The organism is Streptomyces stoeckheimensis (assembly GCF_045822005.1).
In the GTDB taxonomy this organism is placed as follows: domain Bacteria; phylum Actinomycetota; class Actinomycetes; order Streptomycetales; family Streptomycetaceae; genus Streptomyces; species Streptomyces stoeckheimensis.
Genome location: NZ_CP169552.1, coordinates 166,833 through 221,220 on the forward strand (window position 1 = coordinate 166,833; position 54,388 = coordinate 221,220).

Sequence of the window (54,388 nt, forward strand, 5' to 3'; positions counted from 1 at the left end):
CGCCGTCGAACTCCTTGACGACGATGCCCAGGATGCCGATCTCGGGCTGGTTGATGATCGGCTGCGACCAGGACGCGCCGTACCCGTTCCACTCCGTCCGCACGTCCAGTCCCACGACGGAGAAGAACCGGCCGCTGTCGTGCACGAGGTTGCCCGTGGACTCCTCGAAGTGCCAGCCGACCAGCTCGGAGAAGGGGATGCGCCGCACGTCGTAGCGGTTGGTGCGCCGCTGCTCCGCGAACCACGCGCGGAACACCGGGTTGGGCGTCACCGCACTGTCGAGGGTCCGGGCCGACAGCGTGAACCGTCGCCCGAGGCTCGGAACGAGGCCCGCGGGCACCGTCTGGGCTGTGATCATCAATGACTCCTTCGCCTTGTTCCGCATGCCCAGGGGCAGGCGGCCGCATCGCGAGGATGGAGGCGCGCGATCGGCCCCCACTGGAGCGAGCCTCGACAGGGAATCGGTCAGCGATAAATTTCCTAGCACCACTAGACATGGGGTGGCGGCGACCCTACGCTGAGGCCTCATGAGAATCCTCTTTGCCAGCGTGGGCAATTTCGGGCACATCTTCCCCTTGCTTCCCTTGGCGAGGGCCGCACGGGCAGCCGGTCACCAGGTCGCGTTCGCCACGGGTGAGCAGTTCCACCAGACTCTCCGTGAGGCGGGGTTCGAGCCGGTGACGGCAGGCCGGTCCGTGCCCGAGGCGTTCATCGAAGCAGCGGGCGGTCAAGCCTTCCTCGAGCAGCACGGTGGCGAGGTGGGAGCTCAGGACGTTCCGGCGTCGGTCCTCGCGGACCTGCACATCAAGGTGTTCGGCTCCGTCCTGCCCCGCTGGGTCGCCGCCGACCTGGCCACGGCCTTCGCCACGTACCGCCCCGACCTGGTGGTCCACGAGGTGCTCAACCCGGGCGCTGGCTTCGCCGCACGGCTCGCCGGCATCCCCGCCGTCGCGCACGGCGTGGGCCCGATCTCGCAGGACCACGAGGCCGACCGCCTCCGCCGGGAGATCCTCGCCACCGCGGCCGACCTCGGCGTCGACGTTCCGTCCGACCGCGCGAGCACCCTGGGCAACACCCTCATCGACATCTCCCCGCCCTCCATCCAGGACCGGAGCGTCCTCGAGTCCGGCTGGCCGCGCATCGAGCTGCGCCCCGTCCCGTACGTCGAGCAGGGCGAGATCCCGGGCGGACTGGGCGCCTCCGGCGACCCGTTCGTGTACCTCACGCTGGGCACCGCGCTGGGCTCCGCCGACAACCTGCGCACCGCGATCGACGGGCTGAGCCCGCTGGGCCTGCCGGTGCTGGTGGCCACCGGGTTCCGCATCCAGCGCGCCGAACTCGGCGACCTGCCCGCCCACGTGATCGCCGCGCCGTGGGTGCCGCAGTCCGAGGTGCTGGCGCGCGCGTCGCTGGTGGTCCAGCACGGCGGCAGCGGCACGACCCTGGCCACGCTCGCGGCCGGACTGCCCCAGCTGATCCTCCCGCAGGGCGCGGACGGCCCGGCCAACGGCCAGTCGCTGCACGCCGTCGGAGCCGGCGAGGTCGTCTTCGACCTCTCGGCCGACGCCGTGACGGAGAACGCCCGCCGCATCCTGGCCGACGAGAGCTACCGGGACGCGGCCCGCAAGGTCGCGGCGGAGATCGCCGCGATGCCGGACCCGGAGGAGGTCGCCGCCCGCCTCCCCGGCTTCGCCGCCTGACCAAAGCTCCCCCGACCGGCACCCCCACACCGTCCCGCCCCGACAGGGCAGGCCTACCCGCCACGTCCCGATCCGATCCGATCCGACCCGACCGGGCGCCCCGGCCCCGACCGGGCCCGACCAGGTCGGGGCGGGCCCCACCGGGTCGGGGCGGGGTCGGGGCGCCGGCCCGGACTCCCGCCCCGGCGGCCGCCCCGCCGGACCGTCGGCGACACCGAACTCCCGGACGTCCATCCCCCGTCGTCCGGGCCCACGGCATCCGGTGCGCACGGACCTTCCCCCGGTCACGTGCGCACCGGATGCACCGTGGCCGGTTGCCGCGGCCCGTCAGCCCATCGGCATCGCCGGAGTCCGGGCACCACCGGCGGAGCCCGGCAGGTCCTCGACGGGCTCCTGCCCGTCCGCTCCCGTCAGCGCCTCCACACAGCCCCGCAGTTCGCCCGCCAGCTCCGCCGCCTCGGCCCGGCTGAACACGCCGGAGGCGAACTCCAGGCTCAGCAGCGGATCCGCTCCCCACCGCAGCACCCTCAGCGTGGCGTCCGCGGTGGTGCCGCCCAGGTGTCCGTGGTGGAAGCGCGAGGTGAGCGGTCCCGCCTCCAGGGTCTCGGGCAGCAGTTCGTCGCAGGCCGCGAAGGCCACCTGCGTCAGCGAGGGCCGGGACCGGTCCCCGTGCACGCCCAGCTCGCGCGCCAGCGCCGCCGTGTCGAGGTCCGCGTAACCGAGCGCCTCGCCGAACTCGCAGGCGACGCCCCGCAGGAAGTAGTCGACCCCGCCCTCCAGCTCACAGCACACCGGCACCGTCGCCGAGCACGGTGCGACCGTGCCCATCAGTTCGGCCGTGGGGCGCCGCGGCATCTCGGTGCCCACCAGCAGCCGTTCGTGTCCCGAGCGCCGGCCCGCGGTCAGCGCCCACGCCGAGAGCAGGACGACCGCGTGCGGTACCCCGGCCCGCGCGGCCGTCGCGTCGACCGCCTCGCGCAGGGCCGGGCCGAGGCCGAACAGCACCCGGTCGCCGCGGAAGTCGAACACCGCCGGCCGCCGGCCCGATCCGGTCAGCTCCACGACGGCGGGGAAATCGCGCAGCCGCTTGATCCGTTGGGCCGCCAGCGCGCGCAGCGCACCGGACCGGTCGAGCCCCTCGGCCCGCCGCGCGACCGCGTCGGAACCGCGGCGGCCGCTCCGGTCGAGCGGCCGGCTCCCCACGGCGCGGGCGTAGTCGGCGAGCAGCTCCCGCCAGACCAGCGAGACGGACCAGCAGTCCACCGCGGCCTCGTGGTACAGGAAGGTCAGCAGGTGCCGGTCCGCCGCCAGCCGGGTCAGGGCGAAGGCGAGCGGCGGCCGCTCCGGATGCCCGGCCAGCCGCTCCACGTCCACCACGAGCCGCGCGTGCGCCGCGGCCACCGGGTCTTCGCCCGGGCCGGCGGTCACCTTCGCCATCACGACGAGCGGCAGCGCGTACGCGTCGAGAACACGGCGTACGGGGCCTCGCGGCGAGGGCCCGAACGCGGTCCGCAGCCCCTCGTGGCGGGTGCTCAAGGCGTCCAGGGCCGTACGCAGCGCCCCCAGGTCGAGCGGCCCGGTGAGCTCGGCGCTGAGCATGCGGTGCACCGCGGCGGCGCCGGTGTACTGCTGCGCGGTGAGGGCGGCCAGTTGCCCGGGCAGCAGCTCGCGCGGCCCGGATCCCGCCGCGTCGGGCGCGGCCCCCCGCGGTACGGCAGCACCCTGTGGAACGGCGACGGCCCGCGCGAGTACGTCCGAAAGCGGAACCGGGCCCAGCAGCTGGGGTATGTCCAGCGAGAGTTCCAGCCGTTCGCCGGCCAGGGCCTGCAGCCGCATGGCCTGGCCGAGCCCACCGCCGAGGGTCATGAAGGGCGAACCCGAGGCCCTGGCCGGCAGGGTCCGCCGGTCGTGGCCCAGCAGGTCCGCCGCCAAGTCGAGCAGTTGCTCCAGGGGAGTCGGGGTCTGCATGGGGGTGGCCTCTCCGTGGGCGGTCTTGCCCCGCATGCTGCCGACCACACCTAGAAGTCCACTAGACGACGCCTACGGACCCCGGCCGAAAAGGACCCCACCCAAAGACAGAATCCCTATCACTGACAACTAGAATTTCACCGACAGTGCTACCGTAGTCGGCATGACCCTCCGAGAGCGCCGCGTCCGAGAGCAGGCCCAGCGCCGCCAGTTGATCCTCACCACGGCGCGCGAGATGGCCGAGGCGGAGGGCTGGGACTTCGTCACCACGCGGCGGCTGGCCGAGCGCATCGAGTACAGCCAGCCCGTGCTCTACCAGCACTTCAAGAACAAGGACGCCATCGTCAACGCGGTGGCGCTCGAAGGCTTCACCGAGCTGACCGCGGCGCTCCACGCGGCCCGGCTCTCCTCGGACGACCCGCACGCGGCCCTGGACGCGGTCGCGCGCGCCTACGCCGACTTCGCCGCCCGCGGCCCGGTCCTCTACGAGGCCATGCTCACCCTCGACGTGGGTCTGGAGCATTCCGAAACCGGCACGCCGCAACCCCTCCTGACGGCCTTCGCCGAGATCAGGCAGGCCGTCGAGCCCGTAGCGGCCGACCGCGACCCCGACCTCGTCGCCGAGGTCCTGTGGAGCTCCTGGCACGGCCTGGCCACCCTCACCTGGGGCCGCCGCCTGCGCCCCGACCTCACCCGCGAGCGCCTGGCCGCCCTGACCGACATCCTGACCGGCCCGGCGGCCCGCACACCGTAAGACGGCCGTCAGACCGAGCTGTTCACCGACTCGGGCTGCTCGGTCCGCACGCCCTCGTGCTCCTTGACCCGCTTCCCGAGCAGGATGAACAGCAGGACGAGCCCCACGGTCAGGATGATGTGCCCCAACCCTCCCACCAGCGAGAAGAGCTCGGGAACTTCATTCCCGAGCACGGTCTGGGTGCCCCGGTAGAGCATGCTGAGGCAGGTGATGGAAAGACCGGCGTTGTAGAACCAGAAGAAGTACGTGAACTGCTTGTTCCCGGACAGTCCGAACACCTTGTCGAGGCCGAGGACTATGAGGAAGACCAGCATGCCCAGCGCGAGCAAGTGCGTGTGGAGGACCCCGAGCTGGGTCTCGCCCTCGAACTCGTTGATCTTGGTCATCTCGCGGTAGTACAACCCGGAGAGCACTCCGACAATCATGTAAATGTGCGCCGCGACGTACGACTTCCGCATCCCCGTGCCCGCTCCCTGCTGATCCAATGGCGCCCCTGACGGTGGCCATTGAAGCACCTCGCATAGCCTGTTCGGCGGAACCGGAAGCATCGCTCAAGCCCGCTTCGAGCAAGATTCCACAGCCCCTGTAGCCCCACCCGACCGCACGGCCCTGCGCCGCAGCAGCCCGAGGGCGTCGGCCGTCGCACCCGGTACCCACTCACTGACCTGCGACGAAGCAGTCCCTCCGGCACACCTCCAGCACGCCTGCAGAGAAGGTGCGTTGAGCACGCACGCGCCCCGGGGCGCCCCCCGTCCCCGCACAGGACCACCCGGCGCCCGACACCCACGGTCTGGCGAATTCTTCCCCGGCGGTGGCGGGAAACAGGCAGCCGGGACGGAAGGGCCTGTCGAGGCCGGCGCCGGTCAAGACGACCTGCGTACCTCCGCTCCGGGCGCCGGGTACGCGTCATGACGAGAACCCCGTGACGCAGGTCACACCGGCAGGCCTGTCACACGGGCCGGGTCGCCGGTGTCTTGTGCCCAGAACCCCCTTCGAGGCGACGGAGACACACCATGAACGCGTACGAGAACACCGAAGTGGTCGTCATCGGCGGCGGATACGCGGGCGTCATGGCCGCGAACCGCCTGACCCGGCGCGGCGACGTGACGGTGACCCTGGTCAATCCGCGGGCGGACTTCGTCCACCGGGTCCGGCTGCACCAGCTGGTCGGCGGTTCGGACGCGGCGGTCATCGCCTACCGGGACGTCCTGGCCGAAGGCGTCCGCCTGACCGTCGACACGGTGGCGCACATCGACGCGGGTGCCCGCACCCTGGCCCTGGCCTCGGGCGCCACCCTCGCCTACGACTACCTGGTCTACGCGGTGGGCAGCGCCGCCGCCGACCCGACCGTGCCCGGAGCGGCCCGGTACGCCTACCCGATCGCCACCCTGGAAGACGCGCAGCGGCTGCGCCCGGCCCTGGACGCCGCGCCCTCGACGGCCGCGGTGACGGTGGTCGGGGCCGGCCCGACGGGCATCGAGACCGCCGCCGAACTGGCCGAGCAGGGCCGGGCGGTGACCCTGGTCTGCGGCGGCGTCCTGGGCCCGTACCTCCACGCCCGGGGCCGCCGCACGGTCGCCGCCCGGCTGGCCCGCCTCGGCGTCACCGTCGTCGACGGCCCCGGCACCAAGGTGACGGCGGTGACCCAGGACACCGTCCACCTCGCCGACGGCCGCGAACTGCCCTCCTCGCTCACCGTCTGGACCGTCGGCTTCGCCGTGCCGGACCTGGCCGTCCGCAGCGGCCTGACCACCGACGCGCTGGGCCGCCTCCTCACGGACGAGACCCTGACCAGCGTCGACGACGCCCACATCGTCGCGGCCGGCGACTCGGCGGCCCCGTCGGGCCTGCCCCTCCGCATGAGCTGCCAGGCCGCGATGCCGATGGGCGCACGCGCCGCGGACACGGTCCTGGCCCGGATGGCGGACGTCCAGCCGGAGACCCTCAACCAGCCGTTCGCCGCCCAGTGCATCAGCCTGGGCCGAAACGGCGGCATCTTCCAGTTCGCCGACCGGCTCGACACCGCGGTGTGGTTCAACATCAACGGCAGCCTGGGCGCGAAGCTCAAGGAGACCGTCTGCAAGGTCATCCCGAAGCACCTCGCCGACGAGGCCGCCAAGCCCGGCTCGTACAGCATGCACCTCAAGTCGGGAGACACCGCCCGCCGCCGGCGCCTGGAAGCCGCCCGCACCCAGCCGCAGACCACCGCCGACCAGGCCGCCTAGGCGACACGGCCTTCCACCGCTCTGAGCCCCGAGTCGAGCCACGCCCACCGGGACGAGCCCGGGTGCAGTCGATCCCAGGTTTCAGGGGTGTGAACCTTTGCTTGGCTCGCTCGGACACTGCTGCACTGTGCCTGACGATTCTGACCCGGATCTGTAACTGTCCGTATTGAAGGGTGGCGCCAAACCGAACAGGCTTGTGACTCCGAGTGGAGTCAGGAGAGTTGATCGTGCGCAGGGCGGGGCAGGCGGGGCTGCGGGCTGATCTCCCCGACCCCCGCTCCGCCCCACTCGTCCCCACTGTCCAAGCCGCCAGGAGTTGACATGTCCCGCCGTCTGTTCACCTCGGAGTCTGTGACCGAGGGTCACCCCGACAAGATCGCTGACCAGATCAGCGACACCATTCTCGACGCGCTCCTCACCGAGGACCCGACCTCGCGCGTCGCCGTGGAGACCCTCATCACCACCGGTCTCGTCCACATCGCGGGAGAGGTGACGACGAAGGCGTACGCGCCGATCGCGCAGCTCGTCCGCGACAAGATCCTCGAGATCGGCTACGACTCCTCGTCGAAGGGCTTCGACGGCGCCTCCTGCGGCGTGTCGGTGTCCATCGGTGCGCAGTCCCCTGACATCGCGCAGGGCGTCGACACCGCGTACGAGAAGCGGGTCGAGGGTAACGCCGCAGGTGAGGAAGGCGACGAGCTCGACAAGCAGGGTGCCGGTGACCAGGGCCTGATGTTCGGGTACGCCTGCGACGAGACTCCCGAGCTGATGCCGCTCCCGATCCACATCGCGCACCGCCTCTCGAAGCGGCTGTCCGAGGTCCGCAAGAACGGGACCATCCCGTACCTGCGTCCCGACGGCAAGACCCAGGTCACCATCGAGTACGACGGTGACAAGGCCGTCCGCCTCGACACGGTCGTCGTGTCCTCGCAGCACGCGGCGGACATCGACCTGGACTCGCTGCTGGCTCCGGACATCCGCGAGTTCGTCGTCGAGCACGTCCTGAACCAGCTGGTCGAGGACGGCATCAAGCTGGAGACCGAGGGCTACCGCCTCCTGGTCAACCCCACCGGCCGCTTCGAGATCGGCGGTCCGATGGGCGACGCCGGTCTGACCGGCCGCAAGATCATCATCGACACCTACGGCGGCATGGCCCGTCACGGTGGCGGCGCCTTCTCGGGCAAGGACCCGTCCAAGGTCGACCGCTCCGCCGCGTACGCCATGCGCTGGGTCGCCAAGAACGTGGTCGCCGCCGGTCTGGCTTCGCGCTGCGAGGTCCAGGTCGCGTACGCGATCGGCAAGGCCGAGCCGGTGGGTCTGTTCGTCGAGACCTTCGGCACGCACAAGGTCGACGTCGAGAAGATCGAGAACGCCATCGGCCAGGTCTTCGACCTGCGTCCGGCCGCGATCATCCGCGACCTCGACCTGCTGCGGCCGATCTACGCCCAGACCGCCGCTTACGGCCACTTCGGCCGCGAGCTGCCGGACTTCACCTGGGAGCGCACCGACCGCGTGGACGCCCTGCGGACCGCAGCCGGCCTGTAAGGACCGCTGACGGTCCCCGACCCCGTGGGCTCTTTCCGCTGCCCCGCCCCGGCCCGCCGACAGCGAGAGCCCGGCCCCCACCTGCCTCCAGGAGAGAACGTGCGTATTGCGGTGACAGGATCCATCGCCACGGATCACCTCATGGCCTTTCCCGGCCGGTTCGTCGAGCAGCTGCTCCCCGACCAGTTGGAGCACATCTCGCTGTCCTTCCTGGTCGACTCCCTGGAGGTGCGGCGGGGCGGGGTGGCGGCCAACATCGCCTACGGGCTCGGCGTACTGGGGCTGGACCCCGTTCTCGTCGGCGCCGTGGGCCCCGACTTCGCCGAGTACGAGGTCTGGCTCAAGGAACACGGCGTCGACACCAGCGGGGTGCGCGTCTCCGCGGGGCACCAGACCGCCCGCTTCATGTGCATGACCGACCAGGACGCCAACCAGATCGCCGCCTTCTACGCGGGCGCGATGGCGGAGGCCGCCGAGATCGACCTGCGCGGGGTCATCGCCCAGGGCGGCCCCCTGGACCTGGTCCTCGTCTCGCCCAACGACCCGGCCGCGATGGTCCACCACACCGACGAGTGCCGGGCACTCGGCATCCCCTTCGCCGCCGACCCCTCCCAACAGCTGGCCCGCCTGTCCCGGGAGGAAGTGCGGGGCCTCGTCGAGGGGGCCCGCTGGCTCTTCACGAACGAGTACGAGTCCGCGCTGCTGCGCGAGCGTGCCGAGTGGAGCGCCGAGGACGTCCTCGAGCGCGTCGGCACGTGGGTCACCACCCTCGGATCGAAGGGCGTGCGCATCGAACGGCAAGGCGCCGCGGTCCTCACCGTGGAAGCCGTACCGGACGTGCCCGCCGAGGACCCGACGGGCGTCGGCGACGCCTTCCGCTCAGGCTTCCTGGCCGCCGTCAGCTGGGGGCTGCCGCTCGAGACCGCCGCCCAGCTCGGCTGTGCGATGGCGGCGCTGGTACTGCGGGCCGTGGGCTCACAGGCGTACGAGGTCGAGCCCGCCGGGCTCCTCGCCACGGTCCGGGCCGTGTACGGGCCCGAGGCGCAGCAGAGTCTGGCCGGCGTTCTGCGGTCCCTCGGGGGAGCGGCGTGAACCGGGTCGAAGCGCTGCGCGAGGCGCTGGCCACGCGCGTGGTCGTCGCCGACGGGGCGATGGGCACGATGCTCCAGGCCCAGGATCCGACGATGGAGGACTTCCAGCAGCTGGAGGGCTGCAACGAGGTCCTGAACGTCACGCGTCCCGACATCGTGGCCAATGTGCACCGCGAGTACTTCGAGGCTGGTGTCGACTGCGTCGAGACCAACACCTTCGGCACGAACTACGCGGCCCTCGCCGAGTACGACATCGCGGAGCGCAACCATGAGCTGTCGGTGGCCGGCGCCCGGATCGCCCGTGAGATCGCCGACGAGTTCACCGTCTCCACCGGGCAGCAGCGCTGGGTGCTGGGCTCGATGGGCCCGGGCACGAAGCTGCCCACCCTGGGTCACATCGATTACGGAACCATCCGCGACGCCTACCAGATCAACGCCGAGGGCTTGATCACCGGTGGCGCCGACGCGCTCCTCGTGGAGACCACTCAGGATCTTCTGCAGACGAAGTCGTCCATCGTGGGTGCCCGCCGTGCCATGGAGGCCCTCGGTGTCTCCGTCCCGCTGATCTGCTCGGTGACGGTGGAGACCACCGGCACGATGCTCCTCGGCTCGGAGATCGGCGCCGCGCTGACCGCGCTGGAGCCCCTGGGCATCGACATGATCGGCCTGAACTGCGCCACTGGCCCCGCCGAGATGAGCGAGCACCTGCGCTACCTCGCGCGCAACTCCCGCATCCCGCTCTCCTGCATGCCCAACGCCGGCCTGCCCGTCCTCGGCAAGAACGGCGCGCACTACCCGCTGTCGGCGAGCGAGCTCGCCGACGCCCAGGAGACCTTCGTCCGCGAGTACGGCCTCTCCCTGGTCGGCGGCTGCTGCGGCACCACCCCCGAGCACCTGCGCCAGGTCGTCGAGCGGGTCCGCGGCCTGAACCCGGCCGTCCGCGACCCCCGCCCCGAGCCCGGCGCCTCCTCGCTCTACCAGACCGTCCCCTTCCGCCAGGACATCTCGTACATGGCGATCGGTGAGCGCACGAACGCCAACGGGTCGAAGAAGTTCCGTGAGGCCATGCTCGAAGCCCGTTGGGACGACTGTGTGGAGATGGTCCGCGACCAGATCCGCGAGGGCGCGCACATGCTCGACCTGTGCGTGGACTACGTCGGCCGTGACGGCGTCGCCGACATGCGGGAGCTCGCCGGACGCTTCGCGACCGCCTCCACCCTGCCCATCGTCCTGGATTCCACGGAGGTTCCCGTCCTCCAGGCGGGCCTGGAGAAGCTCGGCGGCCGCGCCGTCATCAACTCGGTGAACTACGAGGACGGCGACGGCCCGGAGTCCCGTTTCGCGAAGGTCACCGGCCTGGCCCAGGAACACGGCGCCGCGCTGATCGCGCTGACCATCGACGAGGAGGGCCAGGCCCGGACCGTCGAGCACAAGGTCGCCATCGCCGAGCGCCTCATCGAGGACCTGACCGGGAACTGGGGGATCCTCGAGTCGGACATCCTCATCGACACCCTGACCTTCACCATCTGCACCGGTCAGGAGGAGTCGCGCAAGGACGGCATCGCCACGATCGAGTCGATCCGTGAGCTCAAGCGCCGCCACCCCGACGTCCAGACCACGCTCGGCCTCTCCAACATTTCCTTCGGCCTGAACCCGGCGGCCCGCGTCCTGCTGAACTCGGTCTTCCTCGACGAGTGCGTCAAGGCGGGCCTGGATTCCGCGATCGTGCACGCGTCGAAGATCCTGCCGATCGCCCGGTTCGACGAGGAGCAGGTCACCACCGCCCTCGACCTGATCTACGACCGGCGTGCCGAGGGTTACGACCCGCTGCAGAAGCTGATGGCCCTCTTCGAGGGCGTCAACACGAAGTCGATGAAGGCCGGCCGCGCCGAGGAACTCCTCGCGCTGCCGCTCGACGAGCGTCTGCAGCGCCGCATCATCGACGGTGAGAAGAACGGTCTGGACGCCGATCTCGACGAGGCCCTCCAGACCCGCCCCGCCCTCGACATCGTCAACGACACCCTGCTGGAGGGCATGAAGGTCGTCGGCGAGCTGTTCGGCTCCGGCCAGATGCAGCTGCCGTTCGTCCTGCAGTCCGCCGAAGTCATGAAGACCGCGGTGGCTCATCTGGAGCCGCACATGGAGAAGAGCGACGACGAGGGCAAGGGCACCATCGTCCTGGCCACCGTCCGTGGCGACGTCCACGACATCGGGAAGAACCTCGTCGACATCATCCTGACCAACAACGGCTACAACGTGGTCAACATCGGTATCAAGCAGCCGGTCTCCGCGATCCTCGAAGCCGCGCAGGAACACAAGGCCGACGTCATCGGCATGTCCGGTCTGCTGGTCAAGTCCACGGTGATCATGAAGGAGAACCTGGAGGAGCTCAACCAGCGCAAGCTGGCGGCCGACTACCCGGTCATCCTCGGCGGCGCCGCCCTCACCCGCGCCTACGTCGAACAGGACCTCCACGAAATCTACGAGGGCGAGGTCCGCTACGCCCGCGACGCCTTCGAAGGCCTGCGCCTCATGGACGCCCTGATGGGGGTCAAACGCGGCGTTCCCGGCGTCGAACTCCCTCCCCTCAAACAGCGTCGCGTGCCCAAGCGGGACACGCCGTTCCTCGCCGCGGAACCGGTGGAGGGCGGCCGCTCCGACGTGGCCGTCGACCACCCGGTTCCCGCCCCGCCGTTCTGGGGCACCCGGGTCGTCAAGGGCATCCCGCTCAAGGAGTACGCCTCCTGGCTGGACGAGACAGCCCTGTTCAAGGGGCAGTGGGGCCTCAAGGACGCCGAGACCATCGAGACGGACGGCCGGCCCCGGCTGCGCGGCTGGCTGGACCGGCTGCACACCGACGGGCTGCTGGAGGCCGCCGTCGTGCACGGCTACTTCCCCTGCGTGTCCAAGGGCGACGACCTGATCATCCTCGACGAGAACGGGTCCGAGCGGACCCGCTTCACCTTCCCGCGCCAGCGCCGCGGCCGCCGCCTGTGCCTCGCCGACTTCTTCCGCCCCGAAGAGTCCGGCGAGACCGACGTCGTCGGCCTCCAGGTCGTCACCGTCGGCTCCAAGATCGGCGAAGCCACGGCCAAGCTGTTCGAGTCGAACTCCTACCGCGAGTACATGGAGCTGCACGGCCTCTCCGTCCAGCTGGCCGAGGCCCTCGCCGAGTACTGGCACGCCCGCGTCCGCTCCGAACTGGGCATCGCCGGATCCGATCCGGGCTCGATGGCCGGCATGTTCCGTACCGAGTACCAGGGCTGCCGCTACTCCCTCGGCTACCCCGCCTGCCCCGACCTGGAGGACCGCGCCAAGATCGCCGACCTCCTCCAGCCCGAGCGCATCGGCGTCCACCTCTCCGAGGAGTTCCAGCTCCACCCCGAGCAGTCCACCGACGCCATCGTCATCCACCACCCCGAAGCGACGTACTTCAACGCACGCTGACCCCTCCGGACGCCGAACGATATGAGGAACCGAGCCATGGCCGCATTACTCACCGAGCGCGCGGCGCTCGCGCATCCCGAGCCCGAGCCCCAGCCCGCGCGTCCCGGCGTACGAGAACTGCTGGCCAGCGGCCGACGCTCGTACTCGTTCGAGTTCTTCCCGCCGAAGACGGAGGCGGGGGAGCGCACGCTCTGGGACGCGATCCGGCGGATCGAGGCCCTCGCGCCGTCCTTCGTCTCGGTCACCTACGGTGCGGGCGGCTCTTCCCGGGACCGGACGGTGGAGGTCACCAAGCGGATCGCCGCCGAGACCACGTTGCGTCCGGTGGCCCATCTGACAGCGGTCGGGCACTCGGTCACCGAGCTGCGGCACATCCTCGGCCAGTACGCGGACGCCGGGATCCGTGACGTGCTCGCCCTGCGCGGCGATCCGCCCGGCGACCCGAAGGGGGAGTGGACCCCGCACCCCGAGGGTCTGACCCATGCTCATGAACTGGTCAGCCTCATACACCAGTTGGGCAACTTCACCGTGGGTGTGGCCGCCTTCCCCGAGCGTCACCCGCGGTCGCCGGGCTGGACCGAGGACATCCGGCACTTCGCGGCCAAGTGCCGGGCGGGCGCCGACTACGCCATCACCCAGATGTTCTTCCACGTGGACGACTACCTGCGGCTGCGCGACCGGCTGGCCGCCGTCGGGTGCCACACCCCGATCATCCCCGAGATCATGCCCGCCACGGACGTACGGCAGATCCGCCGGTTCGCCGAACTCAGCGACGCGCGCTTTCCCGCGCACCTCGCCCAGCGCCTGGACGCGGTGCGCGACGACCCGGCCGCCGGCCATGCCGTCGGGGTGGAGTACGCGACCGCCATGGCCGAGCGGCTGCTCGCCGAGGGGGCACCCGGCCTGCACTACATCACCCTCAACCGCTCCACGGCGACGCGGGAGATCCACCAGAACCTGAACGTCAACCGACCCTGAACCCCGACGCCCACACACCGGAGTAATGCACATGGCAAGCCAGTCCACAGCCGAGTTCACCGACTTCAAGGTCGCCGACCTCTCCCTCGCCGCGTTCGGCCGCAAGGAGATCGTTCTCGCCGAGCACGAGATGCCGGGTCTGATGGCGATCCGCCGGGAGTACGCCGCCGCCCAGCCGCTGGCCGGGGCGCGGATCACCGGCTCCCTGCACATGACCGTGCAGACCGCCGTCCTCATCGAGACCCTCGTCGCCCTCGGCGCCGACGTCCGCTGGGTGTCGTGCAACATCTACTCGACGCAGGACCACGCGGCCGCCGCCATCGCGGCGGCCGGCATCCCCGTCTTCGCCTGGAAGGGCGAGACGCTGGAGGAGTACTGGTGGTGCACGGAGCAGGCGCTGACCTGGCCGGGCCACGTGGGCCCCAACATGATCCTCGACGACGGCGGTGACGCCACCCTCCTCGTCCACAAGGGTGTCGAGTACCAGAAGGCCGGCGCCGTCCCGGACCCGTCCACCGCGGACAACGAGGAGATGGCCCTGGTCCTGGATCTGCTGCGCAGGACCACCCTCGACTGGACGGCCCTGGCGTCGGAGATCCGCGGTGTCACCGAGGAGACGACCACCGGCGTTCACCGTCTCTACGAGATGATGTCCGAGGGCACGCTGCTGTTCCCGGCGATCAACGTGAACGACGCCGTGACGAAGTCGAAGTTCGACAACAAGTACGGCTGCCGGCACTCCCTCATCGACGGCATCAACCGTGCCACGGACGTCCTCATCGGCGGTAAGACGGCCGTGGTCTTCGGCTACGGCGACGTCGGCAAGGGCTGCGCGGAGTCGCTGCGCGGCCAGGGTGCGCGTGTCATCGTGACGGAGATCGACCCGATCTGCGCGCTGCAGGCGGCGATGGACGGCTACCAGGTCGCGACGCTCGACGATGTCGTCGCGACGGCGGACATCTTCATCACGACGACGGGCAACAAGGACATCATCATGGCCGCCGACATGGCCAAGATGAAGCACCAGGCCATCGTGGGCAACATCGGTCACTTCGACAACGAGATCGACATGGCGGGTCTCGCGAAGATCGAGGGGATCGTCAAGGACGAGGTCAAGCCGCAGGTCCACACGTGGAAGTTCCCCGACGGCAAGGTTCTCATCGTCCTGTCCGAGGGTCGTCTGCTGAACCTGGGCAACGCCACGGGTCACCCGTCCTTCGTGATGTCGAACTCCTTCGCGGACCAGACCCTGGCCCAGATCGAGCTCTTCACCAAGCCGGCCGAGTACCCCACCGACGTGTACGTGCTTCCCAAGCACCTCGACGAGAAGGTGGCCCGTCTGCACCTCGACGCCCTCGGTGTCCGTCTGACCACCCTGCGCCCGGAGCAGGCCGCCTACATCGGCGTGGACGTCGCGGGCCCGTACAAGCCGGACCACTACCGCTACTGATCGGCCCGCAACGGGAGGCGGACCTCGGCAGGGGACGCCTCCCGGAGCCGCCCTTCCTGCTTACCAAACAGACCTGTCTGGTTTTTGATGGAGGGTTGACTCCCGGTGGAGAGTCGTGGGGGTCAATGGTCTTGATTGCCCCGCAAGAAAGATCATCTTTCACCCTCTGGTTGGTTGTCCGGTCCGGATGGGGTGTTAAACAAAACAGGCGAGGTTGTATGATTGTGTTTCGTCGCAGCGTCCCTCGAAGCCATCTGCGTACTTCCTCATGCCATAGCTAGAAAAGGGCAGGTACAGCCTGATGCAGACACGGTCCGAAAAGACCCGTCAGGCTCTCGTCCGTGCCACGGCGGAACTGATCGCGAACGGCCGTTTCGTGGATGCGGGACTGGTCAACATCTGCAGTCGGGCCGGGGTGAGCCGGGGGGCTCTCTACCATCACTTCTCCTCCACCACGGAGTTGACCGCCACCGTGTACGACCAGGCGCACAGCAGGGTCGTCGCGCTGACGGAGGAGGCCTTCGACGGGCCGTCGCCGGACTGCCTGGAGAGGTTCCTGGTCGCTCTGGGCGAGGCCCTGCGCACGGAGGAGATCGTGCGCGCGGGCATGCGGCTGGCGGCGGACGGGTCGGACGGCCCGACGCGGCTGCGCGACGAGGTGTTGGTCCTGGTCCGCAAGCACATCGCCGACGGCGGCGAGGGGGGCGTGCCCGCCCGGGAGGACCTGGCCGACCTGGCCGTCGTGGTGGCCGCGGGGCTGGAGTCGCTGGGCCACACGGACGCCGGCTGGTGGGACCCCGACACCTTGCGGCGGCTCTGGGAAGTGCTCCGCCCGCTGTTCCACCCAGCGGGGCACTGACGAACGGCGTGGCCCCCGGCGTCCCGGCTGCCGTCGGGGCGTCGAGGGTCACGCCGTCATGTCACCGGGCCGGCGGCGGAGTGGTGCGCAGTCGGCCGAGCATGCCCGGGGTGGCCAGGCCCGGCAGCAGGAACTGCCAGAAAACGCTGACGCGTTCGGGCAGGTCCGCCCTGCCGCTATAGACCTGGGACATGACCTGGAGGCCGGTGAAGGAGCCGATGATGGTCGACGCGGCCTGCTGGAGGTCCACGCCGGGAAGGATCTCGCCCTGCTCCTCGGCCTGCTGCAGCAGCCCGAGGACGGCCGTGTTGGACTGGTCGTACGAGGTCTGCGGCGGGCGGGAGAAGGACGTCTGCTCGACCGCCAGCCGCACGCTGGCACGCAGTACCGGGTCGTCCTGCAGCCGATGGGCGAACGCCAGGGTCAGGTCGATCACCGCCTGGAGCTTCACGGGCTGGTCCGGCACCGCCAGTGCCTCGCTGTGAGCCTCCACGAGAGCGATGGCGATGGCTTCCTTGGAGGGGAAGTGGTGGTACAGCGCGCCGCGGGTGAGCCCGGTTCTGGCCAAGATCTCGGTGGTGCTGGCCGCATCGTAGCCACGCTCGTCGAACACCTGGGCGGCGGCCGCCAGGATCGCGGCCCTCGACCGTGTTCCCCGTTCCTGCTGCGCCATACCAGTCCTCGCCCTCGACCACTGAATTTAACCGACTTGTCTGTATCCTATCGGTACGATGGGGTGCAGTCAGCTGCGAGCCCTGATGGACGGGCTCGGCGGCGGGGCCGGCTGGCTGGGGAAGGGGGTGCGGGCCAGGCTCGACGGGGCGCGGTCCGTGCCGCTTACGGGTGTCCCAGCCGGAACCCGACACCGCGGACGTTGATGATCCAACTGCTCGAACCGAGCTTGCCGCGCAGGCTGCTGACGTGGGTGTCGATGGTGCGGCCGCGGTGCGACCAGGCGTCGTCCCAGACCTTGGACATGAGCTGGCGCCGCGAGATCACGGTGCCGGGCTGCGAGGCCAGCAGGTGGAGCAGGTCGAACTCCTTGCGGGTCAGGTCCACCAGCTCACCGTCCATCGTGGTCAGCCGGGTGCCGATGTCGATGCGCAGCGGCCCGTGGCTGATGACCTGGGCGACGGTCGGCCGGGGGTGCACCCGGCGCATCACGGCCTCCATGCGGGCCAGCAGCTCGCGGAATCCGTACGGCTTGACCATGTAGTCGTCGGATCCGGCCTGCAGTCCGAGGACTCGGTCGAGCTCCGAACCGCGCGCGGTGACGGCGATGACCGGGGTGTCGCTGACGGCCCTGATGCCCCGGCACACCTCCAGACCGTCCAGGTCGGGCAGGTCGAGGTCGAGCAGGACCAGGTCGGCCTGATGGTGCGCCAGGAGGGCCTTGGTGCCGGTGGCCACGCTCTGCGCGGCGTAGCCCTGCCGCAGCAGGCCTTGGACGAGCGAGTCGGCGGCCCGGGCCTCGTTCTCGACGACCAGGACGCGCAACGCCCCGGGTGCGGGGCCGGGTTGATCTGGGGTGACTGCCCGTCGGGGCTGGGGCACCGCCGGATGGCGATAGCGCTCCGATCGGGGTTCGAGTAGATCCAGGGCCTGCCGATTCATCTGCTCCTCCTGGAGGCACAGTCGCGTCATCACGGACTGTTGAACGCTCACGACAGGGAACATAGCAAACAAACTTGTCTGATTGTCAACGTGGTTGGTTCCGTCGGCGCGCCGCCCGTCCCGGTCTCGGCATCTGCGCCTTGGCCTGCAACTACCCCTAAATTGGCGTCAGTTCGGGCCCCATCCCGGCGTGTCGGGAGCGTGGCGAACGGGGCGCCGTGGGGTGCGATCTCCCGTCAAAACCGTGCAGACCTGCATGGTTTGCGGTCCTGGTGTCAGGGATGGCGCGATCTCATCGGTGCCGCCGGGGTTCTCAGATACCGAACCTTTACTTGAAAAATTCTACCGACCTGTCTGTATCTTGGAGCCTGCAAAGGTTCGTCGGCCATGGGGGTGGCTGCCGGCGTACTGACTGTCGCCCACCCCTGCTCGGAAACAGACCAGGAGTGCCGCGCATGCCGTACCTCGCCTCTGCAGTCCAAGTGCCCTTCCACGGCAGCGCCTTAACTCTGGAATCGGGCATCACGCGGCCATCGGCGACCGCCGTGCTTCCCCGGCTGACGACGACGGTCCCGCGCGAGTACGTCCATCGCGCGGCGGTATCGGAAGTACTCCTGACCGGCTGGACGGCCACCGGGCTCTCGGAGACCGACAGCCCGGACACCTTCGAGGTCAGGGCACAGTGGCCCCGCAGCCACTCCCTCTTCGCCCAGACGGGTGGGTACCAGGACCCGATGCTCCTGATCGAGTCCGTCCGCCAGATCGGATCCCTGCTCGCCCACGCGGAGTTCGGAGTCCCTTTCGGACACCAGTTCCTGATGTGGGACATGTCCTTCACCACCACACCCGAACTCCTCGTCGCGGGCGCCGCCCCCACCGAGGTCGAACTCCGCACGGTCTGCCACGACATCGTCCGCCGGGGCCGAGGGTTCGGCGGGATGCGCTACGAGGTCACGGCGCTGCGCGACGGCAAGGAACTGGCGGTCGGGGGCGCGGCCTTCAGCTGTACGAGCCCCGCGGTCCACCGGCGGTTGCGCGGTGACCGGCCCACCTCCACCTTCCGCAGGACGCCGGCGCCGATCAACCCGGCCGACGTGGGTCACGCCAGCGAGCGGCACGTCGTCCTCGCCGCACCGGGACCCGGCGCCGCCAACCGCTGGGAACTGCGGGTCGACACCGCGCACCCGACCTTCTTCGACCACCCGGTGGACCACGTCCCGGGAATGGTGCTGCTGGAGGCCGCCCGCCAGGCCGCCCACGCCTCGACGGGGATGCCCGGGGCCCTCCTGGTCGGCCTGGAAAGCAACTTCGAGCGCTACGCCGAGTTCGACGCCCCCTGCTGGATCGAGGCGCACCCCGAGCCGGAACGGTCCTCGGGCCGCACCCTGGTACGAGTGCGCGGCACGCAGCACGCACGGACCGTCTTCACCGCCGACCTGGTATTGAGTCCCCGCTGAACCCGCAGCCGCACGGCGGGGAGAGCGTGTCGCGTGCCCACTGCCCTGGCCACGGGCGCCACCGGCTCTGATGGGCCGGTACGGATCCGGGTCAGCACGCAGTGTAGGCACGGTGCCGGTGATCATGTGAGTGTCCACGTCCCATGAACACCGAGCGGGCCCGTGCCTGCCTCTGCATCATGGCCGCCATCGCCATCACCTGACGAAACCAAACAAGAACACTTCACGCAATGCCCTTGGGTACCGCGAGGCCTCGCAGGCCTGCTGAGAAAATACCGGCCCGGCACTTCGTCCGTCTCCGAGTCCTCTCCCTTCCGTCTCCGATCCGTCCGGTCCCGGTCCGCCGGCTCGGCCGCCGGACCCCTTAGTCGGACCCCTTATTTGACAGGTGTCTGAACCTTCCTTTCACCTTTCGGACACTTCCGCACCGTGCCTGACGATCTTGACCCAGATATGAAGCTGCCCGTATTGAAGGGGGGCGTGCCACGGAACAGTCTTATGGCTCCGAGTGGAGTCAGGAGAGTGGATCGTGCGCAAGGTGCTCATCGCCAACCGTGGCGAAATCGCTGTCCGCGTTGCTCGGGCCTGTCGGGATGCCGGGATCGCGAGCGTAGCCGTCTACGCCGACCCGGACCGGGACGCTCTGCACGTCCGCGCGGCCGACGAAGCTTTCGCGTTGGGCGGTGACACCCCGGCCGCGAGCTACTTGGACATGTCCAAGATTCTGCAGGCCGCAGCCGATTCCGGTGCGGACGCCGTCCATCCCGGATACGGCTTCCTTTCCGAGAACGCCGAGTTCGCGCAGGCCGTCATCGACGCGGGCCTGATCTGGATCGGTCCGCCGCCGCAGGCGATCCGTGATCTGGGTGACAAGGTCGCCGCCCGTCACATCGCGCTGCGTGCCGGTGCGCCGCTGGTCGCCGGCACGCCGGATCCGGTCTCCGGGTCGGACGAGGTCGTGGCCTTCGCCAAGGAGCACGGCCTGCCGATCGCGATCAAGGCCGCGTTCGGTGGTGGCGGTCGTGGTCTGAAGGTCGCCCGGAACCTCGAAGAGGTTCCGGAGCTTTACGACTCCGCGGTGCGTGAGGCCGTCGCCGCGTTCGGCCGCGGTGAGTGCTTCGTCGAGCAGTACCTCGACAAGCCGCGGCACGTGGAGACCCAGTGCCTGGCCGACTCCCACGGCAACGTGGTCGTCGTCTCCACCCGTGACTGCTCGCTGCAGCGCCGCCACCAGAAGCTGGTGGAGGAGGCCCCGGCCCCGTTCCTGACGGAGGCGCAGAACGCCGAGCTGTATGCGGCGTCGAAGGCGATCTTGAAGGAGGCCGGCTACGTCGGTGCCGGCACCGTCGAGTTCCTGGTCTCGGCCGACGGCCTGATCTCCTTCCTGGAGGTCAACACCCGTCTGCAGGTCGAGCACCCGGTCACCGAAGAGGTCACCGGTATCGACCTGGTCCGCGAGATGTTCCGCATCGCGGACGGCGAGGAGCTCGGCTACGGGGACCCGGTCCTGCGCGGTCACTCCTTCGAGTTCCGCATCAACGGCGAGGACCCGGGCCGCGGCTTCCTGCCGGCTCCGGGCACCGTCACCAGGTTCGACCCGCCGACCGGTCCGGGTGTCCGCCTCGACGCGGGCGTCGAGTCCGGCTCGGTCATCGGCCCGGCCTGGGACTCCCTGCTCGCCAAGCTCATCGTCACGGGCGCCACCCGCGAGCAGGCCCTGCAGCGCGCGGCGCGTGCGCTGGCGGAGTTCAACGTGGAGGGCATGGCCACGGCCATCCCCTTCCACCGCGCGGTCGTCGTCGATCCCGCCTTCACGGCCGACCCGTTCACGATCCACACCCGCTGGATCGAGACCGAGTTCGTCAACGAGATCCCGGCGTTCACGGTTCCCGCCGCGGAGGACTCCGAGGACGAGCCGGGCCGCGAGACCGTGGTCGTCGAGGTCGGCGGCAAGCGTCTGGAGGTCTCCCTCCCGTCCTCGCTGGGCATGACCCTGGCCCGCACGGCGGCCGCGGGCGGCGCGAAGCCCAAGCGCCGCGCGGCCAAGAAGTCCGGCCCCGCCGCTTCCGGCGACACCCTGGCCTCGCCCATGCAGGGCACCATCGTGAAGGTCGCGGTCGAGGAAGGCCAGCAGGTCAACGAGGGCGACCTGATCGTCGTCCTCGAAGCCATGAAGATGGAACAGCCGCTCAACGCACACCGCTCCGGCACGATCGTGGGCCTCACCGCCGAAGTCGGCGCATCCCTCACCTCCGGCGCCACCATCTGCGAAATCAAGACCTGATTCATCCGAGGGATTTCTCTGCGAAATTCTGACGGAGCCTGACAATGCTCTGACATTGGGGATATTGAAACCGTTCCGGCCGCCCAGGACACTTGTCCTCAATACCGTCATCCGGTGTGTGGTGGGCCGTGAGGAGAGGGAAAACGTTATGCACAGCACGCTGATTGTGGCTCGGATGAGTCCCGAATCGATTGGGGATGTCGCCAAGCTTTTCGGTGAGTTCGACGGCACGGAAATGCCGCACCGCATGGGCACGCGCCGGCGCCAGCTCTTCCAGTACAAGGGCCTGTACTTCCACCTCCAGGACTTCGACGAGGACAACGGCGGCGAGCTGATCGAGCAGGCCAAGGGCGACCCGCGCTTCGTGGGGATCAGCCAGGACCTGAAGCCGTTCATCGAGGCCTACGACCCCGCGACCTGGCGCTCGCCGGCCGACGCGATGGCCACCCGCTTCTACAACTGGGAGGCGTCCGCGTGACCGGCCGACGCGTCGTCATCACCGGCATCGAGGTGCTGGCCCCCGGTGGCATCGGGCAGAAGAACTTCTGGAACCTGCTCAGCGAGGGCCGTACCGCCACCCGCGGGATCACGTTCTTCGACCCGAGCCCGTTCCGCTCCCGGGTCGCCGCCGAGATCGATTTCGATCCCGAGCAGTTCGGCCTGAGCCCGCAGGAGATCCGCCGCATGGACCGCGCCGCGCAGTTCGCGGTGGTCGCGGCCCGCGGCGCGGTCGCCGACAGCGGGATCAGCTTGGACGCCTACGACCCGTACCGCGTCGGCGTCACCATCGGCAGCGCCGTCGGCGCCACCATGGGCCTTGACGAGGAGTACAACGTCGTCAGCGACGGCGGCCGGCTCCACCTCGTCGACCACGAGTACGCGGTACCGCACCTGTACAACTACCTGGTCCCCAGCTCGTTCGCGGCCGAGGTCGCGTGGACGGTGGGCGCGCAGGGCCCGAGCACGGTGGTCTCCACGGGCTGCACCTCCGGCATCGACTCCGTCGGCCACGCGGTGGAGCTGATCCGTGAGGGCTCCGCCGACATCATGATCACCGGTTCCTCGGACGCCCCGATCTCGCCGATCACCATGGCCTGCTTCGACGCGATCAAGGCGACCACCAACCGGCACGACGACCCGGAGCACGCCTCCAGGCCCTTCGACGGGACCCGCAACGGCTTCGTCCTCGGTGAGGGCGCCGCCGTGTTCGTCCTGGAGGAGCTGGAGAGCGCCCGGAAGCGCGGCGCACACATCTACGCCGAGATCGCCGGCTACGCCACCCGCTCCAACGCGTACCACATGACCGGACTGCGGCCGGACGGCGCGGAGATGGCCGAGGCGATCCGGGTCGCGCTCGACGAGGCGCGGATGAACCCGACCGAGATCGACTACATCAACGCGCACGGTTCGGGCACCAAGCAGAACGACCGCCACGAGACGGCCGCCTTCAAGCGGAGTCTGGGCGACCACGCCTACCGGACTCCGGTCAGTTCCATCAAGTCGATGGTCGGGCACTCCCTGGGGGCCATCGGCTCCATCGAGATCGCCGCGTCCGCGCTGGCGATGGAGAACAACGTGGTGCCGCCGACGGCGAACCTGCACACCCCCGACCCCGAGTGCGACCTCGACTACGTCCCGCTGGTCGCCCGCGAGCAGCTGACCGACGCCGTCCTGACGGTCGGCAGCGGTTTCGGCGGATTCCAGAGCGCCATGGTTCTGGCGCGTCCCGAGAGGAGCGTGGCATGACCACCTCGGTTGTTGTGACCGGTCTGGGCGTCGCCGCCCCCAACGGCCTGGGTCTGCAGGACTTCTGGGCCGCGACGCGCACCGGCAAGAACGGCATCGGCCGGGTCACCCGATTCGACCCTTCCTCCTACCCGTCGACCCTGGCGGGCGAGGTGCCCGGCTTCGTCGCCGAGGACCTGCTGCCGAGCCGGCTGATCCCGCAGACCGACCGGATGACCCGGATGGCGCTGGTCGCCACCGACTGGGCCCTCGAAGACGCGGGCGTCGACCCCAAGGACCTGCCCGAGTTCGACACGGGCGTGGTCACGGCCAGTTCCTCGGGTGGCTTCGAGTTCGGTCAGGGTGAGCTGCAGAAGCTGTGGAGCCAGGGCAGCCAGTACGTCTCCGCGTACCAGTCCTTCGCCTGGTTCTACGCCGTCAACAGCGGCCAGATCTCGATCCGCAACGGAATGAAGGGCCCCAGCGGCGTCATCGTCAGTGACGAGGCGGGCGGTCTCGACGCGGTGGCGCACGGCCGCCGGCTCATCCGCAAGGGCACCCCGATGATCGTCTCCGGTGCCGTCGACGCGTCGATCTGCCCCTGGGGCTGGGTGGCGCAGCTGGCCGCCGACCGGCTGAGCACCAGCGACGAGCCGACCCGCGCCTATCTGCCGTTCGACGCCGACGCGGCCGGCTACGTGCCGGGCGAGGGCGGCGCCATCCTGATCCTGGAGTCGGCCGAATCGGCCCGCGAGCGCGGCGCGCGGATCTACGGCGAGATCTCCGGCTACGGCTCCACCTTCGACCCCAAGCCCGGCAGCGACCGCGAGCCCGCTCTGCGCAAGGCGATCGAACTGGCGCTGGCGGACGCCGGCGTGAGCCCCGAGGACGTCGACGTGGTCTTCGCGGACGCGGCCGGCGTGCCGGAGCTGGACCGCATCGAGGCCGAGGCGATCTCCGCGGTCTTCGGCGTCCGGGGCGTCGCCGTCACCGCGCCCAAGACCATGACCGGCCGGCTGTACTCCGGTGCGGCCCCGCTCGACATCGCCACCGCGCTGATGTCCATGGAGGAGGGGCTGATCCCTCCGACGATGAACGTCACCCCCGACGAGGAGTACGGCCTGGACCTGGTCGTCTCCCAGGCGCGCGCCGCCGAGGTGCGCACCGCGCTGGTGCTGGCGCGCGGGTACGGCGGCTTCAACTCCGCCGTCGTCGTCCGCACCGTCGACTGACCCGCTGTCCCCGCACGACCCGACCGTCCGACCTCCCCACGAAGGAAACCACGTGTCCGATCTGGAATTCACCCTGGACGACCTGCGCCGCATCCTGCTGGAGGGCGCCGGCGCCGATGAAGGCGTCGACCTCGGAGCCGACATCCTCGACGTGCAGTTCGAGGCGCTCGGCTACGAGTCCCTGGCCCTGCTGGAGACCGGCAGCCGCATCGAGCGCGAGTACGGCATCGACCTCGACGAGGACGCGCTGACCAACGCCGACACCCCGCGCGCCCTCATCGCGGCCGTCAACCAGCACCTGAGCGTCGGCCAGCGCTCCGCGGCCTGACGCACGACGCCTGACGTCTGACGTCTCCACCGGGTCGGGCGAAACGTTTCGCCCGACCCGGTCCCGCCGTACCACCCACCGAAGCCCACAGATTTCCGGAGAACCGAACATGTCAACGCAGGAGAAGCGGGTCGCTCTCATCACGGGTGCCACCAGCGGCATCGGCCTCGCCGCCGCCCGAGCCCTGGCCGCCAACGGCCACCAGGTGTTCATCGGTGCGCGCAACGCCGACAACGTCGCCGAGACCGTCAAGTCGCTGCAGGACGAGGGCATCGACGCCGACGGCACGGTCCTCGACGTCCGTGACTCCGCCTCGGCCGCCGCCTTCGTCCAGGCCGCCGTCGACCGCTTCGGCACCGTCGACGTCCTGGTCAACAACGCCGGCCGGTCCGGTGGAGGTGTCACCGCCGACATCGACGAGGAGCTGTGGGCCGATGTCATCGACACCAACCTCACCAGCGTCTTCCGGCTGACCAAGGAGGTGCTCAACACCGGCGGCATGCGCCACAAGAACCGCGGCCGCATCATCAACATCGCCTCCACGGCGGGCAAGCAGGGCGTCGTCCTGGGCGCCCCCTACTCCGCCTCCAAGCACGGCGTGGTCGGCTTCACCAAGGCCCTGGGCAATGAGCTCGCCCCCACCGGCATCACCGTGAACGCGGTGTGCCCGGGCTACGTCGAGACGCCGATGGCACAGCGCGTGCGCGCCGGCTACGCAGCCGCGTACGACACCTCCGAGGACGCGATCCTGCAGAAGTTCCAGTCCAAGATCCCGCTGGGTCGCTACTCCACCCCCGAGGAGGTCGCCGGCATGGTCGCCTACCTGGCCTCCGACACGGCCGCCTCCATCACCGCGCAGGCCATCAACGTCTGCGGCGGACTCGGCAACTTCTGAGACCCGCACCCGGCGGCGCCCGCACGGGCAGCACCCGGACCCAGCACCCGCACCCAGCACCCGTACCCCGTACCGATCCCTGGAGAAGAACGCCGTCATGACGACCCGTGAGGTTGAGCACGAGATCACGATCGCAGCGCCCGCACCGGCTGTGTACCGGCTGCTGGCGGAGGTCACCAACTGGCCGCGGATCTTCCCGCCCACCATCCACGTGGACCGGGTGGACCACGACGGATCGCAGGAGCGGATCCGGATCTGGGCGACCGCCAACGGCGAGCCCAAGAACTGGACCTCGCGCCGCGAGCTCGACCCCGAGGGCCTGCGCATCACCTTCCGCCAGGAGGTGACCACCTCTCCGGTGGCGTCGATGGGCGGTGCGTGGATCATCGAACCCCTGGGCGAGAACGAGTCCCGGGTGCGGCTGCTGCACGACTACCGCGCCATCGACGACGACGCGCACGACCTGCTCTGGATCGACGCGGCGGTCGACAAGAACAGCCGCTCCGAACTGGCCGCGCTGAAGAAGAACATCGAGTTCGCGCACGCGGCGCAGGAGCTGACGTTCTCCTTCGAGGACTCGGTGCACATCGACGGGTCCGCGAAGGACGTCTACGACTTCATCAACGACGCCCACCTGTGGTCCGAGCGCCTGCCCCACGTCGCCACCGTCCGCCTGACCGAGGACACCCCCGGCCTGCAGACCCTGGAAATGGACACCCGCGCCAAGGACGGCTCCGTCCACACCACCAAGTCCTACCGCGTCACCTTCCCCCACCAGGCCATCGCCTACAAGCAGGTCACCCTCCCCGCCCTCATGACCCTGCACACCGGCCACTGGACCTTCCAGGACACCGACCACGGCGTCACCGCCACATCCCAGCACACCGTCACCCTCAACACCGACAACATCGCCCGCATCCTCGGCCCCGACGCCACCACCGCCGACGCCCGCGACTACGTCCACACCGCCCTCTCCACCAACAGCCTCGCCACCCTCACCCACGCCAAGGCCTTCGCAGAGAACAAGCGCTGACGATGGACACCGACGTCCTGGTGATCGGAGCGGGCCCCGCCGGACTCATGCTCGCGGCGGAGCTGCGGCTCGGCGGGGCCGAGGTGGTCGTCGTCGACCAGCGCCCCGGACCGACCACGGAATCGCGGGCCTCCACCCTGCACGCCCGCACCATGGAGATCCTCGACTCCCGCGGACTGCTGGAGGAGCTCGGTACGCCGCCCCGCGAGCCCCGCGGCCACTTCGGCGGCATACCCCTGGACCTGACCCTGCCCAGCGCCCACTCGGGACAGTGGAAGGTCGCCCAGACACGCACCGAGGAGCTCCTGCAGAACCGGGCCGCCGCGCTCGGGGCCGAGCTGCTCCGCCGCCACCAGCTGCTGTCGCTGACGGCCGGTGAGGACGGGGTGGAGGCCGAAGCCATCGGCCCGAACGGCCCCGTCCGGTTGCGCGCCCGCTACCTGGTCGGCTGCGACGGCGAGGACAGCACGGTACGACGGCTGACCGGCGTCCCGTTCCCCGGCCAGGACGCGGCCCGCGAACTGCTGCGCGCCGACGTGTCCGGCGTCTCCGTCGCCGACCGGCGCTTCCAGCGGCTGGAGCGCGGGCTGGCCATCGCCGCCACCCGGGACGGCGTCACCCGCGTCATGGTCCACGAATTCGGCCGGCCCCCCGGCGTCCGCGCCGGAGCCGAGCCGGACTTCACCGAGGTCACCGACATCTGGAAGCGGGTCACCGGCGAGGACATCGGCCACGGCACCCCGCTGTGGGTCAACGCCTTCGGCGACGCGAACCGCCAGCTCGCCCAGTACCGCCACGGCCGCGTCCTGTTCGCCGGGGACGCCGCCCACCGCCAGATGCCCAGCGGCGGCCAGGCCCTCAACCTGGGCGTCCAGGACGCCTTCAACCTCGGCTGGAAGCTCGCCGCGGTCGTACGGGGCAGCGCGGACGAGGACCTCCTCGACACGTACCACGAGGAGCGCCACGCGGTGGGCCGCCAGGTCCTGGCCAACATCCGGGCGCAGGTCCAGCTGATGCTCGGCGGACCGGAGGTCGAACCGGCCCGCGCCGTGGTCGCCGAACTCATCGCCCTGGACGGCGTACGGGAGCACCTGGCCGGGATGATCAGCGGCCTCGGCATCCGCTACGAGGTCGGCGGCGAGGGGCATCCGCTGCTGGGCCGGCGGCTGCCGGACGCACAGCTGGAGCCCGGCCCCGGCGAGCCCGGGGGAGCCCGCCCGGTGCGCACCACCGAGCTGCTGCGCACCGGCCGCGGGCTGCTGCTGGCCCCCGGCGCCCCCGACGCCGACGGAGCCGCGGCGCTGCGCGCGGCCGCGGCGCCGTGGGCCGACCGGGTCGCCTTCGCCGCGGCCCGTCCCGTGGCCGGGGCCCCACTGGCCGAAGGCCAGGCCCTGCTGGTGCGCCCCGACGGGTACGTCGCCTGGGCGGGCGCCCGCCCGGACGGCCTGTCCGACGCGCTGCGCCGCTGGTTCGGCGTACCGGCGGGCGCGTCGGCAAGCGTGTCGGCAAGCGCACCGGCGGGCGTATCGGCGGGCGCACGGGCCGACGCCCCCGTCGGCCGTCCCTGAGAACCACCGGCGTCTTGCGAATGATCAGTTCAGACCCACACCTGAGAGGTAGGACACCCATGGACGCTGAGATGGACGCGGAGGTCGTCATCGTCGGCGCCGGCCCCACCGGGCTGATGCTGGCCGGGGAGCTGCGGCTGGGCGGGGTGAGCGTCATCGTCGCCGAGCGTCTGGAGCGGCCCACCGGCCAGTCGCGCGGCCTCGGCTTCACCGCCCGCGCCCTGGAGTCCTTCGACCAGCGGGGGATCGTCCCGCGCTTCGGCGGCCTGCAGACCAGCCCGGTCGGCCACTTCGGCGGAGTCCAGTTCGACTACACCGTTCTGGAGGACGCCCACTTCGGGGCCCGGGGCATCCCGCAGTCCCAGACGGAGGAGGTCCTGGAGGAGTGGGCCCGGGAGCTGGGCGCCGACATCCGCCGGGGCTGGGAGTTCCTCGCCCTGGAGCAGGACGAGGACGCCGTCACCGTCACCCTGACCACCCCGGACGGCGAGCGCCGGCTGCGCTCCCGGTACCTGGTGGGCGCCGACGGCGGCCACAGCCCGGTGCGCAAGGCCGCGGGCTTCGACTTCCCCGGCACCTCCGCCACCCGCGGCATGTACCTCGCCGACGTGGTGGGCTGCGAGGTCAAGCCGCGCTTCCTGGGCGAACGGCTGCCCGGTGGCATGGTGATGGCCGCGCCGCTCGCCGAGGGCGTGGACCGCATCATCATCGCCGAACACGGCACCCCGCCTGCCGACCGCAGCGAGACCCCGGAGTTCACCGAAGTGGCGGCTGCCTGGGAGCGTCTGACGGGCGAGGACATCTCCGGCGGTGGGGCCGACTGGGTCAGCTCCTTCACCGATGCCACCCGCCAGGTCACCGAGTACCGGCGCGGCCGCGTCCTGCTCGTCGGCGACGCCGCGCACATCCACCTGCCGGCCGGCGGCCAGGGTCTGAGCACCGGCGTCCAGGACGCCGTCAACCTCGGCTGGAAGCTGGCCGCCACCGTCCGCGCATGGGCGCCCGAAGGCCTGCTGGACACCTACCACGAAGAGCGCCACCCGGTCGGTGAGCGGCTGCTGATGAACACCCGCGCCCAGGGCACGGTCTTCCTCGGCGGTCCCGAGTCCCAGCCGCTGCGCGACCTGTTCGGGGAGCTCATCGCACTCGACCCGGTCAAGCGGCACCTGGCCGGAGTGGTCAGCCACCTCGACGTCCGCTACGACCTGGGACCCGACGGACACCCGCTGCTCGGCCGCAGGCTGCCCCCGAGGGCACTGGACACCGCCACCGGTGAGGTCCGCACCCCCGAGCTGCTGCACGCGGCGCAGGGCGTCCTGCTCGACCTGTCCGACGACACCGCGCTGCGCGAGGCCGCGGCCGCGTGGAAGGACCGCGTCACCACCGTCACGGGCTCCCCGCAGGACCCGGACGCCTTCGGCGGCGCCGCCTCCGTGCTGGTGCGCCCCGACGGGTACGTCGCCTGGGCGGGCACGGACCCGGCCGGGCTCACCGGGGCCCTGCACCGCTGGTTCGGGTCCCCGGAGGCCGCATGAGCACCACCGCGGTGGGCCGCGCGCCCGCGTCCGTGCCCCCGATGTCCCCGGGGGTCCGGCCCGTCCTCCTGGAGGCCGGGGACGTCACCCTCTCCGCGCTGATCGCCCAGCCGGCCGGCCCGCCGCGGGCCACGGTCATCGCGGTGCACGGGGGCGGGATGAGCGCCGGCTACTTCGACGGGCAGGCCCACCCCGACGTTTCCCTGCTCACGCTGGGCGCCCGGCTCGGCTACACCATGGTCGCCATCGACCGGCCCGGGTACGGGCTGTCGGCCGCGCAGTCGCCGCGCGGGCAGACCCTGGCCGAGCAGTCCGCCTCGCTGCACGCGGCGGTGACGCACCTGGCCGGACGCTGGGCGACCGGCGCCGGGGTGTTCCTGCTGGCCCACTCCTTCGGCGGCAAACTGGCCCTGACCTACGCCGCCTACCAGGCCGACGAGCTGGACCCGGGCCTGCCGCCGCTGCTGGGGCTCGACATCTCAGGGCTCGGCCGTGACTACGCGGTCGAGCAGGACATCCGGCTGGACCCGCACCAGCACGGCCACTGGAAGCGGAACTGGGGCGCCCTGCGCTTCTATCCGCCGAACACCTTCCGCGAAGCCGCGGCCATGGTCGCGCCCATGCCCCCGCGCGAGCAGGCGGAGGCCGGGCGCTGGCCGCGGCGGTTCACCGACGCGGCCCGGAAGGTACGGGTGCCGGTGCGGCTGACGTTCGCCGAGTGCGAGCTGTGGTGGCACCACGACGAGGACACCGTCGCCGACCTCACCGCGCAGTTCGGCGCGGCGCCGTCCGTCCGCGTCGACCGCCAGCCCGGCGCCGGCCACAACATCAGCCTGGGCTGGGCCGCCCGTACCTATCACCTGCGCGCGTTCGCCTACTTCGAAGACTGCCTCGCGCGGCGTGCCGCCGACGCGGTCGCGTCCGTGACCACCTGAGTTCATGGAGAAAACGCGTCGTACGCCCTTCCGCTCCCTGGCCGTCCGCAACTTCCGGCTCTTCGCGGCCGGCCAGGTCGTGTCGGTCGCGGGCACCTGGATGATGATCACGGCCCAGGACTGGCTGGTGCTCTCCATGACGGAGGACTCCGGCACGGCCCTGGGCACCGTGACCGCACTGCAGTTCACCCCGCTGCTGCTCTTCACGCTGTACGGCGGCCGGCTCGCCGACCGCTACGACAAGAGGATGCTGCTCACCCTCGCCAACCTGGTTTCCGGCGCGTGCGCGCTCACCCTGGCGGTGTTCGTGCTGGCCGGCTCGGTCCAGCTGTGGCACGTGTACCTGTTCGCGCTGGCGCTGGGCACCGTCAACGCGGTCGAGGTACCCACCCGGATGTCCTTCGTCAGCGAGATGGTGGGCCCCGAGCTGCTGCCCAACGCCTCCGCGATGAGCGCCGCGTACTTCAACACGGCCCGCGTGGTGGGCCCCGCCCTCGCCGGGCTGCTCATCAGCGCCATCGGCACGGGGCCCGTCATGCTGGTCAACGCGGCCAGCTATCTCGCCACGGTGGCGGGGCTGCGCATGATGCGGCCCGAGGAGCTCACGCGTACGGCGCGCCCCGCGCGGGGGGCACGGGTGATCGACGGACTGCGCTACGTACGCGGCCGGCCCGACCTGCTCGTGCCGCTCGCGCTGGTCGCCGTGATCGGCCTGTTCGGCTTCAACTTCCAGCTCACCCTGCCGCTGCTGGCCAAGACGGTGTTCCACAGTGACGCGACCGGATTCGGGCTGCTGACCACCGCGTTCGCCGCCGGTTCGCTGCTCGCCGCCTTCGCCACCACGGCGCGCAGCGGCCGCCCGACGGCCGCGGTGGTCACCGGCTCCGCCCTCGCGTTCGGCCTGCTGGAGACGGCGGCCGGCTGGTCCCCGAACTACGCCTCGGCGGCCGTACTGCTCTGCCTGACCGGCTTCGCCACCATCTACTTCGCGCAGGCCGCCAACCACCGCGTCCAGCTCGGCAGCGATCCCGCGTACCGCGGCCGGGTGATGGCGCTGTACACGCTCATCCTGCAAGGCCTCACCCCGCTCGGCGCCCTCCTCATCGGCTGGCTCACCGTCCGTCACGGTGCGCGCTCCGGCCTCTACGCGGGAGGGCTCGTCTCGTCGGCGGCGGCGCTCGCCGTGCTGCTCGCCGGGCGGATCCGCCGACGGCGCGGAGCCGCGCCCGCTCTTGCGAGTGACCAGTTCGAACCCACGAAGAGAAGGTAGGGCAGCGCCATGACCGAACAGACCCCGCACGGCAGGTTCGGGCAGCTCCCGGACCTGGACGCCCTGCGCGCGATGAGCATCGACGCGCGCACCCGGACCATCGGCCACTGCCTTCGCCTGGAGCTGGAACACCTGCTGGCTGTCCCGCCCGGGCACCGGATCTCGCCCCGCCTTCCGCTGCGCAGCCAGGGCCTGGACCCGCTCAACGCCCTGCACCTGGAGCGCCGCATCCGGCGGGTCCTGCACACCGAGGTCACCGCCGAGGTGCTGCGGGAGAGCACCGTGACCGAGCTGGCCGGGCTGCTCGCCCGCTGAGGCCCGACGCCGCCCCGAGACGTGCAACCGAACACTTCCACCGACACCGGAAACGGAGATCCGTACATGGCGCCCGTAGCACCCGCCGAACTCACCGGCCGGCTCATGGAGCTGGCCGAACGCAAGGACCTCGCCCGCGACGGCCAGGACCCCAAGGCCACCGAACGCCAGCACGCCAAGGGCAAGCTGACCGCCCACGAGCGCATCGCGCTGCTGCTGGACAAGGGAAGCTTCTGCGAGGTCGAGGCGCTGCGCAGGCACCGGGCGACCGGCTTCGGCCTCGAGGCGAAGAAGCCGTACGGCGACGGCGTGGTCACCGGGTGGGGCACGGTCGACGGCCGGACGGTCTTCGTCTACGCACACGACTTCAGGGTCTTCGGGGGCGCGCTGGGCGAGGCCCATGCCGCCAAGATCCACAAGATCATGGACATGGCCATCGGGGCGGGAGCTCCGCTGGTCTCACTGAACGACGGGGCGGGCGCCCGCATCCAGGAGGGCGTCTCGGCGCTCGCCGGGTACGGCGGCATATTCCAGCGCAACACCAAGGCCTCCGGCGTCATCCCGCAGATCTCGGTGATGCTCGGACCCTGCGCCGGCGGCGCCGCGTACTCCCCGGCCCTGACGGACTTCATCTTCGCCGTACGCGACATCTCGCAGATGTTCATCACCGGCCCCGACGTGGTTCGCGCCGTGACCGGTGAGGAGATCAGCCAGAACGGACTCGGCGGCGCGGACGTGCACGCCGGGACCTCGGGCGTGGCCCACTTCGTCTACGACGACGAGGAGACGTGCCTGGCAGAGGTGCGCTACCTGCTGTCCTTGCTGCCGGCCAACAATCGGGAGCTGCCGCCCGGCACCCTCGCCGCCGACCCGACGGACCGGCCCGGCGACGCCCTGCTCGACCTGGTGCCCGCCGACGGCAACCGCTCGTACGACATCCGAGGCGTCATCGAGGAGCTCGTCGACGACGGCGAGTACATGGAGGTGCACGCGGCCTGGGCGCCGAACATCGTCTGCGCCCTCGCCCGCGTGGGCGGCCACACCGTCGGCATCGTCGCCAACCAGCCGGCCGCGATGGCGGGCGTCCTCGACATCAAGGCCAGCGAGAAGGGCGCGCGGTTCGTTCAGTTCTGCGACGCTTTCAACATCCCGCTGGTCACCCTCGTCGACGTCCCCGGCTTCCTGCCGGGCGTGGACCAGGAGCACGAGGGCATCATCCGGCGCGGCGCGAAGCTGCTGTACGCGTACTGCAACGCGACCGTGCCGCGGGTCTCCGTGGTGCTGCGCAAGGCGTACGGAGGCGCGTACATCGTCATGGACTCCCGGTCCATCGGCGCCGACATCGCGCTGGCCTGGCCGACCAACGAGATCGCGGTCATGGGAGCCGAGGGCGCCGCCAACGTGGTGTTCCGGCGGGAGATCGCCGCCGCCGACGACCCCGACGCGATGCGCCAGGAGAAGATCGACCAGTACAAGCGGGAGCTCGTCCACCCCTACTACGCCGCCGAGCGCGGCCTGGTCGACGACGTCATCGACCCGCGCGAGACCCGCTCGGTCCTGGCCCGCTCCCTGGCCATGCTCGCCTCCAAGCACGCCGACCTGCCGCGCCGCAAGCACGGCAACCCGCCCCAGTGACCGAGGGAGCAGCCATGACCGCACCGCACGCCACCACCGATGCCACCACCGACGCCGACGCCTGTGCCGCGTGGCCGCTGCTGCGCGTCGAGCGCGGCTGCCCTTCGCCCGAGGAGCTGGCCGCCCTGACCGCGGTCCTGCTGGCCCGTACCTCCTGCGCGGCGCCGGACGACCTGGCCCGCTGCCAGCAGGGCGTCGCCCGGTGGCGCCGCCCGGACCGGGTCGTCGGCTTCGACGGACCACGCACCTGGCGGGCCGCCGCCTGAGCCAGGCGCGCCGCCAACACCGAAGGGGCCGGGGAGTTCTCGCGAACTCCCCGGCCCCTTCGGTGTTGCCCGGACCTCATCCCGCGTGCGGCTCAGGCCGGCCGCGGTCCCGCAGCACCGTGCGCAGAGCGGGCTCCATCGCCCCGATCCGCTCGACGGCGTCCGCGGCGTACAGGTACTCGGGCGGCACCGCCCGCATCGAGATCCGGCGGTCCCCGGAACCGGCCAGTGCCACCGCGGCGACATGGCTGTGGCACAGCGGCAGATTGCCGACCACCCAGCCCGCGGGACGCTCGGCGAAGCCGGCCTCGCCCAGGTAGTCGAGGTCGGCCCCCCGGGTCAGCCCGGTGCCCAGCCCTTTCAAGTACGCCTCCTTCCGTGTCCACAGGCGGCCGAAGGCCGCGGTCCGCTCGGGCTCGGGAAGCCCGCCGAGCTCCGCCTGCTCGGCGGGGTGCAGCGCCGGCAGGCACGCCGCGGTGGTCTCGGCGGACGGCAGACGCTGTACGTCGACACCCACCCGGACCTCGGCCACCGCCACGATCGCCAGACCATGACTGTGGGAGAGCGAGAACTCGGGGGCGATGCCGGGCACTCCGAGCACCTTCGGCCGGCCGTACCGCCGGCCCTCGCCGTCGTAGCGCTCGCCCGCGAGGACGATCCGGCGCGGTGCGATGCCGGTGTACACGGCGAGGACCCGGCGCAGGCCCACGTGCGCCGCGGCGTACATGCGGCGGTCGTCGGAGCGGCGGTAGGCATCGGCCCGTCCCTTCTCGTACGCGTCGAGCTCGCCGATCGGGATGTCACGGGGCGTGTCGGGCGGCGGCAGCAGCCACACGTCCAGTTCCCCCTGCCCGACGACGAACGTGTTCACGGTCTGGGGCAAGGTCCGCCCTCCGCATGCGCCTTGGCGTGGGTGAGGGTGGCGAGGCTGTTGGTGGAGAGGGCGGTGTGGACGTAGTCGCGGGCGTCGGCGGTGGTGGCGTCGGGGCCGAGGATGCGGGCGATGTTGTCGGTGTTGAGGGTGACGGTGTGCTGGGATGTGGCGGTGACGCCGTGGTCGGTGTCCTGGAAGGTCCAGTGGCCGGTGTGCAGGGTCATGAGGGCGGGGAGGGTGACCTGCTTGTAGGCGATGGCCTGGTGGGGGAAGGTGACGCGGTAGGACTTGGTGGTGTGGACGGAGCCGTCCTTGGCGCGGGTGTCCATTTCCAGGGTCTGCAGGCCGGGGGTGTCCTCGGTCAGGCGGACGGTGGCGACGTGGGGCAGGCGCTCGGACCACAGGTGGGCGTCGTTGATGAAGTCGTAGACGTCCTTCGCGGACCCGTCGATGTGCACCGAGTCCTCGAAGGAGAACGTCAGCTCCTGCGCCGCGGCGGCGTGGTCGCGCTCGGTGTTCTCCTTCAGGGCCGCGAGCTCGGCGCGGGCGTCCCGGTCGACGGAGGCCTCGATCCGCTCCCAGGCCCCGGCGTCGTCCCCTTCGGCCTGGAACTCGTGCAGCAGCCGCACCCGGGAGCCGTCCTCCCCCAGCGGTTCGACGATCCAGGCGCCGCCCAGCCAGGCGACGTGGTCCTCGGTGGCCAGCAGCTCGAAGTTGATCCGCCGTGCGGCGGGCTCGACGATGCGGCGCAGCGGCCGGCTGTACGGCTCGCCCTCCCCGGCCTCCCAGATTCGCAGCCGTTCCTCGCCCTCGGGGGCGGCGTCGTGGTCGACGTGGACGGTGGCCGGGAAGATCCGCGGCCAGTTCTCCACCTCCGCGATCAGCCGGTGGACCGTGTCCGCCGGGACCGCGATGTCGATCTCGTGCGCGACTCGGCGCATGCCGGGTTGTTCCATGGTTGGTGTCTCCTCGTCCTGGTGTGGTGCGCGTGGACGGGGCGGGTGACGGGATACGAAAAGCCGCTGCCGGGTGGGGGATACCCGGCAGCGGCGATCCAGTGGGGGGAGTGGGAGGTACGTCCGTGCGCCCGCGGCCGTGCGCGATCTCTTCCTTGGTACTGATGGCGGTCCTACGAGCTTGCGCTCAGGCCCGGCGGTGCTCCGGCCGCCGCACAGCCGGCCGGAGCACCGCCGGGAGGATCACTCGCCCGTGCTGCGGGTGTGCACGACGCGGTAGGTGTTCTCGTCCTGCCAGGTCTGCACGGCGGCGACGCGCGCGTCGACCTTCTGGCGCTCCGGGGAGCGCTCCGACTCCGGCTGGGCGCGGAAGGCGTCGTAGGCCTCCTTGCCGTCCCACTGGGAGTAGATGACGACGAACTTGCCCTCGATGCCGCGGGCACGGAGGCCGCGCAGGACCGTGTGGGTGCGGTAGCCGGGGACGTCGATCAGCCACTCCTGCGACGCGCCCAGGGCGTCGATGAGGTCCTCCTGGTCCTCCTCCGCCACGCCGAACAGCTCGATCGCCGTGTAGTCGTCGCGGTCCGGAGAGATCTCCGTGACGCCGCCGAACTCCGGCTTCTGCTGGGTGAAGGCGATCTCGTTCTGGAGCAGGCGGATCGAGGTGGTGATCTCGCCGAAGAGCGGAAGCGTGCGGTGCTTGAACTCCTCGCCGGCGTAACGGGACTCGAGGTCCTCGGTGCTGCGCCACTGGATGAAGTTCGCCGTGCCCGGCTTGTCCTGGCCGGCGTGGACCGTGCTGGAGATCCAGCCCTCGTAGGCCGCGGAGTCGACGATCTCGCGCATCGCGGCGAGCAGCTTGACCTGCTTCTCGTCCGCGTCCGTCGAGAACAGGTTGAGGACAGTCAGGTGCTGACCATCGGCTGCGATCTTCGGCATTCTCGTCTCTTCCGTTCGAGGAAATTGGGGTTCGAGAGCAGCATCGCAAGGAGGCCGGGCGATAAGAAAGCCTCTTCTGTTCAGAGTTGTTGGCAGATTTGTCAAGTACTTGAAGGCGGTGTCAGATGTTCCACAAGTTCGTCAGGGCATTTAAAAACGGACTTGGTTGTCCATTGCCGCGCGCGCCATGCTCCTTCAATGAATCCAGGTCAGGAACCATTTGAGATAAGTGCCCTGCTGGACCGATATCTCATCGGTCTCGACGACGAAGAACTCGACGACGCATGGGCACAGGGGCTCTTCACGAAAGACGCCCGGGTCGAATTTCCGATGAGCCGGCACGAGGGCCTCGACGGGCTCGCCGGTTACCACCGTGACGCGCTGAGCGCCTTCGCCGCCACCCAGCACCTGGGCTCACCCGCGGTCGTCGAGTTCGGCGAGGACGGGGAGCGGGCGATCCTGCGCGCCAATCTCGTCTCGACGCACCTGCACCACTCCGGTGCGGCCGCCGAGCCGCTGTTCCAGGTCGGCACCCTGGCGACCGGCGAGGCCCGCCTCACCACCGACGGCTGGCGGCTGGCCGCCCTGTCCTTCCGCGTCCTGTGGACCCGTGGCACACCGCCGCGGCCGCAGGAGGCCCGGTGAACGTCCTGGCGGCGCCCGCCGCCCAGGAGATGAAGCTCGCGATCATGCTCGCCGACATCGCGCTGGTGCTGGTGGTGGGCGCCGCGCTCGGACGGCTGGCCCAGAAGGTGCGCCAGCCCGCCGTGGTCGGCGAGATCACCGCGGGCATCCTGCTCGGACCCAGCGTCCTCGGCCTGCTGCCGGGAGACCTGACGAACCGCATCTTCCCCGCCGAAGTCCGGCCGCTGCTGTCCGCCGTGTCTCAGGTAGGCCTGATCCTCTTCATGTTCGTGGTGGGCTGGGAGTTCGAAAAGCGGCTGGTCAGGCGGCACGCCGGGCTCGCAGCAGGCGTCTCGCTGTCGTCGATCGCCGTGGCCTTCGGCCTGGGGGTGGCGCTGGCCCCGTTCCTGTACCCCGAGCACGCCGTCGTGGCCGGGCACGAGATCTCCTTCGCGGCGTTCGCCACCTTCCTCGGCACCGCCATGTCGGTGACCGCCTTCCCCGTACTGGCCCGGATCCTCTCCGAGAACAAGCTGCTGGAGAGCCGGGTCGGTTCGCTGTCGCTGGCCAGCGCCGCCATCGACGACCTGCTCGCCTGGTGCCTGCTGGCGTACGTATCGGCCCTGGTCACCGCAGACGGCGACTACTCCGACCTCGCGCGCATCGGGTTGCTCAGCGTGGTCTACGTGGTGGCCATGCTGGTGGTCGTCCGACCTCTGGTGGCCCGTCTGGTGTGGCGCTGGGCCGCCGCCGAGCGCTGGTCCCCGCTGCTCGCCGTGCTCTGCGCAGGCGCCCTGACCTCGGCGTGGCTGACCACCTGGATCGGCATCCACGCCATCTTCGGTGCCTTCCTCTTCGGCTTCATCATGCCGCGCGAGCCTGCCCTGGTCCTGGCGCAGCACCTGCGCAGGCCCATGGACAACGTCAGTGTCGTACTGCTCCCCGTCTTCTTCATCGTCACGGGGCTCGGCGTGGACCTCGGCTCCCTCACCGGCGGCGACTACATCGCACTCGCCGCGATCGTCTTCGTCGCCTGCGCGGGCAAGCTGATAGGCGCCATAATCCCGGCGCGGCTGGCCGGGTTCTCCTGGCGGGAGTCGAAGGACCTCGGACTGCTGATGAACACCCGCGGCCTGACCGAACTCATCATCCTCAACGCCGCCGTCAGCCTGGGCGTCCTCGACGGGCGCATGTTCACGATGCTGGTGATCATGGCTCTGCTCACGACGGCGATGGCGGGTCCGCTGCTGTCCCGGAGGCGTCCCGTGCCCGTCGACCCAGACCCCGAGGCCGCGGCGTCGCCTGCGGCTCCCGAACCCGTCGCGGACCTGGCCCGTCCGCGCGCCTGACGAGAATTGAGAGGGCTGTAGTGATGTCCGTTTCGCAATCCATCCCCGAGCAGCTCAGTCCCGTGGACGGCAGTGTGCTGCGCACCGTGTGCGGGAACTTCGCCACCGGTGTCACCGTCATCACCTCGGGAAGCGGCGAGACCGCCGCCGGCGCCACGGTGAACTCCTTCACCTCGGTCTCCCTGGACCCGCCGCTCGTGCTCATCTGCCTCCACGAGAACTCCCGCCTGCTGCCGGTGGTGCAGGAGTCCGGAGGCTTCGTCGTGAACTTCCTGACCCATCAGCAGAAGCCCCTGGCCTGGGCGTTCGCCGGCCGCCAGACCGCCCGGCTCGAAGAGGTGCCGCACCACGCGTCCGCCGGTGACCTGCCGGTGCTCAGCGAGGCCCTGGCCTACCTGGAGTGCCGGCTCGTCACCGAGTACGACGGCGGGGATCATGCCATCCTGCTCGGTGAGGTCGTCGGAGTCGGCACGCCCGCCGAGGAGGAGGATCCGCTCATCTTCTTCCAGGGCTCCATGCGCGAGCTCGGCCGCGAGTCGGTCCTGCAGGGCTGACGCCGGCCCGGGACCGTGCCGTCAGCGCTGGCGGGCCGCCGCGGCCTGCTCCTCCGTCACGTCGAACGCCTGCCGCGCCTGTTCGACCTTGGGCAGGTGGTCGGCGGCCCAGTCGGCGAGCGCGGCGAAGAGCGGAGCCAGGCTCTTGCCCAGCGGGCTGATCTCGTACTCCACCCGGGGAGGCATCTCGGGGTAGTACGTGCGCACCACCAGCCCGTCCCGCTCCAGCTGGCGCAGCCGCTGTGTCAGCACCTTGGGCGTGATGCTGCTGATGTTGCGGTGCAGTTCGACGAAGCGCTGGACGCCGTACTCGTTGAGGGTCCACAGGATCGGTGTCGTCCAGCGGCTGAACACGATGTCCAGGACCGGCGCGATGGGACAGGCCAGCTCCGCGGCGATCCGTTGCGCGTGCTCGGCGGCGGCGCCGCTCAACGTCGCAGGGCTTTTCATTCAGGCCTCACCTTCCGGGAAGTCACTTTCCTCTAGGTACCTACTTTACTGCCGATGCTAGCTTCCGGGAAGCCGCCAACGGCCGCTCGCAGCACCCCCCTTTCCGAGATCTCACGCCAAGGAGTGGCAACGGCCATGCCCCTTCACCCGCCTCTGCCGGCCACGGCCGAGGACTTCCTCGCAGAGAACCACCTGTGCACCTTGACCACACTGCGCCCCGACGGGACGCCGCACGTCGCGCCCGTACGGTTCACTTGGGACGCCGAGGCGGGCCTGGCCAGGGTCATGACCAGGGCGACGACCCAGAAGGTCCGCAACGTGCTGGCCGCCGATGGCGTCCGGGTCTCCGTATGCCAGTCCGTGGGGTTCCGCTGGATCACCCTGGAGGGAACGGCGACCGTCTCCACCGACCCGCCGCGGCTCGTGGAGGGGATCCGCCGCTACACCAAGCGGTACTGGTCCCCGCCGCCGCAGGCGCCGGACCTGGCGGTCATCGAGATCGCGGTCGACCGGGTGATGAGCAACTAGGCAGCCAGAGGCCGCCAGAGGGTGCCGGAACACGCTTCCGGCACCCTCTCGCGTGCTGCCCGTGTAGTAGCTGTCCGGGATCTGACGAAGTTCACAGAGTTCTGTATCGGCGGCAGTTCAGCTTCTCGTACGCCCTCGGAATACTGGAGGAAACGCCAGTGGGAGAGGGAATATGGTCACCTATAACGCCGATGTGATTGTTGCCGGAGCAGGGCCTTCGGGGCTCATGCTCGCAGGGGAACTTCGTCTCTCGGGCCTGTCGGTCATCGTGCTCGACCGGCTGACGGAGCCGATGCAGCAGTCGCGAGCCCTCGGATTCTCGGCTCGTACGATCGAGGAGTTCGGACAGCGCGGACTCCTCGAGGAATTCGGCGAACTGGACACCATTCCCGGTGGGCACTTCGGTGGACTCCCGCTCGACTACCGCATCATCGAGGGCGGCAACTTCGGTGTCCGCGGCGTCCCGCAGTCGCGGACCGAGGCCATCATCAACAAGTGGGCCGCCGGTCTGGGCGCCGAAGTCCGTCGGGGCGTCGAGGTCGTCGGCATGACGCAGGACGACGACGGCGTCCAGGTCGAGGTCACCGGCCCCCAGGGCGCCGAGACGCTGCGCGCCGCCTACCTGGTGGGCTGCGACGGTGCCCGCAGCACCGTCCGCCGCCTGGCCGGCATCGACTTCCCCGGCGTCGGCGCCACCCTCGAAATGAAGATGGCCGACGTCACCGGCATCCCGCTGCGCATCCGCCCGACCGGTGAGGTCGGCGAGGCCGGCATGGTGGTCGTCCTCCCGCTCGGCCCGCACGCCACCCGCGTCGTGGTCTTCGAGCGCGGTGCGGGCGTCCGCCCCACCCAGGACGCGCCCACCTTCGACGAGGTGGCCTCGGCCTTCCAGCGGGTGACCGGCGAAGACATCAGCGGCGCCACCCCCCTGTGGACCAGCTACTTCACCGACGCCAGCCGTCAGGCTGCCACGTACCGCCAGGGCCGTGTCTTCCTCGCGGGCGACGCCGCCCACATCCACCTGCCCATCGGTGCCCAGGGCATCAGTGCGGCCGTCGGCGACGTGGTCAACCTCGGCTGGAAGCTCGCCGCCACGATCAAGGGCCACGCCCCGGAGGGCCTGCTCGACACCTACCACGCCGAACGCCACCCGGTCGGCGCCCGGATCGTCACCAACACCCTCGTGCAGCGCACCCTCTACCTCGGCGGCCCCGAGGCGCAGCCGCTGCGTGACCTGTTCGCCGAGCTGGTCCAGATCGAGGAGGTGCGCCGCCACCTCGTGGGCCTGGTCACCGGCCTCGACATCACCTACGGCGCGGCCCCGGGCGACCACCCGCTGCTCGGCCGGCGCCTGCCCGACCAGGAACTGGTCGTCGGCGACGAGAAGACCACCACGTACGAGCAGCTCCACGCGGGCCGTCCGGTCCTGCTCGACCTGCACGACAGCGCCGCGCTGCGCGAAGCCCACGCAGCCTGGGCGGACCGGGTCGACATCGTCACCGCGGAGCGCGCCGACCCGGCCGCGCCGGCCGCCAGCCTCCTGGTGCGCCCCGACGGCTACGTCGCCTGGGCGAGCAAGGACGGCTCGGCCGAGGGCCTGACCGAGGCCCTCGCCCAGTGGTTCGGCGAGCCCGGCAGCGCCGCCTGACCCCGTGACGACCGGCCGGCGCGCGCACCCGGACGCGCCCCATCCATCCGAGAAAGAGGAGTGCGGTCTTGTCCACCAAGGCTGAGGCAAAGCAAGAGGCCCCCGAGGCCATCCAGTGTGACGTACTCATCCTGGGTTCGGGCCTCGCGGGCTCGATCACGGGCGCCATCCTGGCCCGGCAGGGTGCCGACGTGGTGCTCGTCGACGCGGGCCAGCACCCGCGGTTCGCCGTCGGTGAGTCGCAGAACCCGCAGCTCGTCGAGTGGCTGCACATTCTGGCCACGCGCTACGACGTCCCCGAGATCAAGCACATGCTGGACGTCAAGGCGGTCACCGAGCACATCGGCCCGCACCACGGCCGCAAGCAGAGCTTCGGTTTCGTCAAGCACCGCAAGAACCGCGAGCCGGACCCGCGTGAGGCGAACATGTTCGTCATCCCGAAGATGCTCACCGAGGCCGTGCACCTCTTCCGGCAGGACACCGACTCGTACTACCTGAACGTCGCCGCCAAGTACGGCTGCACCCTCAGGCAGAACTGGTTCGCCACCGACCTCGACTTCGACGACGACGGCGTCACGGTCACCGGCAAGAACGGCGAGGTGTTCCGCGCCAAGTACCTCATCGACGCGAGCGGTTTCCGCTCCCCGCTCGCGCAGAAGTTCGACCTGCGCGAGAACCCGCCGAGGCACAAGCACCACGCGCGCTCGCTGTTCACGCACTACGTCGGCGTCAAGCCGTACGACGACGTGTGCGACTACCCGGAGGCGCTGCGCCCGCCGGCCGACTCGCCCTTCCACGGGGGCACCCTGCACCACCTCATCGAACGCGGCTGGTTCTGGATCATCCCGTTCGACAACTACAAGGACTCCAAGAACCCGGTCTGCAGCGTCGGCCTGACCTTCGACGAGCGGCTGTACCCCAAGCCGAAGGACATGACGCCGGACGAGGAGTTCAACCACTACCTCGACATGTACCCGGCGGTGAAGCGCCAGTTCGAGGGTGCCAAGCGGGTGCGCGAGTGGGTCTCCACCGACCGCATCCAGTACTCCTCGAAGAAGACCGTGGGCGACCGCTGGTGCCTGATGTCGCACGCGGCGGGCTTCATCGACCCGCTGTACTCGCGGGGTCTGTCCAACACCTTCGAGGTCGTCGACGCCCTCGCCTGGCGCGTGCTGGACGCCCTGCGCGAGGACGACTTCAAGGCAGAGCGCTTCGAGTACGTGGAGAAGCTGGAACAGGGCCTGCTGACGTACAACGACAACATCGTCAACGCCTCCTACATCGCCTTCGACCACTTCCGCCTCTGGAACGCGGTCTTCCGGGTGTGGGCCTGCTTCACCACCCCGGCCACCATGCGGCAGATCATGGCCCGCCAGAACTTCGAGCTGGACGGCGACGACCGCCACTTCAAGGAGATGGAGAACTCTCCGTACACGGGCCTGTGGTGGCCGGACAGCCACGCCTTCAAGCACCTCTTCGACATCACCGTCGAGACCTGTGAGCGGTACGAGGCGGGCGAGCTCGACGGCGACAAGGCCGCGGACATCGTCTTCCAGGCCATCCGCGACTGCGAGTCCGTCAACACGCCCTTCGGCTGGAAGGGCCCCGAGGACCACCGGTTCTTCCGGGCCACCACCCCCACGATGATCAAGTTCATGTGGTGGGCGAGCACGTCCGGCCCGAAGGAGATGCGCGACCTCGGCCGCTCCATGCTCGCGGGCGTCGTCAAGCAGGGCCTGCGCGGCCGCAAGGTCTCCTGACCGCGAATCCTCTTCCATCCTCCGCGAGAACGGACACTTGGACCTCACATGATCAGCCGTAGAACGATGCTGGGCACCGCCGCCGCCGGAGTGGGCGTCGCCCTGCTTCCGCAGGCCGCAGGGGCGACGGCCGCCGCGACCTCCTCGACTCCCTGGTGGAGCTGGCTCGACCTGCAGCTGGACGGCCGGCTGGTGCTGCCGTCCCACGCCGAGTACCCCGTGGCCAAGCAGCTCGAACTGGCCCAGTTCGACGTCATCAACCCCCAGGCGATCGCCTACTGCAAGACGCCCGCAGACGTCTCCAACGCGATCCTCTTCGCTCGGGACGAGGGCCTGCAGTTCGCCGTCCGAAGCGGTGGACACAACTACGCCGGTGCCTCGACCACCACGGGCCTCGTCATCGACGTGTCCGAGATGAACTCGATCAAGTTCGGCACGAACAACTCCGTGACGATCGGCCCCGGCGCGCTCAACATCGACGTGCTGAACACCCTGGCCACCAAGGGGCTGTCCCTCAGCAGCGGCGGCTGCCCCACGGTGGCGGCCGGCGGCTTCCTCCAGGGCGGCGGGCTCAGCTTCATGACCCGTAGCCTCGGCGTGGGCTGCGACTCGGTGAAGTCCGCCCAGGTCGTCCTCGCCAACGGCAGCATCGTCACCGCGTCGGCCACGAAGAACAGCGACCTCTACTGGGCGATACGCGGGGGCGGCGGCGGCAACTTCGGCGTCGTCACCTCCTACGAGCTCACCGCGCACGTGATCGGCCCGCTGCTCGTCTCGTACCTCTTCTTCCCCTACGAGCGGTCGGCCGAGATCCTCGACGCGTCGACCCGCTGGCTCGTGAACGCGCCGCGTTCCATCTCCGGCGGCGCCTACATCACCCTGCCGGACGCCGCACCGGGCGCCGTTCCCACCACCGTGGTGACCCTGGTCTCCCGGGGCACGTCCGCCGAACTGGCCGCCGAGACGGCGCGCCTGCTCGCCATGACGGGCCAGCCGGTCGGACGCAACGACATGACCACGTCGTACCAGAACCTGATGCTGAACATCTTCGGCTGCGGCAGCCTGAGCCAGGACGCGTGCCGCCGCTCGGAGAAGACCACCACCGGGCAGCTCACCCGGCCGGCCTTCGGCGTGGAGCGCATGCGGATGGTCTCCCAGCCCCTGCCGCTGAGCGGTTGGACGGACGTGATGACGGCCTTCGACGCGCACCGGGCCGCCGGCCAGCGGCGCACGCTGGAGATCCACTGGTTCGGCGGCGCCGCCAACGACGTGGCCGCCAGCGCGACGGCCTACCCGCACCGGGACACGCTCTTCTGCGTCAGCTACCGGTCGACGACCGCGGATGCCGCGAACGCCACTCCCGCGGGCAAGGCCGTGGCACAGCAGTGGGTCGACGGCGGGTTCGCCGCGGTCAACCCCCACTCCAACGGCGGAACGTACGTGAACTACATGGACCCGGCCCTGCAGGACTGGAAGCAGTCCTACTACGGCGCCAACTACTCGCGCCTGGTCACGGTCAAGAAGAAGTACGACCCGGCACGCATCTTCAACTCCACCCCGCAGTCCGTCGGCGCCGCCTGAGTCGCCCGGGCCGGCCCCGCCCCCGGGGCCGGCCCGGCGCACCCGCGCCGTTCCCCACAGACCAACGCAACGAAAGGCCGTGACCGTCTTGCAGTCCGCCCCCACCCAGATTCCCCCCTTCGCCCGGATCCTGCAGCTCGCCATGTCGAGCTGGGTCGCGGCGGCGGTCAGCGCGGTCGCCGAGCTCGCCGTGGCCGACGCCCTCGCCGAGGGCCCCCGCGATGTCGAGGACCTCGCCAAGGAACTGGACGCCGACCCCACCAACCTCTACCGCCTGCTGCGCGCCTGCGCCGACCTCGAGCTGTTCGAGGAGCGCGAAGGCCGCGTCTTCGCCCTCGCCGAGGTGGGCCAGGCCCTGCGCAGCGACGCCCCCGACTCGATGCGGAACTTCGCCCGGTGGGTCGGAACGCCCGCCGAGCGCAACACCTGGACGGGCCTCGCCGATTCCGTGCGAACCGGCCGCTCCGTCTTCGAGAGCGTGCACGGCAAGCCGGTCTGGGAGTACATGCGCGACAACCCGAAGACCGCCGAGATCTTCGACCTGGCCATGACGGACACCTCCTCGCAGGTGACCACCCCTGTGGTGAAGGCGTACGACTACAGCTCCTTCCGCAAGGTGGTCGACGTCGGCGGCGGTCACGGCCAGCTTCTCGCTGCCGTGCTCGCGGCCAACCCGCAGGCGCAGGGCGTGCTGTTCGACCAGCCGCAGGTCGTGGCCGGTGCGGGCGCGGAGTTCGAGAAGGTCGGAGTGCAGGATCGCGTCGAGATCGCCGGCGGCGACTTCCTCGAGTCCGTGCCCGCGGGCGGTGACGCCTACCTCGTGGTCAACGTCCTCCACAACTGGGAGGACAAGAAGGCCGAGGTCATCCTCTCGCGCATCCGGGAGGCGATGGCCGAGGACGGCCGCGTGCTGATCGTTGCGGTCGTCATGCCCGCGGACGGCAACGAGGGGCTGACGGTCAAGCTGATGGACCTCAACATGATGGCCCACGCCGACGGGGTGCAGCGCAGCGAGGCCCAGTACGAGGAGCTCTTCGCGAAGGCCGGGCTGAAGCTGTCCCGCATCCTTCCGGGCGGCGGACTCTGCAGCATCGTCGAGGCCGTCCGCGCCTGAGCCGGGTACGCCGAAGGGCCGCCGGTCAGATGCCCGGCGGCCCCGGCGAGGCCCGCGTGGATCAGGGGCGGCGGCCGTACCAGCCCACGAGCTTGTCGATGTCGGGAGCGTCTTCGTGCACCTCCACCACAGGACCGAACGGCACCTGACCACCGCGGGGCTCCGCGGGCACGGCGCGGTGCATGTGCGCCAGCGGCGCCGCGAGGATCTCCGGGTCCCACTCCGGGGACTGACCGGTGGCCTTGGCCAGGTCCCAGGTGTGCAGGACGAGCTCGTTGGTGTAGATCACCGCGCCGACCACACCCGGAACCGGGCCCCACGGCAGGCCGATCTGGCGCCCGAGCACGGCGGGGTCGGACCAGACGGCGTCGAACTCCTTCGTCGCCGCAGCCCACGCCGTGGCCCAGTCGCCGTCGGCGACGTCGTCGGCGAAGTGCGGAACGCTCATGAACGAGCCGCCCGCGCCCAGTACGGCGACGCGGCGCAGTACCGACACGAGGTGGTTGCCCATGTCGCGGACCGAGTAGTCGGGACACGGGGTGGTGGTGTCGTACTGGTCGGGGCGCACCCCGGCGAGGGTGCGTCCGACGAGTTCGACGGCCTTGAACAGGCCACCGCGCGGGTCGGTGGCGTCGGGAGAGGAAGAGGTGGAGGGGGCGGTGTTCGCAGTCTCAGTCATGTCTCCATCTTCTCCACAAAATAGGCCATCTTGTGTCCTATTAGGAAAAAAGATCAAAACAAGGGATGGTCGTCTTGAAGGCTGATCGTCTGGTGGCGACCCTGCTGATGCTCCAAGCGCGCGGGAAGGTGACGGTGGGTGAGGTGGCACAAGAGCTCGAAGTGTCCGAACGCACCGCGCGCCGCGACCTGGAGGCCCTCGGCACGGCCGGCGTCCCCGTCTACTCGCAGCGCGGCCGGGGCGGCGGGTGGAGCCTGATCGGCGGTGCGCGCACCGACCTCACCGGCTTCACCTCGCGGGAGATCGGGGCGCTCTTCCTGGCCGCCGGACCTCTGTCGGCCTCACCCGAACTGCGGGCGGCGCTCCGGAAGTTGTGGGGGGCCGTGCCCGCCCCGATGCGCCCGCACGCGGAGGCGGCGGCCAAGGCGATCGTCATCGACGGGCTCGACTGGTCACGTACGGAGGTGGATGCCACCGGGCCTCACCACCACGCCCTGGAACGGGCGGTGCTGGGTGGCGAGCGGGTCCGCCTCGGCTACGCCGCGCATCCCGACCGGACGCCCGAAGAGCGGACCGTGCACCCGCTCGGCCTGGTGTCCAAGGCCGGCTGCTGGTACCTCGTGGCCGGCACCGCGGAGGGGCTGCACACCTTCCGGGTCAGCCGGATCACCTCCGTGGAGCCGACGGGCGAGCCGGTACGGCGCCCCGAAGGCTTCGAACTCGCCCAGGCCTGGCAGGGTCTGGTCGCCGAGATGGAGCAACGCCTGAGTGCGACGACCGTGCGCGCCCGGGCCGATCCGGACGCCCTCCCCTTGTTGCGCCGGCTGTTCGGCGGCCGGCTGCGCACCGGCGAGGTCCACCCCGACGGGCGGGTCGAGTTCGCGGCCGACGGCCCGTCGGTACAGGACCTGACCGCCCGACTGGCAGGCCTCGGCCACCGTGTCGAGGTCCTCGATCCTCCCGAGGCGCGCGAGTCGCTCGCACGCCTCGGGCATGCACTGACCGCCGTCTATGACAGGCATCCGAGCGATAGTCACTTTCCTCTAGGTACCTACTATGTTGAGGATGCTAGCGTCCTGGACGTGACGGAGCAGAGCACCGTCAGGCCAGACGGCGCAGCTGCTCGACGGCGGCAATTTCACTCAATACCCATTGATTAGGGAGCTGTTCATGATTGTTATCACCGGAGCCACCGGTAACATCGGCCGTCCGCTCGTCGCGGCGCTGGCAGAGGCGGGCGAGGACGTCGTAGCCGTCTCGCGGCGCCCGCTGCCCTCCGGCCTTCCGGACGGCGTCCGTCACGCCCAGGCCGATCTCGGGAACTTCGCGAGCATCAAGCCGGTCCTCGAAGGCGCCGACGCGTTCTTCATCCTGCTGGCCGGCGAGCTCAACGGTCCCGGCGAGGACGCGACCGTGCTGCTCGACCTGGCCAGGGAGGCCGGGGTCAAGCGGGTCGTTCTGGTCTCTTCCCAGCTCGCCGGCACCCGTTCGGGCACCGTCTCGCACAACCGCCTCCGCGAGTTCGAGGCCGCCGTGGCCGGGTCCGGCCTGGACTACACCATCCTGCGTCCGGGCGGTTTCGCCTCCAACGCCTTCGCCTGGGCCGAGTCGGTCCGCGGCCAGCGCTCGATCTTCCACCCGTTCGGTGACGTCGTTCTGCCCGTCGTCGACCCGGCGGACATCGCCGCGGTCGCCGCGGTCGCCCTGCGCGAGGACGGCCACTCGGGTCAGACGTACGTGCTGACCGGCCCCGAGGCGATCGCCCCGCGCCAGCAGGCCGCCGTGATCGGCCAGGCCCTGGGCGAGGAAGTGACCTACGTGGACCTGACCCGCGAGGCCGCCGCCGCGCACCTGGCGCAGTTCATGCCGGAGGAGGTCATCGGCGGAACCCTGGACGTCCTCGGTTCCCCGCTGCCCGTCGAGCAGCAGGTCAGCCCGGACGTCGAGAAGGTCCTCGGCCGTCCGGCCGGCTCCTTCGCCGGCTGGGTCGAGCGCAGCCTGCCGGCCTTCAAGTAGGACCCCGCCCGGGGCACGCGGTACGCCGTCCGCCCCGGGCAGGCCCCGTACAGCCGCCGGGCGCCCGCTGCCAACACCCCCGCAGCAGCAGGCGCCCGGCGGCCTTCGCCGTTTCCCCTGCGGGGCTACGGGTGGGCGCGGTACCAGGGGGCGGCGGAGGGCAGCAGGGAGAGGGGCGTGGGGGTGGGGCGCAGGCGGGTCAGGCGCCAGATGGGGTCGGCGCGCTGGTGGTAGTCGCGAGCCACGTGCGAGAACTGCCGCTCCGTCACCCGTCCGGGATGCGCGCGCAGTTCCTCCAGACAGCGCTCCCAGGGCCAGTCCTCGTGCACCGCCGGCAGTACTCCGTGGGCGGCCAGTGCCGCCATCAGGTCGCCGATCGACACCGGGGTGGGGTGGCTCGCGTGGTAGATCCCGCCGGGGAGCGCATCCGCGGAGGTCGCGACGGCATCGATCAGGCGGGCCAGTTCACCGACGTCGATCACCGACAGCTGCGCGCGGCCGCCGTCCCAGCGGGCCGGTACCCGGCTGACGAGTTCGGCGAGGGCCGGGACCACCCAGCGGTCACCGGCGCCCAGCACCAGCCCCGGCCGCAGGACGGTGCCGCCGGCGGCCAGCACCGGGGCTTCCGCCGCAAGCCGGGTGCGGCTCGTGGCGGACACCGGATCCGGGGCGAACTCGTCGACCTCGATCCCGCAGTGCGGGCGGTCCCCGTAGACCGCGGCCGTGGACAGATGGACGACGCGCCGTACGTCCGCCCGCGCGGCCTCGGCCACGAGGGCCGCGCCGCCCTCGACGTTGACTGCGCGGCACCGCTCCTCGTCCGAACCGATGTAGGAGGCCAGGTTCACCAGCACGGCCGCGCCCTCGCAGACCCCGCGCAGCGAGCCGGGGTCGCCCAGGTCCGCGCGCACCCACTCCACGCCTTCGCGCTCCGCACCGGGGGTACGCGCGAGGGCCCGAACACGCACGCCGGGCCGGCGGACCAGGGCCTCCAACACGGCGGAGCCGATGAAACCGGTGCCTCCCGTCATGACGATCACCCGGGGGACGGGGTCTATCTGCGATGTCTGCATGCGTCGATTTTGTCGGCGTGACGGGTCGGCCCAACTGGCGGGGTGGGTGCCGAGTGACATATCAGCACCACACAGAAGGGAAAGCTTCGATGAACGAGGAACTGTTCACACGCAGCGCACAGGCCGTCGTCACGGCGACGCGAGAACTCCTGAACGCGACGACCAAAGAACCGATATCCACCCCGGAAGACCTAGGGGATGTCCTGCGACCGATTGCGGCGGATCTAAACCAATCCCTGCTCGACCTCCAAGACCTGTGCGACCTGCTCGCGAAGGCCGCCCCACAGAGCATCCACACCAACCACCTACGCCGATGCGCCGAAGACCTCCGCACGGCGGCACACCATTGGCGGTCGATCACCATCAACAGTTCCTGCTCCGGCACCATGTGAACCACCGCCCGGCGAGCGGACTGTGCAGGTTGGTTGAGTGCTGCGCAGGTTCTGTCGGGGGTCAGCGAATCTGCACAATGGTCATGCTTCTGACCTGGGGTTGTGCAGTTTGGGTGAGCGGGTTCCTGGATGGGTGGCTCACTGCATCTGCGTAGCGCCTGGGACCGTTGGTCGTCTGGCCTGCGGTGTTCTGAACCGTTCCGGGTTCGGTAGAGACTCGATTGCATGAAAGGATCGAGTCATGGCACGTCCTTCCTCCTATCCCGCTGAGCTGCGCAAACGAGCGGTCCGTATGGTCGCCGAGGTCCGCGGCGACTACCCGAACGAGTCGGCCGCGATCAAGGCCGTGGCCGAGAAACTCGGCATCGGCTCGACCGAGACGCTGCGCAAGTGGGTCCGTCAGGACCAGGTCGACTCCGGCGCCCGTCCCGGCGTGACCAGCGAGGAATCCGCGCAGGTCAAGGCGATGAAGAAGGAGATCGCTGAGCTGAAGCGGGCGAACGACATCCTGAAGGCGGCGGCGAGTTTCTTCGCGGCCGAGCTCGACCGGCCACATCTTCGCTCGTAGCGTTCATCGACGAGCACCGGGACCGCTTTGGCGGCGTCGAGCCGATCTGCAGGACGCTCACCGAGCACGACTGCAAGATCGCCCCCTCTACCTATTACGCCCACCACAAACGCCTCACCGAACCATCCGCGCGGACCGTGCGCGACGAGGAACTCAAGCCCCTGATCCACCAGGTCTTCAAGGACAACTACCGCGTATACGGAGCCCGGAAGATCTGGCGCGAGCTGAACCGGCAAGGCCACATCGTGGCCCGTTGCACCGTCGAGCGCCTCATGCGCGAGAACGGCATCGCCGGCGCCGTCCGCGGCAAGAAGGTGATCACCACGATTCCGGACGGATCTGTCGAGCGGGCCCCGGACCTGGTGGACCGGAACTTCGTCGCGAGCGCGCCGAACCGCTGCTGGGTCGCCGACTTCACGCACGTGAAGACCTGGTCCGGGGTCATCTATGTCGCGTTCGTCGTGGATACCTTCTCCCGCCGGATCGTCGGGTGGTCGGCCGCCACCACGAAGGAGACCAGGCTCGTCCTGGACGCCCTGGAGATGGCCCTGTGGCAGCGCGACCGCGACGGATTCCCCTACCAGCGTGGCGAGTTGATACACCACTCGGACGCCGGGTCGCAATACACGAGTTTCCGGCTCGCCGAACACCTCGACGCCGCCGGCATCGCGGCCTCGATCGGCTCGGTCGGAGACGCCTACGACAACGCCCTGATGGAGTCCACGATCGGCCTGTTCAAGACCGAACTGATCAAACCCGGCCGCCCCTGGAAGACGCACTCCCAGGTCGAGCTCGCCACCGCCGAGTGGGTCGACTGGTACTGCCACCGCCGACTCCACGGTGAGATAGGCCACGTCCCACCCGTCGAATACGAGACCGCCTACCACCTCGCAACCACAAAACCCCAGGTCACAACCCAGATCTAGAGTCTCTACCGAACCCGGAACGGTTCACCGTGCCGGTTGGCTGCGACGTGGCCACGGGCCGGTATGCGCTGTTCTGGTGAATGGCGATCTGCTGTCGCCGGTCAGTGAATCTGAGCAGTCGTCACGTTCCTGGCCTGGGGTTGTGCAGTTTGGTTGAGCGGGGTGGTGGCTTGGTGGCTAACTGATCCTGCGCAGAGTACGGGGTGGGCCCCAGCCGTCTGACCTGCGGAGTTCCTAGCTCGAGGCCTGGTTGCGCAGGTTGGTTGAGTACTGCGCAGTTTCATTGGTCCGCGACATTTGTCTGGGGGTGTCCGGCTGGTGTGGCACTTTGGCCGTATTCCTGAGTCTATCCGGGTACCAGAATGAAGCATCCGCAGCACTGGGGGAGTCTTCAGGGGGAGGCGCCCACCTCTCCTCCTGGCTGCCGTGTAGAGGACCGTGTCCTGCACTCCTCCCTGGGGAGGAGTGTGGTCTTTGGTTGCGCCTGTTTGGATTGCAGCTGGAGGACTGAGGCCGACGGGGGTGGCGCGTGCTGGGTTTCTTGCTGGAGCTCGTTTTTGGCGGTCTGCTGACGTGGGGTCATGAGAAGCGCAGGGCCAGGAGGAAGGCTCGGAGTTTCGCGGAGGGGGCGGAGGTGGGTTTCGTTGCCTGCGTCCTTGGTGACCGCCCGTACTGCCGGGATGAGGCGTTGGTCTTCCTCTGGGCTACGGGTTCCACGCTGCATGTCACGCCGACGGAGTTCAGGGACCTTCACCGAAGCCCACTTCCCGCAGCGCGGTGGGAGCTGGTTCGGGTCCGGTCGAGAGGCCTTACAGATGCCCGGGTGGTGCAGTACGGCTGGCAGGTGGCCGAGTGCCGCGACGGTGATGCTGTGGTGCTGGTCGGGTGTGCCCCGGCTTCGATGCGGTATCTGACAGTCAGTCTGAACGCCCAGGGAGTCAGCTAGTGAGATCGTGGCACGGGAGAGAAGCCGGAGGCCCGTACCCCGCCAAACGGCGTCACCTCCCGGGCTGAGCCAGTGGTCGACCTGTGGCGTCGAGGCGGGATCTGGAGCGATTTTCACCCTGGAGGGGTTGATGGAGGCGAAGAGTGTGTGGCCGGAGCTGCTGGGGAAGTCGGTGGAGGAGGCCCGCCAGCAGATCGGGGCGGACTTTCCGGGGATTACGGTCCATGTGGTGTCTGAGGGCAGCATGGTGACGATGGACTTCAATGAGCAGCGGGTGAGGCTGTTCGTGAAGGACGGCAAGGTGGTCCGGGAGCCCAGGCGCGGGTAGTCCCTGCTGCCGTCCGCGGAGCGGGCTGGGGTCCTGGAGGCGGAGCCGGGAGGACCGGTTGGGGGTCGAGCGGAGCCAGCCCAGTGGGCAAGAGGCCCGGACCCCGTGAAGGGGGGTACTTCCCGCGCGGAGCGCGAGGCCCTGGGGCTGCCTAGCAGGCCCGTGTCTGGTGGAGCGCAGCGGAACCAGAACCAGGCCGCAGCGAAGCGCGGGACCTCTGGCCCGAAGCGGGTGTTCGGCGCGTAGCGTGTGGTGGATGGGGAGTTGGGGGAAGTCGCTGGTGGATAGGTACTTGGCGGTCGAGCGGGCGTATGGGGCTGGGTTGCCCTTGACTCGTTTCCAGAGGTGGGTGACCAAGCACCCGGTCCGGCTGGGTGTCTATATCGCGGTTCCTGTCAGTCTTGGGGGCGTGCTGTTCGCGGATGAGCCCGGTGGGGTGGTGGTGGCGTTGATCTCCGGGCCGATGCTGGGGGCTGTGTACACCGGTGTGGCTATCGCGGACCGGGCTGTGCGGGTCCGCTTGAGGCGGCGCATGGGGTTCAGGGACGAAGGATGAGCCCGATGCGCACACCACCCCCGCCACTTGCTACTGCTGCCAGCCGGGCCCGCGGAGCGGGCCTTGGCCCTGGAGGCGAAGCCGTAGGGGCCGGAGTGGGAGCGCAGCGGACACTCCAACGGGCCGAAGGCCAGGACCCCGTGAAACGGGGTCACCTCCCGCGCGCAGCGCGCGGAGCCCTGGCCGGCGAAGCCGGCCTGTTGAGTGTGGAGCGCAGCGCAACACGCAACCCAGCTCGAAGCGAAGCGGAGAGCTCCGGCCGAAGGCCGGCCCCGGGCTGCGAAGCAGCCCCACCGAGCGCAGCGAGGCGGTTCGTTGCCCCCGGAGCGAAGCGGAGGGGGCAGGCGCCGAAGGCGCCTCGGCCGAGCGCAGCGAGGCCGTTCAGTCCTGAGCGCGCAGCGCTCAGGTACCCGCTCCG

At 70.2% G+C, this 54,388-nt stretch carries 48 protein-coding genes (1 of these 48 running past the window's edge); 37 read left to right on the forward strand and 11 right to left on the reverse strand.

The annotated features are described in order from the left end of the window. Positions 1–358, reverse strand: partial view of an NDP-hexose 2,3-dehydratase family protein gene (locus ACE1OC_RS42415; protein ID WP_407842003.1) — the 5' portion only. The gene continues 1,040 nt to the left of window position 1, outside the view; only the first 358 of its 1,398 coding nucleotides appear in the window; it begins with the start codon at positions 356–358; its stop codon lies off the left edge, out of view. Positions 359–527: 169 nt separating this feature from the next. Between ACE1OC_RS42415 and ACE1OC_RS42420 the strand changes: the two genes are divergently transcribed. Then, on the forward strand, positions 528–1,700 hold the full coding sequence (locus tag ACE1OC_RS42420) for a glycosyltransferase (RefSeq protein WP_407842004.1): 1,173 nt from the start codon (positions 528–530) through the stop codon (positions 1,698–1,700). Positions 1,701–2,027: 327 nt separating this feature from the next. On the opposite strand, the gene ACE1OC_RS42425 is transcribed toward ACE1OC_RS42420, so the two are convergent. Further along, positions 2,028–3,704 carry a condensation domain-containing protein gene (locus ACE1OC_RS42425; protein WP_407842005.1) on the reverse strand — a complete coding sequence of 559 codons (1,677 nt, stop codon included), beginning with the start codon at positions 3,702–3,704 and terminating at the stop codon, positions 2,028–2,030. 127 nt (positions 3,705–3,831) lie between these two features. Here ACE1OC_RS42425 and ACE1OC_RS42430 point away from each other — a divergent pair, with 127 nt between their 5' ends. Next, complete coding sequence (locus ACE1OC_RS42430; protein WP_407842006.1) at positions 3,832–4,422, forward strand: TetR/AcrR family transcriptional regulator; 591 nt, start codon at positions 3,832–3,834, stop codon at positions 4,420–4,422. Positions 4,423–4,430: 8 nt separating this feature from the next. Here ACE1OC_RS42430 and ACE1OC_RS42435 read toward each other — a convergent pair whose 3' ends face one another. After that, positions 4,431–4,880 (reverse strand): DUF2871 domain-containing protein, encoded by a 450-nt coding sequence (locus tag ACE1OC_RS42435; protein ID WP_407842007.1) that lies wholly within the window; start codon positions 4,878–4,880, stop codon positions 4,431–4,433. Between the two features lie 555 nt (positions 4,881–5,435). Between ACE1OC_RS42435 and ACE1OC_RS42440 the strand changes: the two genes are divergently transcribed. The 7 genes from ACE1OC_RS42440 to ACE1OC_RS42470 all read left to right on the forward strand — a co-directional run bounded on the left by ACE1OC_RS42440 (position 5,436) and on the right by ACE1OC_RS42470 (position 16,017). Next, positions 5,436–6,647 (forward strand): NAD(P)/FAD-dependent oxidoreductase, encoded by a 1,212-nt coding sequence (locus tag ACE1OC_RS42440; protein ID WP_407842008.1) that lies wholly within the window; start codon positions 5,436–5,438, stop codon positions 6,645–6,647. 321 nt (positions 6,648–6,968) lie between these two features. After that, positions 6,969–8,192 carry a methionine adenosyltransferase gene (metK, locus tag ACE1OC_RS42445; protein WP_407842009.1) on the forward strand — a complete coding sequence of 408 codons (1,224 nt, stop codon included), beginning with the start codon at positions 6,969–6,971 and terminating at the stop codon, positions 8,190–8,192. A 99-nt stretch (positions 8,193–8,291) separates the two neighbouring features. Further along, positions 8,292–9,284: a carbohydrate kinase family protein gene (locus tag ACE1OC_RS42450; protein ID WP_407842010.1), complete on the forward strand. Its 993-nt coding sequence runs from the start codon at positions 8,292–8,294 to the stop codon at positions 9,282–9,284. Beyond that, complete coding sequence (gene metH, locus ACE1OC_RS42455; RefSeq protein ID WP_407842011.1) at positions 9,281–12,730, forward strand: methionine synthase; 3,450 nt, start codon at positions 9,281–9,283, stop codon at positions 12,728–12,730. Before ACE1OC_RS42450 ends, metH begins: the two co-directional genes overlap by 4 nt. Positions 12,731–12,766: 36 nt before the next feature. Continuing rightward, on the forward strand, positions 12,767–13,708 hold the full coding sequence (metF, locus tag ACE1OC_RS42460) for a methylenetetrahydrofolate reductase [NAD(P)H] (RefSeq protein WP_407842012.1): 942 nt from the start codon (positions 12,767–12,769) through the stop codon (positions 13,706–13,708). Positions 13,709–13,733: 25 nt separating this feature from the next. After that, positions 13,734–15,158, forward strand: a complete 1,425-nt coding sequence (ahcY, locus tag ACE1OC_RS42465; RefSeq protein ID WP_407842013.1) for an adenosylhomocysteinase — start codon at positions 13,734–13,736, stop codon at positions 15,156–15,158. Between the two features lie 301 nt (positions 15,159–15,459). Further along, entirely contained in the window at positions 15,460–16,017 is a 558-nt protein-coding gene (locus ACE1OC_RS42470) for a TetR family transcriptional regulator (RefSeq protein WP_407842014.1), read from the forward strand. A 61-nt stretch (positions 16,018–16,078) separates the two neighbouring features. Here ACE1OC_RS42470 and ACE1OC_RS42475 read toward each other — a convergent pair whose 3' ends face one another. Further along, positions 16,079–16,690, reverse strand: a complete 612-nt coding sequence (locus ACE1OC_RS42475) for a ScbR family autoregulator-binding transcription factor (protein WP_407842015.1) — start codon at positions 16,688–16,690, stop codon at positions 16,079–16,081. Between the two features lie 164 nt (positions 16,691–16,854). Then, positions 16,855–17,631 (reverse strand): response regulator transcription factor, encoded by a 777-nt coding sequence (locus tag ACE1OC_RS42480; protein WP_407842057.1) that lies wholly within the window; start codon positions 17,629–17,631, stop codon positions 16,855–16,857. Between the two features lie 455 nt (positions 17,632–18,086). Between ACE1OC_RS42480 and ACE1OC_RS42485 the strand changes: the two genes are divergently transcribed. The 15 genes from ACE1OC_RS42485 (at position 18,087) to ACE1OC_RS42555 (ending at position 34,109) form a co-directional block, all read left to right on the forward strand. Continuing rightward, a complete protein-coding gene (locus ACE1OC_RS42485) occupies positions 18,087–19,088 on the forward strand; it encodes a ScbA/BarX family gamma-butyrolactone biosynthesis protein (protein WP_407842016.1) in 1,002 nt (333 codons plus the stop codon). 529 nt (positions 19,089–19,617) lie between these two features. Then, positions 19,618–21,372, forward strand: coding sequence for an acetyl/propionyl/methylcrotonyl-CoA carboxylase subunit alpha (locus ACE1OC_RS42490; protein ID WP_407842017.1), 1,755 nt, complete (start codon positions 19,618–19,620; stop codon positions 21,370–21,372). 148 nt (positions 21,373–21,520) lie between these two features. Then, positions 21,521–21,850, forward strand: a complete 330-nt coding sequence (locus ACE1OC_RS42495; RefSeq protein WP_407842018.1) for a TcmI family type II polyketide cyclase — start codon at positions 21,521–21,523, stop codon at positions 21,848–21,850. Next, a complete protein-coding gene (locus ACE1OC_RS42500; RefSeq protein ID WP_407842019.1) occupies positions 21,847–23,118 on the forward strand; it encodes a beta-ketoacyl-[acyl-carrier-protein] synthase family protein in 1,272 nt (423 codons plus the stop codon). The genes ACE1OC_RS42495 and ACE1OC_RS42500 overlap by 4 nt, the downstream gene beginning before the upstream one ends. After that, positions 23,115–24,329 carry a ketosynthase chain-length factor gene (locus ACE1OC_RS42505; RefSeq protein WP_407842020.1) on the forward strand — a complete coding sequence of 405 codons (1,215 nt, stop codon included), beginning with the start codon at positions 23,115–23,117 and terminating at the stop codon, positions 24,327–24,329. The genes ACE1OC_RS42500 and ACE1OC_RS42505 overlap by 4 nt, the downstream gene beginning before the upstream one ends. Before the next feature lie 52 nt (positions 24,330–24,381). Then, a complete protein-coding gene (locus tag ACE1OC_RS42510; RefSeq protein WP_407842021.1) occupies positions 24,382–24,657 on the forward strand; it encodes an acyl carrier protein in 276 nt (91 codons plus the stop codon). 109 nt (positions 24,658–24,766) lie between these two features. Then, the gene (gene fabG / locus ACE1OC_RS42515) at positions 24,767–25,552 is read left to right on the forward strand and encodes a 3-oxoacyl-ACP reductase FabG (protein ID WP_407842022.1); all 786 of its coding nucleotides are present in this window, start codon (positions 24,767–24,769) and stop codon (positions 25,550–25,552) included. A 97-nt stretch (positions 25,553–25,649) separates the two neighbouring features. After that, positions 25,650–26,585 (forward strand): aromatase/cyclase, encoded by a 936-nt coding sequence (locus tag ACE1OC_RS42520; protein ID WP_407842023.1) that lies wholly within the window; start codon positions 25,650–25,652, stop codon positions 26,583–26,585. A 2-nt stretch (positions 26,586–26,587) separates the two neighbouring features. Next, on the forward strand, positions 26,588–28,153 hold the full coding sequence (locus ACE1OC_RS42525; protein WP_407842024.1) for an FAD-dependent monooxygenase: 1,566 nt from the start codon (positions 26,588–26,590) through the stop codon (positions 28,151–28,153). Positions 28,154–28,212: 59 nt separating this feature from the next. Further along, a complete protein-coding gene (locus ACE1OC_RS42530) occupies positions 28,213–29,688 on the forward strand; it encodes an FAD-dependent monooxygenase (protein WP_407842025.1) in 1,476 nt (491 codons plus the stop codon). Continuing rightward, complete coding sequence (locus tag ACE1OC_RS42535; RefSeq protein WP_407842026.1) at positions 29,685–30,623, forward strand: alpha/beta hydrolase; 939 nt, start codon at positions 29,685–29,687, stop codon at positions 30,621–30,623. The genes ACE1OC_RS42530 and ACE1OC_RS42535 overlap by 4 nt, the downstream gene beginning before the upstream one ends. 4 nt (positions 30,624–30,627) lie before the next feature. Beyond that, positions 30,628–31,893: an MFS transporter gene (locus tag ACE1OC_RS42540; protein WP_407842027.1), complete on the forward strand. Its 1,266-nt coding sequence runs from the start codon at positions 30,628–30,630 to the stop codon at positions 31,891–31,893. Between the two features lie 9 nt (positions 31,894–31,902). Continuing rightward, positions 31,903–32,208 (forward strand): phosphopantetheine-binding protein, encoded by a 306-nt coding sequence (locus ACE1OC_RS42545; protein ID WP_407842028.1) that lies wholly within the window; start codon positions 31,903–31,905, stop codon positions 32,206–32,208. A 66-nt stretch (positions 32,209–32,274) separates the two neighbouring features. Further along, positions 32,275–33,843 carry an acyl-CoA carboxylase subunit beta gene (locus ACE1OC_RS42550; protein WP_407842029.1) on the forward strand — a complete coding sequence of 523 codons (1,569 nt, stop codon included), beginning with the start codon at positions 32,275–32,277 and terminating at the stop codon, positions 33,841–33,843. A 14-nt stretch (positions 33,844–33,857) separates the two neighbouring features. Further along, complete coding sequence (locus tag ACE1OC_RS42555; protein ID WP_407842030.1) at positions 33,858–34,109, forward strand: acyl-CoA carboxylase epsilon subunit; 252 nt, start codon at positions 33,858–33,860, stop codon at positions 34,107–34,109. A 76-nt stretch (positions 34,110–34,185) separates the two neighbouring features. Here the strand turns inward: ACE1OC_RS42555 and ACE1OC_RS42560 are convergent, their stop codons facing one another. From ACE1OC_RS42560 to ACE1OC_RS42570, 3 genes are all read right to left on the reverse strand, one after another. Beyond that, positions 34,186–34,992 carry a 4'-phosphopantetheinyl transferase family protein gene (locus ACE1OC_RS42560; RefSeq protein ID WP_407842031.1) on the reverse strand — a complete coding sequence of 269 codons (807 nt, stop codon included), beginning with the start codon at positions 34,990–34,992 and terminating at the stop codon, positions 34,186–34,188. Continuing rightward, positions 34,977–35,939 carry an aromatase/cyclase gene (locus tag ACE1OC_RS42565; RefSeq protein ID WP_407842032.1) on the reverse strand — a complete coding sequence of 321 codons (963 nt, stop codon included), beginning with the start codon at positions 35,937–35,939 and terminating at the stop codon, positions 34,977–34,979. The genes ACE1OC_RS42560 and ACE1OC_RS42565 overlap by 16 nt, the downstream gene beginning before the upstream one ends. Positions 35,940–36,182: 243 nt before the next feature. Beyond that, a complete protein-coding gene (locus ACE1OC_RS42570; protein WP_407842033.1) occupies positions 36,183–36,878 on the reverse strand; it encodes an antibiotic biosynthesis monooxygenase family protein in 696 nt (231 codons plus the stop codon). A 198-nt stretch (positions 36,879–37,076) separates the two neighbouring features. On the opposite strand from ACE1OC_RS42570, the gene ACE1OC_RS42575 reads away from it, so the two are divergent. From ACE1OC_RS42575 to ACE1OC_RS42585, 3 genes are read left to right on the forward strand one after another with little or no spacing between them, the layout of a single operon-like run. Further along, positions 37,077–37,523, forward strand: a complete 447-nt coding sequence (locus ACE1OC_RS42575; protein ID WP_407842034.1) for a nuclear transport factor 2 family protein — start codon at positions 37,077–37,079, stop codon at positions 37,521–37,523. Next, positions 37,520–38,851, forward strand: coding sequence for a cation:proton antiporter (locus ACE1OC_RS42580; protein WP_407842035.1), 1,332 nt, complete (start codon positions 37,520–37,522; stop codon positions 38,849–38,851). The genes ACE1OC_RS42575 and ACE1OC_RS42580 overlap by 4 nt, the downstream gene beginning before the upstream one ends. 23 nt (positions 38,852–38,874) lie before the next feature. Beyond that, a complete protein-coding gene (locus ACE1OC_RS42585) occupies positions 38,875–39,405 on the forward strand; it encodes a flavin reductase family protein (protein ID WP_407842036.1) in 531 nt (176 codons plus the stop codon). 21 nt (positions 39,406–39,426) lie between these two features. On the opposite strand, the gene ACE1OC_RS42590 is transcribed toward ACE1OC_RS42585, so the two are convergent. Then, positions 39,427–39,855: a winged helix-turn-helix transcriptional regulator gene (locus ACE1OC_RS42590; RefSeq protein WP_407842037.1), complete on the reverse strand. Its 429-nt coding sequence runs from the start codon at positions 39,853–39,855 to the stop codon at positions 39,427–39,429. 135 nt (positions 39,856–39,990) lie between these two features. On the opposite strand from ACE1OC_RS42590, the gene ACE1OC_RS42595 reads away from it, so the two are divergent. The 5 genes from ACE1OC_RS42595 to ACE1OC_RS42615 all read left to right on the forward strand — a co-directional run bounded on the left by ACE1OC_RS42595 (position 39,991) and on the right by ACE1OC_RS42615 (position 46,486). Then, a complete protein-coding gene (locus tag ACE1OC_RS42595) occupies positions 39,991–40,383 on the forward strand; it encodes a pyridoxamine 5'-phosphate oxidase family protein (protein WP_407842038.1) in 393 nt (130 codons plus the stop codon). A 172-nt stretch (positions 40,384–40,555) separates the two neighbouring features. After that, positions 40,556–42,031, forward strand: coding sequence for an FAD-dependent monooxygenase (locus tag ACE1OC_RS42600; RefSeq protein ID WP_407842039.1), 1,476 nt, complete (start codon positions 40,556–40,558; stop codon positions 42,029–42,031). A 68-nt stretch (positions 42,032–42,099) separates the two neighbouring features. After that, entirely contained in the window at positions 42,100–43,791 is a 1,692-nt protein-coding gene (locus ACE1OC_RS42605) for an NAD(P)/FAD-dependent oxidoreductase (RefSeq protein ID WP_407842040.1), read from the forward strand. Positions 43,792–43,839: 48 nt separating this feature from the next. Continuing rightward, on the forward strand, positions 43,840–45,372 hold the full coding sequence (locus tag ACE1OC_RS42610; RefSeq protein WP_407842041.1) for an FAD-binding oxidoreductase: 1,533 nt from the start codon (positions 43,840–43,842) through the stop codon (positions 45,370–45,372). 79 nt (positions 45,373–45,451) lie between these two features. After that, positions 45,452–46,486: a methyltransferase gene (locus tag ACE1OC_RS42615; protein ID WP_407842042.1), complete on the forward strand. Its 1,035-nt coding sequence runs from the start codon at positions 45,452–45,454 to the stop codon at positions 46,484–46,486. 61 nt (positions 46,487–46,547) lie between these two features. Here the strand turns inward: ACE1OC_RS42615 and ACE1OC_RS42620 are convergent, their stop codons facing one another. Then, complete coding sequence (locus tag ACE1OC_RS42620; protein ID WP_407842043.1) at positions 46,548–47,165, reverse strand: TIGR03086 family metal-binding protein; 618 nt, start codon at positions 47,163–47,165, stop codon at positions 46,548–46,550. A gap of 65 nt (positions 47,166–47,230) precedes the next feature. On the opposite strand from ACE1OC_RS42620, the gene ACE1OC_RS42625 reads away from it, so the two are divergent. Both ACE1OC_RS42625 and ACE1OC_RS42630 read left to right on the forward strand, forming a co-directional pair. After that, positions 47,231–48,325, forward strand: coding sequence for a helix-turn-helix transcriptional regulator (locus ACE1OC_RS42625; RefSeq protein ID WP_407842044.1), 1,095 nt, complete (start codon positions 47,231–47,233; stop codon positions 48,323–48,325). 10 nt (positions 48,326–48,335) lie between these two features. After that, positions 48,336–49,181, forward strand: coding sequence for an NAD(P)H-binding protein (locus tag ACE1OC_RS42630; RefSeq protein ID WP_407842045.1), 846 nt, complete (start codon positions 48,336–48,338; stop codon positions 49,179–49,181). Positions 49,182–49,306: 125 nt separating this feature from the next. On the opposite strand, the gene ACE1OC_RS42635 is transcribed toward ACE1OC_RS42630, so the two are convergent. Next, a complete protein-coding gene (locus ACE1OC_RS42635; RefSeq protein WP_407842046.1) occupies positions 49,307–50,254 on the reverse strand; it encodes an NAD-dependent epimerase/dehydratase family protein in 948 nt (315 codons plus the stop codon). Positions 50,255–50,343: 89 nt separating this feature from the next. Here ACE1OC_RS42635 and ACE1OC_RS42640 point away from each other — a divergent pair, with 89 nt between their 5' ends. The 3 genes from ACE1OC_RS42640 (at position 50,344) to ACE1OC_RS42650 (ending at position 53,414) form a co-directional block, all read left to right on the forward strand. Beyond that, on the forward strand, positions 50,344–50,646 hold the full coding sequence (locus ACE1OC_RS42640) for a hypothetical protein (protein ID WP_407842047.1): 303 nt from the start codon (positions 50,344–50,346) through the stop codon (positions 50,644–50,646). A gap of 241 nt (positions 50,647–50,887) precedes the next feature. Beyond that, a protein-coding gene (locus ACE1OC_RS42645; protein ID WP_407842048.1) for an IS3 family transposase occupies positions 50,888–52,140 on the forward strand; the annotation gives its coding sequence in 2 pieces (ribosomal slippage) (positions 50,888–51,167 and positions 51,167–52,140; 1,254 coding nt in all). Positions 52,141–53,216: 1,076 nt separating this feature from the next. Next, complete coding sequence (locus ACE1OC_RS42650; protein WP_407842049.1) at positions 53,217–53,414, forward strand: serine protease inhibitor; 198 nt, start codon at positions 53,217–53,219, stop codon at positions 53,412–53,414. Positions 53,415–54,388: the final 974 nt, after the last annotated feature.

What these genes read in the sequence shown, in the direction of transcription:
- ACE1OC_RS42590 (WP_407842037.1), bottom strand. Translation starts at nt 39,855, where the DNA reads ATGAAAAGCCCTGCGACGTTGAGCGGCGCCGCCGCCGAGCACGCGCAA.
- ACE1OC_RS42585 (WP_407842036.1), top strand. Translation starts at nt 38,875, where the DNA reads ATGTCCGTTTCGCAATCCATCCCCGAGCAGCTCAGTCCCGTGGACGGC.
- ACE1OC_RS42480 (WP_407842057.1), bottom strand. Translation starts at nt 17,631, where the DNA reads ATGAATCGGCAGGCCCTGGATCTACTCGAACCCCGATCGGAGCGCTAT.
- ACE1OC_RS42525 (WP_407842024.1), top strand. Translation starts at nt 26,588, where the DNA reads ATGGACACCGACGTCCTGGTGATCGGAGCGGGCCCCGCCGGACTCATG.
- ACE1OC_RS42440 (WP_407842008.1), top strand. Translation starts at nt 5,436, where the DNA reads ATGAACGCGTACGAGAACACCGAAGTGGTCGTCATCGGCGGCGGATAC.
- ACE1OC_RS42420 (WP_407842004.1), top strand. Translation starts at nt 528, where the DNA reads ATGAGAATCCTCTTTGCCAGCGTGGGCAATTTCGGGCACATCTTCCCC.
- metF (WP_407842012.1), top strand. Translation starts at nt 12,767, where the DNA reads ATGGCCGCATTACTCACCGAGCGCGCGGCGCTCGCGCATCCCGAGCCC.
- ACE1OC_RS42550 (WP_407842029.1), top strand. Translation starts at nt 32,275, where the DNA reads ATGGCGCCCGTAGCACCCGCCGAACTCACCGGCCGGCTCATGGAGCTG.
- ACE1OC_RS42640 (WP_407842047.1), top strand. Translation starts at nt 50,344, where the DNA reads ATGAACGAGGAACTGTTCACACGCAGCGCACAGGCCGTCGTCACGGCG.
- ACE1OC_RS42555 (WP_407842030.1), top strand. Translation starts at nt 33,858, where the DNA reads ATGACCGCACCGCACGCCACCACCGATGCCACCACCGACGCCGACGCC.
- ACE1OC_RS42485 (WP_407842016.1), top strand. Translation starts at nt 18,087, where the DNA reads ATGCCGTACCTCGCCTCTGCAGTCCAAGTGCCCTTCCACGGCAGCGCC.
- ACE1OC_RS42650 (WP_407842049.1), top strand. Translation starts at nt 53,217, where the DNA reads ATGGAGGCGAAGAGTGTGTGGCCGGAGCTGCTGGGGAAGTCGGTGGAG.
- ACE1OC_RS42565 (WP_407842032.1), bottom strand. Translation starts at nt 35,939, where the DNA reads ATGGAACAACCCGGCATGCGCCGAGTCGCGCACGAGATCGACATCGCG.
- ACE1OC_RS42430 (WP_407842006.1), top strand. Translation starts at nt 3,832, where the DNA reads ATGACCCTCCGAGAGCGCCGCGTCCGAGAGCAGGCCCAGCGCCGCCAG.
- ACE1OC_RS42425 (WP_407842005.1), bottom strand. Translation starts at nt 3,704, where the DNA reads ATGCGGGGCAAGACCGCCCACGGAGAGGCCACCCCCATGCAGACCCCG.
- ACE1OC_RS42600 (WP_407842039.1), top strand. Translation starts at nt 40,556, where the DNA reads ATGGTCACCTATAACGCCGATGTGATTGTTGCCGGAGCAGGGCCTTCG.
- fabG (WP_407842022.1), top strand. Translation starts at nt 24,767, where the DNA reads ATGTCAACGCAGGAGAAGCGGGTCGCTCTCATCACGGGTGCCACCAGC.
- ACE1OC_RS42540 (WP_407842027.1), top strand. Translation starts at nt 30,628, where the DNA reads ATGGAGAAAACGCGTCGTACGCCCTTCCGCTCCCTGGCCGTCCGCAAC.
- ACE1OC_RS42505 (WP_407842020.1), top strand. Translation starts at nt 23,115, where the DNA reads ATGACCACCTCGGTTGTTGTGACCGGTCTGGGCGTCGCCGCCCCCAAC.
- ACE1OC_RS42575 (WP_407842034.1), top strand. Translation starts at nt 37,077, where the DNA reads ATGAATCCAGGTCAGGAACCATTTGAGATAAGTGCCCTGCTGGACCGA.
- ACE1OC_RS42520 (WP_407842023.1), top strand. Translation starts at nt 25,650, where the DNA reads ATGACGACCCGTGAGGTTGAGCACGAGATCACGATCGCAGCGCCCGCA.
- ACE1OC_RS42435 (WP_407842007.1), bottom strand. Translation starts at nt 4,880, where the DNA reads ATGCGGAAGTCGTACGTCGCGGCGCACATTTACATGATTGTCGGAGTG.
- ACE1OC_RS42495 (WP_407842018.1), top strand. Translation starts at nt 21,521, where the DNA reads ATGCACAGCACGCTGATTGTGGCTCGGATGAGTCCCGAATCGATTGGG.
- ACE1OC_RS42620 (WP_407842043.1), bottom strand. Translation starts at nt 47,165, where the DNA reads ATGACTGAGACTGCGAACACCGCCCCCTCCACCTCTTCCTCTCCCGAC.
- ACE1OC_RS42475 (WP_407842015.1), bottom strand. Translation starts at nt 16,690, where the DNA reads ATGGCGCAGCAGGAACGGGGAACACGGTCGAGGGCCGCGATCCTGGCG.
- ACE1OC_RS42535 (WP_407842026.1), top strand. Translation starts at nt 29,685, where the DNA reads ATGAGCACCACCGCGGTGGGCCGCGCGCCCGCGTCCGTGCCCCCGATG.
- ACE1OC_RS42470 (WP_407842014.1), top strand. Translation starts at nt 15,460, where the DNA reads ATGCAGACACGGTCCGAAAAGACCCGTCAGGCTCTCGTCCGTGCCACG.
- ACE1OC_RS42545 (WP_407842028.1), top strand. Translation starts at nt 31,903, where the DNA reads ATGACCGAACAGACCCCGCACGGCAGGTTCGGGCAGCTCCCGGACCTG.
- ahcY (WP_407842013.1), top strand. Translation starts at nt 13,734, where the DNA reads ATGCACATGGCAAGCCAGTCCACAGCCGAGTTCACCGACTTCAAGGTC.
- ACE1OC_RS42595 (WP_407842038.1), top strand. Translation starts at nt 39,991, where the DNA reads ATGCCCCTTCACCCGCCTCTGCCGGCCACGGCCGAGGACTTCCTCGCA.
- ACE1OC_RS42625 (WP_407842044.1), top strand. Translation starts at nt 47,231, where the DNA reads ATGGTCGTCTTGAAGGCTGATCGTCTGGTGGCGACCCTGCTGATGCTC.
- ACE1OC_RS42635 (WP_407842046.1), bottom strand. Translation starts at nt 50,254, where the DNA reads ATGCAGACATCGCAGATAGACCCCGTCCCCCGGGTGATCGTCATGACG.
- ACE1OC_RS42570 (WP_407842033.1), bottom strand. Translation starts at nt 36,878, where the DNA reads ATGCCGAAGATCGCAGCCGATGGTCAGCACCTGACTGTCCTCAACCTG.
- metK (WP_407842009.1), top strand. Translation starts at nt 6,969, where the DNA reads ATGTCCCGCCGTCTGTTCACCTCGGAGTCTGTGACCGAGGGTCACCCC.
- ACE1OC_RS42530 (WP_407842025.1), top strand. Translation starts at nt 28,213, where the DNA reads ATGGACGCTGAGATGGACGCGGAGGTCGTCATCGTCGGCGCCGGCCCC.
- ACE1OC_RS42610 (WP_407842041.1), top strand. Translation starts at nt 43,840, where the DNA reads ATGATCAGCCGTAGAACGATGCTGGGCACCGCCGCCGCCGGAGTGGGC.
- ACE1OC_RS42630 (WP_407842045.1), top strand. Translation starts at nt 48,336, where the DNA reads ATGATTGTTATCACCGGAGCCACCGGTAACATCGGCCGTCCGCTCGTC.